The following is a 43752-nucleotide window of genomic DNA, read 5'->3' on the forward strand; positions in this document are numbered from 1 at the left end:
GGCGAGGTCGGGCACTGCGGCGTCGCCATCGACTCCGCCGCCGACATGGAGGTCCTCTTCAAGGACATCCCCCTCGGCGACGTCACCACCTCGATGACCATCTCCGGCCCGGCCGTCCCCGCCTTCTGCATGTACCTCGTCGCCGCCGAGCGCCAGGGCGTCGACCCGTCCGTGCTCAACGGCACCCTCCAGACGGACATCTTCAAGGAGTACATCGCGCAGAAGGAGTGGCTCTTCGAACCCGAGCCGCACCTGCGCCTCATCGGCGACCTGATCGAGTACTGCGCGAACGGCATCCCCGCCTACAAGCCGCTGTCCGTCTCCGGCTACCACATCCGCGAGGCCGGGGCCACGGCCGCGCAGGAGCTCGCGTACACCCTCGCCGACGGCTTCGGGTACGTGGAGCTCGGCCTCTCCCGCGGCCTGGACGTGGACCACTTCGCGCCCGGCCTGTCCTTCTTCTTCGACGCGCACCTCGACTTCTTCGAGGAGATCGCCAAGTTCCGCGCCGCCCGCCGGATCTGGGCCCGCTGGATGAAGGAGGTGTACGGCGCCAAGAACGAGAAGTCGATGTGGCTGCGCTTCCACACGCAGACCGCCGGCGTCTCCCTGACGGCCCAGCAGCCGTACAACAACGTCGTGCGCACCGCCGTCGAAGCCCTCGCGGCCGTCCTCGGCGGCACCAACTCCCTGCACACCAACGCCCTCGACGAGACCCTCGCGCTGCCCAGCGAGCAGGCCGCCGAGATCGCGCTGCGCACCCAGCAGGTGCTGATGGAGGAGACCGGCGTCGCCAACGTCGCCGACCCGCTGGGCGGCTCCTGGTACGTCGAGCAGCTCACCGACCGCATCGAGGCCGACGCCGAGAAGATCTTCGACCAGATCAAGGAGCGCGGCCTGCGCGCCCACCCGGACGGGCGGCACCCGATCGGCCCCATCACCTCGGGCATCCTGCGCGGCATCGAGGACGGCTGGTTCACCGGCGAGATCGCCGAGTCGGCCTTCCAGTACCAGCGCGCCCTGGAGAAGGGCGACAAGCGCGTGGTCGGCGTCAACGTCCACCACGGCTCGGTCACCGGCGACCTGGAGATCCTCCGCGTCAGCCACGAGGTCGAGCGCGAGCAGGTGCGGGTGCTCGCCGCCCGCAAGGAGCGCCGCGACGAGGCCAAGGTGACGGCCTCGCTGAAGGCCATGCTGGACGCCGCCCGCGACGGCTCCAACATGATCCCGGCCATGCTGGACGCCGTACGCGCCGAGGCCACGATGGGCGAGATCTGCAACGTCCTGCGCGACGAGTGGGGCACCTACACCGAGCCCCCGGGCTTCTAGCCCCCGACGGCACCGGTGCGAAGGGGCCGGCCGCGGAGTTCCCCACGGGGAGCCCGGCGGCCGGCCCCGTACGCTCTCCCGGCCGCCTCAGGCGCGGGCGGAGAGGCCGTGCATCAGCAGGGCGGTGAAGGCGGCCACCCAGCCCTCGTCCACCGGTTCGGAGCTCACCAGCGCGCGGTGCACCACCGTGCCCGCGATCACGTCGAAGATCAGGTCCGTGGTGTGCCCGGCGAGGGACTGGTCCTCCTCGTACGGGAGCTCGCCGCGCGCCTGGGCCCGTTCGCGCCCCAGTACGACGAGACGTTTCTGCCGGTCCACGATCGCCGACCGGATCCGGTCCCGCAGCGCCTCGTCCCGGGTGGACTCGGCGACCACCGCCATCAGGGCGGTGCGGGCCTCCGGGCGCCGCAGCAGCGCCGCGAACTGCAGGACCACGTACTCGATGTCCGCTTCCAGTGAGCCCCGGTCGGGCAGTTCCAGCGCGTCGAACAGCTCCGCGACCGCGTCCACGACCAGCTCGTTCTTCCCCGCCCAGCGCCGGTACAGGGTGGTCTTCGCGACGCCCGCGCGGGCCGAGACGTCCCCCATCGTCAGCTTCGACCAGCCCAGCTCCACCAGCGCGTCCCGCGTGGCCGCCAGGATCGCCGCGTCCGCAGCCGCGCTGCGGGGGCGGCCGGTGCGGCCGGGCTGGGGGGTGCTGCGGGAGCAGGGCTTGCGCATGGCCGAGACCATACCCGCCGGTAGCGGAACCGTCGGGGGCCCGCGCGCTGTGGTTCAGATCACGGGGCGCCCGGCGCCCGGGCGAGTTACGCTACGGCTCGTAGCGTAAGAGCGACAACCACGCGAAGAGCTACCGGCGCCAGGTGGGGACCCGGCGCCACGGCAGTACGGGCAGTGAGAGCAGCACCACGCGGAAACGTCGGAAACGACGTTTCACGCGGGATCTTCCGGGATCCTTTTCGTCGGCGCGCGCACACGGGGGAGGATGTACGCATGCAGCCCAGAAACATGTCCATGAGCGGCGTCGTCGACCTCGCCGCCGTGAAGGCGGCCGGCGAAGCCAAGGCGAAGGCCGAGCAGGCCCGCGCGGAGGCGGCCCGTCAGGGCGGCGCCGGCGCGCCCGGCGGCGCGGTACCGCCGTCCGCGCTCGTCATCGACGTCGACGAGGCCGGCTTCGAAAGCGACGTCCTCCAGCTCTCCAACGAGGTCCCGGTCGTCCTCGACTTCTGGGCCGAGTGGTGCGAGCCGTGCAAGCAGCTCGGCCCGCTCCTGGAGCGGCTGACCGTCGAGGCGGGCGGCCGCCTCCTCCTGGCGAAGATCGACGTCGACGCCAACCAGATGCTGATGCAGCAGTTCGGCATCCAGGGCATCCCGGCCGTGTTCGCCGTGGTCGCCGGCCAGGTGCTGCCGCTGTTCCAGGGCGTGGCCCCCGAGCAGCAGATCCGCGAGACCCTGGCCCAGCTGGTCCAGGTCGCCGAGGAGCGCTTCGGCATCCTCGGCCTCCAGGTGGACCCCGACGCCGAGGGCGCCCCGGCGGCCCCGGCCCCCGTCCCGGCCGGCCCGTACGACGCGCTGCTGGAGGCGGCCGTCGTCGCGCTGGACGCGGGTGACCTGGGCGGCGCCGTGCAGGCGTACAAGAACGTGCTCGCGGACGACCCGGCCAACACCGAGGCCAAGCTGGGCCTGGCCCAGGCCGAGCTGCTCTCCCGGGTGCAGCACATGAACCCGCAGACCGTGCGCGCCGCGGCCGCCGAGAACCCGCGCGACCCGGCCGCCCAGATGGCCGCGGCCGACCTGGACCTGGCCGGCGGGCACGTGGCCGACGCCTTCTCCCGTCTGGTCGACACCGTACGCGTGACGGCGGGCGACGAGCGGGACTCCGTACGGGTGCGGCTGCTGGAGCTGTTCGAGGTCATCGGCGCCGACGACCCCCGGGTGACGGCGGCCCGCACGGCACTGGCGCGCGTGCTCTTCTAGGGACCCCGCCTGTTCTGGAGACCCGCCCGGCTCCGGCTGGAGCGGGATCCCGCCGGGTGACCGGCGATTTGTTGACACGGAGATAAACAGCGGCCGCGCTTTGCCAAAACTTGGCAATCGCGGGCGCTGTTACTCGGAGTAAATCGAACCCCGTGAACTGTCCGGTTGGTTCCTTCTTCACCCCTTCTGTCGTGGCCCAGGGTGACACCCTGTGTGGCCGCTGTGTGTCGTAAGGCAGCCCTCCGGTTACCCAGCCGTTACCCGCGAGTAACGACCCCCCTTGTGCCCCGGCCTGGAATGGACCACGATCGGCGACGCTCGGTCCTTCCCGTAGAGCCGCTCACCCGGCGGCCGCGGCGGAGGGTCCCCACCGGGCGGGCCGGTGGCACGCACACCGGCCGTGGACAGGGGGGTCTCTGCCACACCGGCAGGGCCTGTCCTCCAGGTTGCGCGAACGCGTGGCCCAGTGGTTGTCGCTCGGGGGTGATCGCCGGTGTATCGGACGCGGCTGCGCCGCGGCTCGGCCGCCTGCGCTCCTTCCCGAGGACGTAGCACTTCTCCCATCCCAGGCCGGGCTCTGTTCCGGACCGGAGATGTACGTCCGAGAAGGAGGAACGAAATGAGTTCTCAGGTTCGTGGCGGGACCAGATGGAAGCGCTTCGCGCTCGTCATGGTGCCGTCCATCGCGGCCACGGCCGCGGTCGGTGTGGGTCTGGCGCAGGGTGCCCTCGCGGCCTCGTTCAGCGTCTCCGGCCAGGACTTCAAGGTGTCGGCCGACGAGCTCGTCGGCCACGACCTGATCCAGTACGGCAGCGTTGCCGACGGCGCCACGCTGGGCTCGAAGGAGACGGCCCACCACCCGGTGACCATCTCCGGCTTCAGCTCGGCCAAGATCACCAACATGTGCCAGTCGCTGGTCACCCCGGTGCCCGTTCTCGGCGGGGCGATCACGCTGCAGCTGCGGACCGGCAACAAGGGCCGGTCCGCCGAGGCGACCAACCTCTACCTCGACGTGGCCGAGCTGGACGCGGACGCCAAGTTCGACCAGCTCGACATCGGTGTCGCGGTGGGCGACGGCAGCCACACGACCAAGCCGGTCCCCGGCACGGTCGCGGACGCCGGCCTGTTCTCGCAGCGGGCCAAGACGGCCACGCTGACGAACGTCCGTCAGAAGGCGTGGGCGACGACGGCGGGTACCTTCACGCTGCCCGACCTCAAGCTGCGCCTGCTCAGCGGCAACCAGCCGTGCTACCAGGACGAGAAGTAAGCCTCGTCCCGGACGTGTGACTGACCGGGCGGGCGTGCGGCGGCGGCAGCCGTCAGGCGCCCGTCCGGGCTCCACAGAGTTCTCCGTACCACCGTTTCCAGGGAGCTGTTGTCCATGAACCCCGAGGCCCCGGTTCGCGCCGCAGACGACCACTGGCTCACCGTCGTGTTCTACCGGTTCCGCGCCTGGCGGGGCGAGCGTCCCTTCTGGGCGGGCCTGTTCACCATCCTCGGCGGTGTGCCGATCGCCTACTTCCCCTACGCGGACCTCCGGCTGGGCAACATCACCCTCGCGATGGCGACGACGGCCGGCTCCGGCTCTCTGATCATCGGCGTCCTCCTGATCACGCTGGGCCTCGCCCTCTGGTTCCAGAAGGGCATCCGCGTCTTCGCCGGCGTCGCCGCGATCCTGCTGGCCCTGGTGTCGATCCCGGTGTCCAACCTCGGCGGCTTCTTCATCGGCTTCCTCTGCTCCATGGTCGGCGGTGCCCTCGCACTGGCCTGGGCGCCGGGCGTCCCGGTGGAGGACGAGCCGGAGCACGACGACGCCACGGTGGCGCCGGTGGACCCGTTCCACGGCATCCCGGGACCCCGCGAGACGGAAACGCCGTACGTGACCGAGAAGACTGCCCACGCCGATGGCGGGAGGAACAGTGCGGGGTGACGAGACGCAGCGGGGCGTGGCCCCAGGCGCAGAGTCCCGTGAGAGAAGGGGCCGCCACGCGGCGCCCCGGAAGTCGCTGCTGAACAAGCTCCAGATACCCGTCGGCAAGACGATGGCGCTCGCGGCGATGCCGACGGCCGTGCTCGTCGGGATGGGCATGGCCCCCAAGCTGGCCCTGGCGGACGACAAGGACATCCCCTTCGCGCCCGGCCCCTGCGTGACGCGCTCCGACGAGCCCTCCGCCTCGGCCTCGCCGTCCCCGTCCGGCTCCCCGTCGGCGAAGCCCTCGCCCGGTACGTCGCCGGGCGCGAGCCCCTCGCCGGGCGCGAGCCAGCTGATCCCCAAGCCGCAGACGAGCCCGTCGGCCAAGCAGCCCGAGGCCCCGAAGCAGAAGCAGGAGACCCCGGCGGCGAAGCCGTCCGCGAGCGCCTCCCCGTCCCCCTCGGCGACGAAGGCGTCCAACCCGCTCGACCCGCTGGGCGTCGGCGACGCCCTCAAGGGCCTCGTGGACGGGCTCGCCAAGCCCCTCCAGGGCGCGCAGAAGCCGGCCGCCCCGGTGCCCGCCCCCAGCACGTCCAGCACTCCGAAGACCCCGGCCGCCGACCCGAGGGCCGACGCGATCCGGGACGCCGCGAAGAAGGCCGGCGCCACGGTCGAGGAGCTGCCCCAGGACGTCAAGGACACCGTCAAGACCCCGAAGGACGAGACGGGCAAGGCGGCGGCCGACGACGCCGGCAAGGCGGCGGACGCCTCACCGTCGCCCTCCGCCACGGTGGACCCGGACGGCAAGCAGCCCTTCCCCTGCCCGACCTTCGACGCCAAGGCCCTGGCCGACGCCAAGCTGGAGCAGGGCATCCCGCTCCTGCCCGACGAGCCCTGGTACCTGGACAGCTCCCTGCTGACCCTCTACGGCCTCGACTACGAGGGCATCGTCGAGGTGAAGACGGCGAGCGGGAAGACCAAGAAGGTCCTGAAGTTCACGGCGGACTCGCTGGACATCAAGGACCTGTACCAGACCGTCGGCAAGACGGGGAACGTCGCCCACCTGAAGTCGCGCCCGGGCTCCACGTCCAAGATCCGCGACGGCAAGGTGACGATGTACACGGAGAGCCTCAAGGGCAACCTCTTCGGGCTCATCCCGATCGAGTTCACCCCGAACAGCCCGCCGCCCCTGAACGTCCCCTTCGCGTTCTTCACGCACGTCAAGGTCGTCCAGGCTGGCCAGTTCGGCGGCAACCTCACGGTCCCGGGCCTGCACAACTACATCGGCCCGCCGGAGGGCTAGACCCGGAAGAGACGGCCTGGTCCGCGCGGCGCCGCGTCCGGAGAACACCGAGGGCGGCACCCCGGTCCCCTTCAGGGGGCCGGGGTGCCGCCCTCGGTCTCTGTGCGGCAGAGTCGGGCGGGGCCGGGGCCTCAGTCGCGGCCGGTGCCGCCCAGGTGGTGGACGCGGACCATGTTGGTCGTGCCCGGGACGCCGGGGGGCGAGCCGGCCGTGATGATCATCGTGTCGCCGGCGTTGAAGCGCTGGAGCTTGAGCACCTCGGCGTCGACCAGCTCGACCATCGCGTCCGTGCTGTCGGCGTGCGGGACGATGGCCGACTCGACGCCCCAGCTCAGGGTGAGCTGGTTGCGGGTGTTCACGTCGGTGGTGAACGCCAGGATCGGCTGCTGGGCGCGGTAGCGCGACAGGCGGCGGGCGGTGTCGCCGGACTGGGTGAAGGCGACCAGGGCCTTGCCGTCGAGGAAGTCGGCGATCTCGCAGGCCGCGCGGGCGACGGAGCCGCCCTGGGTGCGCGGCTTCTTGCCCTGGACCAGCGGCTGGAGGCCCTTGGAGAGGAGCTCCTCCTCGGCCGCCGCGACGATCTTCGACATCGTCTTGACGGTCTCGATCGGGTAGGCGCCCACCGAGGACTCGGCGGAGAGCATGACCGCGTCGGCGCCGTCGAGGATGGCGTTGGCGACGTCGGAGGCCTCGGCGCGGGTCGGCCGGGAGTTGGTGATCATCGACTCCATCATCTGGGTGGCGACGATGACCGGCTTGGCGTTGCGGCGGCACATCTCGATGAGCCGCTTCTGGACCATCGGGACCTTCTCGAGCGGGTACTCGACGGCCAGGTCGCCGCGGGCCACCATGACCGCGTCGAAGGCCGCGACCACGGCCTCCATGTTCTCGACGGCCTGCGGCTTCTCCACCTTGGCGATGACGGGGACCCGGCGGCCCTCCTCGTCCATGACGCGGTGGACGTCCTTGACGTCGTTGGCGTCGCGCACGAAGGAGAGGGCGACCATGTCGCAGCCCATGCGGAGGGCGAAGCGCAGGTCGTCGACGTCCTTCTCCGACAGGGCGGGGACGTTCACGGCGGCACCGGGCAGGTTGATGCCCTTGTGGTCGGAGATGACACCGCCCTCGATGACGATGGTCTTGACCCGCGGGCCCTCGACCTCGGTCACCCGCAGCTCGACGTTGCCGTCGTTGATCAGGATCTGGTCACCCTTGGCGACGTCGCCGGGGAGGCCCTTGTAGGTGGTGCCGCAGATGGACTTGTCGCCCGGGACGTCCTCGGTGGTGATGGTGAACTCGTCACCGCGCACCAGCTCGACGGGACCCTCGGCGAAGGTCTCCAGACGGATCTTCGGACCCTGGAGGTCGGCGAGTACGCCGACCGCGCGCCCGGTCTCCTCGCAAGCCCTCCGGACGCGGTCGTACCGCTCCTGGTGTTCTGCCTGGGAACCGTGGCTGAAGTTGAATCGGGCCACGTTCATACCTGCCTCGATGAGCGCTTTCAGCTGCTCAAGCGAGTCGACGGCGGGGCCCAGCGTGCAGACGATTTTGGAACGGCGCATGAAGCGGATCCTATCCGTTTGTTTCGCAGCGGAATATTCCGTCTGGTGGAAAGTCCAAGTGACTAGCTGGTAACCAGCGCGTACGCCTGGGTGGCGATCTCCAGCTCCTCATCGGTGGGCACCACCGCCACCGCGACCCGCGCGTAGTCCGTCGAGATCAGCCGGGGCTCCGGGGAGCGCACCGCGTTCGCCTCCAGGTCCAGCGCGAGCCCCAGCTCCTCCAGCCCGGACACCGCCGCCTCGCGCACCGCCGCCGCGTTCTCGCCGACGCCGGCCGTGAACACCACCGCGTCCACCCGGCCCAGCACCGCCGTGTAGGCGCCGATGTACTTCTTCAGCCGGTGGACGTACGCCGCCAGCGCCAGGCGCGCCGCATCGTCGCCCGCCTCCGCCCGCCGGGTCACCTCGCGCATGTCGTTGTCGCCGCACAGACCCAGCAGACCGCTCTTCTTGTTGAGCAGCGAGTCGATCTCGTCGACCGACAGCCCGCCCACCCGCGCCAGGTGGAAGATCACGGCCGGGTCCAGGTCCCCGGAACGGGTCCCCATGACCAGGCCCTCCAGCGGGGTCAGCCCCATCGAGGTCTCCACGCACACCCCGCCGCGCACGGCGGAGGCCGAGGCCCCGTTGCCCAGGTGCAGCACGATCACGTTGACGTCCTCCACCGCCTTGCCCAGCAGCGCGGCCGCCGCGCGCGAGACGTAGGCGTGGGAGGTGCCGTGGAAGCCGTACCGCCGGATGGAGTACTTCTCGGCGGTCGCCGCGTCGATCGCGTACCGGGCCACGTGCTCCGGCATCGTCGAGTGGAAGGCCGTGTCGAAGACGGCCACCTGCGGGAGGTCCCCGCGCAGCTCGCGGGCCACCTCGATGCCGGTCACGTTCGCCGGGTTGTGCAGCGGGGCCAGCGGGATCAGGCTGCGGATCTCCGCCAGCACCTCGTCGTCGATCACCGTCGGGGCGGTGAACCGGGTCCCGCCGTGCACCACCCGGTGGCCCACGGCCGCCAGTTCGGGGGAGTCCAGGCCCATCCCGTCGGCGGCCAGCTCCTCGGCCACCGCCCGCAGCGCCTGCGCGTGGTCCGCGATCGCACCCGTCCGCTCGCGCTTGCCGCCCCGGGCACCGGGGCCGGCGAGCGGCTCGTGCACCAGGCGCGAGCCCTCCTCCCCGATCCGCTCCACCAGGCCCACGGCCAGGCGGGAGGAGTCGGTCATGTCGAGGAGCTGGTACTTGACCGACGAGGAGCCGGAGTTGAGGACGAGTACGCGCGTTGCGGTCACGGCGGGGGTCTTTCCTTCGGGCGGACGGGAGGCGGGGGGAGGGATGGTGAGGGAGGGTCAGGCGCCGGCGGAGGGCGAGCCCTGGGACTGGGCCTGGATCGCGGTGATCGCCACGGTGTTGACGATGTCCTGGACGAGCGCCCCGCGCGAGAGGTCGTTGACGGGCTTGCGCAGGCCCTGGAGCACCGGGCCGATGGCGACGGCGCCCGCCGAACGCTGCACGGCCTTGTAGGTGTTGTTGCCCGTGTTCAGGTCCGGGAAGATCAGCACGCTCGCCCGGCCGGCCACCTCGGAGCCGGGCAGCTTGGTCGCCGCCACCGAGGGCTCCACGGCCGCGTCGTACTGGATCGGGCCCTCGATCAGCAGGTCGGGACGGCCCGCGCGGACGGTCTCGGTGGCCTTGCGGACCTTCTCCACGTCCGCGCCGGAGCCGGAGGTGCCGGTGGAGTAGGAGAGCATCGCGATCCGGGGCTCGACGCCGAAGGCCGCGGCGGTGGTGGCCGACTGGACGGCGATGTCGGCCAGCTGCTCGGCGTCCGGGTCCGGGTTGACCGCACAGTCCCCGTACACGAGGACCTGGTCGGCCAGGCACATGAAGAAGACGGAGGAGACGATCGAGGCCTCCGGCTTGGTCTTGATGATCTCGAAGGCCGGGCGGATGGTCGCGGCGGTGGAGTGCACGGAGCCGGAGACCATGCCGTCGGCCAGGCCCTGCTGGACCATCAGCGTGCCGAAGTAGTTGACGTCGGTGACCACGTCGTGGGCCAGCTCGACCGTCATGCCCTTGTGGGCGCGGGCCTGCGCGTAGTACTCGGCGAAGCCCTCCCGCATCGGCGAGGTCGCCGGGTCGATGAGCTGCGCGGCGGAGATGTCGACCCCGAGGTCGGCGGCCTTCTTCAGGATCGCCTGCTCCTCGCCCAGCAGCGTCAGGTCGCAGACGCCCCGGCGCAGCACCACGTCCGCGGCCCGCAGCACCCGCTCCTCGGTGCCCTCGGGCAGCACCACGCGGCGCCGCTCGGAGCGGGCCCGCTCCAGCAGCTCGTGCTCGAACATCATCGGGGTGACGCGCTCCGAGCGGGCCACCGACAGCAGCCCGCGCAGCTCGGCGGTGTCCACGTGCCGCTCGAAGAGGCCGAGGGCGGTCTCCAGCTTGCGCGGGGTCGCGGAGTTCAGCCGGCTCTGCAGGGAGAAGAGCTCGGCGGCCGTCGGGAAGCTGTTGCCGGCCACCGAGACGACCGGGGTGCCGGGCGCCAGCTTCGAGGCGAGGGTCAGGACGTCCTGTCCGGGGCGTTCGCCCAGGGTCAGCAGGACCCCGGCGATCGGCGGGGTGCCGGAGGTGTGCGCGGCCAGGGCCCCGACGACCAGGTCGGCGCGGTCCCCGGGGGTGACCACGAGGCAGCCGGGGGTCAGGGCGGCGAGGAAGTTCGGCAGCATCGCGCCGCCGAAGACGAAGTCCACGGCGTCGCGGGCCAGCCCGGCCTCGTCGCCGAGGAGCACCTCGCCGCCGAGCGCCCGGGTGATCTGGGCGACGGTCGGGGCCGCGAGGGACTTGTCGTCCGGCAGGACGTAGCAGGGCACGGGGAGGCGGGCGGCGAGCCGCTCGGCTATGGAGTCCCGGTCGGCGGCGGCGACCCGGTTGACCACCATCGCCACCACGTGGCAGCCCAGGCTCTCGTAGGCCCGGTGGGCGTTGCGGGCCTCGGCGCGCACGGTGTCGGCGGGCTGTCCGGTCCCGCCCACGACGGGTACGACGACCGCACCCAGCTCGTTGGCGAGGCGGGCGTTGAGCGCCAGCTCGTCGGGGAGGTTGGTGTCGGCGTAGTCGGTGCCGAGGACCAGCATCACCTCGTACTCCCGGGCCACCCGATGGTAGCGGTCCACGAGCCGGGAGACCAGTTCGTCGGTCCCCTTCTCGGCCAGGACCGCCGAGGCCTCCCCGTACTCCATCCCGTACGCCGCCGAGGCGTCCTGGTCGAGCCGGTAGCGGGCCTTGAGCAGGTCGAAGAGGCGGTCCGGCGCGTCGTGCAGCAGCGGACGGTAGACGCCGACCCGGCCCGTCTGGCGGGTCAGCAGCTCCATGATCCCCAGTTCGACGACCTGGCGGCCGTCCCCCCGCTCGATCCCGGTCACGTACACGCTGCGCGTCACGCGTGCTCTCCGTCCATGCTGTGGGTAGTGGATATCCGTTCGATGTGGCTCGACCTCTTGACAGTACCCCGGTCAGTGGATAAAGCGCCCGCCGGGAAAAAGGCCCGGCCGGCCGGGACGAAAGGCCTGGTGGGCGGAGCGGTACGGAGCGCGGGCCGCCCCGGCGCCATGGAACAATCGGACACGTGGGATCAATACGCCCATCAGGTACGACCAGGAGCAGGAGACACAGGACGATGCGTATCGGAGTTCTCACCGCAGGCGGAGACTGTCCCGGCCTGAACGCCGTCATCCGGTCGGTCGTCCACCGCGCGCTGGTCGGCCACGGCGACGAGGTCATCGGCTTCGAGGACGGCTTCAAGGGCCTCCTCGACGGCCACTACCGCCCCCTGGACATCAACGAGGTCAGCGGCATCCTGGCCCGCGGCGGCACCATCCTCGGCTCGGCGCGCATGGAGCGCGCCCGGCTGCACGAGGCCGCCGAGAACGCGGCGGAGCTGGCGCGGCGCTACGAGATCGACGCGCTGATCCCCATCGGCGGCGAGGGCACCCTGACGGCCTCCCGGATGCTCTCGGACGCCGGTATGCCGGTCGTCGGCGTCCCGAAGACCATCGACAACGACATCTCCGCCACCGACCGCACCTTCGGCTTCGACACCGCCGTCACCGTCGCCACCGAGGCCATCGACCGCCTCAAGACCACCGCCGAGTCCCACCAGCGCGTGATGGTCGTCGAGGTCATGGGCCGCCACGCGGGCTGGATCGCCCTGGAGTCCGGCATGGCCGGCGGCGCCCACGGCATCTGCCTGCCGGAGCGTCCCTTCGAGGTGGACGCCCTGGTCAAGATGGTGGAGGAACGGTTCGCCCGAGGTAAGAAGTTCGCCGTCATCTGCGTCGCCGAGGGCGCGCACCCGGCCGAGGGCTCCATGCCGTACGAGAAGGGCGCCATCGACGCCTACGGCCACGAGCGCTTCGCCGGCATCGGCAACCGGCTCGCCGTCGAGCTGGAGCACCGCCTCGGCAAGGAGGCCCGCCCGGTCATCCTCGGCCACGTCCAGCGCGGCGGCACCCCCACCGCCTACGACCGCGTCCTGGCCACCCGCTTCGGCTGGCACGCCGTCGAGGCCGTGCACCGCGGGCAGTTCGGCAACATGACCGCCCTGCGCGGCACCGAGGTGGTCATGGCCCCCCTGGCCGACGCCGTCACCGAGCTCAAGACCGTCCCCGAGAGCCGCATGTACGAGGCCGAGTCCGTCTTCTGACCGGGTCCCCCGGCCCGCCCCGCCGGGACCTCCGTCACCGGTTCCACGCCGAACGGCCCCGGACGCCCTCCCCTGAGGAGGCCGTCCGGGGCCGTCGCGCGAGTGCCGGGCGCGCCGCGCGTGAGCTATCCCGCACCGCCGGCCAGGGACCAGAACCGCTCCGAGATCGCCTCCAGGTACTCCCGGCCCGCGTCACCCGTCCAGGTGGAGCTGTCGCCGCCGCCCCAGCTGACGGTGGCCACCATCCGCTGCTGGTACTCGTTGTAGAGGAGCTCCAGGATCCGCTCCAGCTGGGACTTGGGCACCGGCAGCAGCTTGGCCAGCGGTTTCACGTACGCCTGCCAGCGGGTGGTCGCCGCGCTGCGCAGCAGCCCGTCGAGCTCGTCCTTCTTGCCGGTCACCGCCACGAACTGGGCCAGGCTGAGCTTGAGGGCGGAGGCGAGGGCGGCGGACTGGCGCTCGTTGCCCTTCCAGCGCCCGCTCTCCTCCATCTTCAGGTACGCGCCCGGCTCCAGGCCCACCCGGCGGGCCAGGTCCTCGGGGTCCATGCCCCGGGCCATGCGGTGTTCCCGCAGGGTCACGGGCTCGGCGAGCAGTTCCCCGGGGGAACACCAGAGCACGCCGGCGAGGGCGGTGAGCTCGGCGGAGCTGGGCGACTGCTCGCCCCGCTCCCAGGCCATCACGGTCTCGGGTGCGACGAGCAGGCCGTACTGGGCCCGCAGGCCGTAGGCGACATGACCGGGCGCCATGCCCAGGGCCGCGCGCAGGCGACGCGCGGCGGGGGCATTGAATGGTGGGCTGGAGTGCACAGGGCACACGGTAGAAGTGGCCAAGCCGTGGCGACTACAGACCATTCAAACAAGCCAATAACTCGTAGGAAAGTCCTATGGAGTTCATGACTTTATGCGGTTTTCCCGGCGACTGTCCGGTAATCGGATGGTCGGAAGATCCATTTACAGAGTACGGATCCGGCCACTCCATTTCCGGCGCTTTCCGGACCCGGCGAGTGATCCCCGCCACACACCGTGAACCACACCCCCGGGCCGTACGTGATCCATATCGGGGCCCTCGCATACGGGGGTAGCGAGGGCCCCCACATGCTCAGGGCCTGAACCAGACCGTCGCCATCGGCGGCAGCGTCAGCCTCAGGCTCTTCGCCCGGCCCTGGGCCGGGACCGGCTCCGGCCGCAGCGGGCGTTCGTGGTGGACCCCGCTCCCGCCGTACACCTCCCGGTCCGTGTTGAGGACCTCGCGCCACAGCGGCACCTCGTCCGGCACCCCGATCCGGTACCCGTGCCGCACCACCGGCGAGAAGTTCGACACGCACAGCAGCGGCGAGCCGTCGCCCGCGTACCGCAGGAAGGCGAACACGTTGTCCTCGGCGGCGTCCGCCTCCACCCAGGCGAAGCCCTCCGGCACCGAGTCCCGCTCCCACAGCGCCGGCGCCGCCGTGTACGCCCGGTTCAGGTCCCGCACCAGCTCCCGCACCCCCCGGTGGTCCCCGGCCGCCGGATAGGAGGAGTCCAGCAGCCACCAGTCGGGCCCGTAGGTCTCCGACCACTCCGAACCCTGCGCGAACTCCTGCCCCATGAACAGCAGCTGCTTGCCGGGATGGGCCCACATGAACCCCAGGTACGCCCGGTGCGTGGCCCGCTGCTGCCACCAGTCGCCCGGCATCTTCGACACCAGAGAGCGCTTGCCGTGCACCACCTCGTCGTGCGAGATCGGCAGCACGTAGTTCTCGCTGAACGCGTACACCATCCCGAAGGTCATGTCGTGGTGGTGGTACTTGCGGTGGACCGGCTCCTTCGAGGCGTACCGCAGCGTGTCGTGCATCCAGCCCATGTTCCACTTCAGGCCGAAGCCCAGCCCGCCCGAGTCCGTCGGCCGCGTCACCCCGTCCCAGGCCGTGGACTCCTCCGCGATCGTCACCACGCCCGGGCAGCGCCGGTACACCGTCGCGTTCATCTCCTGGAGCAGCGCCACCGCGTCCAGGTCCTCCCGGCCGCCGTGCGCGTTCGGCGACCAGTCGCCCTCGCCGCGCGAGTAGTCCAGGTACAGCATCGAGGCCACCGCGTCCACGCGCAGCCCGTCCACGTGGAACTCCTGGCACCAGTACACGGCGTTGGCCACCAGGAAGTTGCGGACCTCCTTGCGCCCGTAGTCGAACTCCAGCGTCCCCCAGTCCGGGTGCGCGGCCCGCCTCGGGTCCTGGTGCTCGTACAGCGGCCGCCCGTCGAACTCCGCCAGCGCCCACGCGTCGCGCGGGAAGTGCGCCGGCACCCAGTCGACGATCACCCCGATCCCGGCCCGGTGCAGCGAGTCCACCAGGAACCGGAAGTCGTCCGGGGTGCCCAGCCGTGAGGTCGGCGCGTAGAAGCCGGTCACCTGGTAGCCCCACGAGCCGCCGAAGGGGTGCTCGGCGACCGGCATGAACTCCACGTGCGTGAAGCCCAGTTCCCTGACGTACGAGGGCAGCTGCTCGGCCAGGCTGCGGTAGCTCAGCCCCGGCCGCCAGGAGGCGAGGTGCAGCTCGTACACCGACATCGGGGACTGGTGCGCCGGGCGCAGCCCCCGCGCGGCCATCCACCGCGCGTCGCCCCACTCGTAGCGGGAGGCGGTGACCACCGAGGCGTTCGCCGGCGGGACCTCCGCGTACCGGGCCATCGGGTCGGCGCGCAGGGTGTGGCCGCCGTCCGGGCGGGTGACGTCGTACTTGTACAGGGCCCCCTCGCCCACCCCCGGCAGGAACAGCTCCCACACCCCCGTCGAGCCCAGCGAGCGCATCGGGTACGCCACCGAGTCCCAGCAGGAGAAGTCCCCGGCGACCCGCACCCCCTGCGCGTTGGGCGCCCACACCGTGAACCGGGTGCCGGCCACCCCCTGGTGCTCCATGACCTGCGAGCCCAGCGCCGTCCACAGCTCCTCGTGCCGGCCCTCGCCGATCAGGTGCAGGTCCAGCTCACCGAGGGTGGGCAGGAACCGGTACGGGTCGTGGACCTCGATCTCGTCGCTCTCGTACGTCACCAGCAGCCGGTAGTCCGGCACCCCGGTCAGCGGCAGCAGCCCGGAGAACAGCCCGTCCCCCTCGTCGAAGAGCTCGGCCCGCAGCCCCTTCGCCACGATCGTGACGGCCTTCGCGTAGGGGCGCAGCACCCGGAAGACCACCCCGCCCCGCTGGGCACGGGCGCCGAGCAGCGCGTGCGGGTCGTGGTGGCGGCCCTCCAGCAGCCGGGCCCGTTCCCCCGCGTCCAGGGCGGGGGCCGGCCGGACCCCGTGCGGCGGGGCGGCGCGGCGGGCGCGCGGGGCCCGTGGCCGTTTCGCGTCCGCGGCTCCGGGGGCGGCTGCGGCTTCCTCTCGGACGGTCGGTGACGGCTGTCGTGCGGCGCTCACGCGAGCGGCCTCCTCGGGGGCTTCGGGTGGGGGGTGGTGCCGGGTACGGGCGGGGGCATGCGGTGGGCGGGGCGCTCGGGCGCCGACAGCCGGCGGATCGCCGCCATCGGGACGTGCAGCCAGTCGGGGCGGTGCCGGGACTCGTAGCGGGCCTCGTACACGGCCTTGTCGGTCTCGTACGCGCGCAGCAGGACCGGGTCCTCGCGCGGGTCGCGGCCGGTGGTGCGGGCGTAGCCCTCGCAGAACGCGGCCCGGCAGGCGTCCGCCCAGGCGGGGGCGAAGGGCCGGTGCGAGCGGGCGGCGTAGTCGAAGGAGCGCAGTATCCCCGCGATGTCGCGGACGGCCGGTTCGGGGCGGCGGCGGTCGGCCAGCGGCCGGGCGGGCTCGCCCTCGAAGTCGATCAGCGCCCAGCTGCCGTCGGCGGTGCGCAGGGTCTGGCCCAGGTGCAGGTCCCCGTGGATGCGCTGGGCCGGCACCCCGGCCCCCCGGGAGGCGGCCAGGGCGTCGAAGGCGCCGCGCAGCCCGGCCTCGTAGGGCCGCAGCGCGGGCACCTCGCGGGCGGTGGCGGCCAGCCGCGCGGTCATCCCGGCGGCGAGCCGGGCGGTCTGCTCGGGGCCCAGGGCCAGGGTGGGCAGGGCGTCGGCCAGGGCGCTGTGCACCTCGGCGGTGGCCCGGCCCAGGGCGTGTGCCTCGGCGGTGAAGTCGGCGCCGGAGCCGAGCCTGCGCAGGGCCAGCTGCCAGCCGTCGTCGGAGCCGCGCAGGTAGGGCTGGAGCACGCCCAGGGTCAACGGTTCTCCACCGCCCGGGGCGGCCTCGTACCAGGCGACCGGGGCGGGCACCCGGGCGCAGCCGGCGGCGGCCAGCGCTCTGGGCAGCTCCAGGTCCGGGTTGATCCCGGGGCCGACCCGGCGGAACACCTTCAGGATGTACGAATCCCCGTAGATCAGCGAGGAGTTGGTCTGTTCCCCGGACAGCGGGCGGGGGGTGAGCCCCGCTTCGATCGGGGCGTCCGGGTCCCGGTCGAAGCGGAGCGGGCCCAGGGTGCCGGGGGAGCGCAGCCGCTCCAGCAGCATGGCGGCGAGGCGGGGGTCGCCCAGGGCCTCGTACACGGCGCTGCCGGTGTACGGGCCGGACCGGGCGTGGCCGATGAGGGCGGGGGCGAGGGCGGGCGGCAGGGGGGTGGGGCGGATGCCCAGCAGCAGCTGGTAGCAGTCCCCGTCCACGTCGAGCAGCAGGTGCAGCAGTCCCGGGACGGAGCCCGGGGGCAGCAGTTCGGCCGCCGAGACGGCCCTGAGCCGGCCGATCTCGCGTCCCTTGCCCGCGAACCAGCGCTGCGCGGGCAGCCATTCCCTCAGCATGGGTTCGAGCGGACCGATCCCGGCGGCCCGGTCGGCCGCCAGCCGGCTCCGGGCGGATGCAGCCTCCGACATGGCGTCGCGTCCTTTCCCCGGGCCGTCACAGAATGCGCAGAGTGTCCCGGATGTGCGGCAGTTGCTTCTCCGGTAAGTGCGAGTGTCGGGTCAGGATGCTCCGTACAGGGGCGGGCGTTGACCCGTTGGAGTGCCCGCCCCGTTCCGGTGCCGCGCAGGTTCGCGCGACCGGCCTAGAGCCGGCGCCTACTCCCGGCGCAGGCGGAACCAGTAGAAGCCGTGGCCCGCCAGGGTCAGCAGGTACGGCCATTCGCCGATCGGCGGGAAGCGCACGTCACCCGTGAGCTCCACCGGGACCCGCCCGTTGAAGGACCGCAGGTCCAGCTCGGTGGGCTGCGCGAAGCGGGAGAAGTTGTGCACGCACAGCACCAGGTCGTCCCCGTACTCGCGCAGGAACGCGAGGACGGCCGGGTTGGACGAGGGCAGTTCGGTGTACGAGCCGAGACCGAAGGCGGGGTTCACCTTGCGGATCTCGATGAGCCTGCGGGTCCAGTGCAGCAGTGAGGAGGGCGACGCCATGGCCGCCTCGACGTTGGTGACCTGGTACCCGTAGACCGGGTCCATGATGACCGGCAGGTTCAGCCTTCCCGGATCGCAGGAGGAGAAACCGGCGTTGCGGTCGGGGGTCCACTGCATCGGCGTGCGCACGCCGTCGCGGTCGCCGAGCCAGATGTTGTCGCCCATGCCGATCTCGTCGCCGTAGTAGAGGATCGGCGAGCCGGGCAGGGACAGCAGCAGGGCGGTGAACAGCTCGATCTGGTTGCGGTCGTTGTCCAGGAGCGGGGCGAGACGGCGCCGGATGCCGATGTTGGCGCGCATCCGGGGGTCCTTGGCGTACTCGGAGTACATGTAGTCGCGCTCTTCGTCCGTGACCATCTCGAGGGTGAGCTCGTCGTGGTTGCGCAGGAAGATGCCCCACTGGCAGCGGTCCGGGATCGCCGGGGTCTTGGCCAGGATCTCCGAGACGGGGTAGCGCGACTCGCGGCGCACGGCCATGAAGATGCGCGGCATGACCGGGAAGTGGAAGGCCATGTGGCACTCGTCGCCGCCGGTCGCGTAGTCCCCGAAGTAGTCCACGACGTCCTCGGGCCACTGGTTGGCCTCGGCGAGCAGGACGGTGTCGGGGTAGTGCGCGTCGATCTCCGCCCTGACCCGCTTGAGGAGCTCGTGGGTGCGGGGCAGGTTCTCGCAGTTGGTGCCCTCCTCGGCGTACAGGTAGGGCACGGCGTCGAGGCGGAAGCCGTCGATGCCGAGGTCGAGCCAGAACCGCAGGGCGGAGACGATCTCCTCCTGCACGGCCGGGTTCTCGAAGTTGAGGTCCGGCTGGTGGGAGAAGAAGCGGTGCCAGTAGTACTGCTTGCGGACGGGGTCGTACGTCCAGTTCGAGGTCTCGGTGTCGACGAAGATGATGCGGGCGTCCTGGTACTGCTTGTCGTTGTCCGCCCACATGTAGTAGTCCCCGTAGGGACCGTCGGGGTCCTTGCGGGACTGCTGGAACCACTCGTGCTGGTCGCTGGTGTGGTTCATGACGAAGTCGATGATCACCCGCATGCCGCGGCTGTGCGCGGCGTCGACGAACTCCACGAAGTCGGCGAGGTCCCCGAACTCGGGCAGCACGGAGGTGTAGTCGGAGACGTCGTAGCCCCCGTCGCGCAGCGGCGAGGCGAAGAACGGCGGCAGCCAGAGGCAGTCGATCCCCAGCCACTGGAGGTAGTCCAGCTTCTGGGTGAGCCCCTTGAGGTCCCCGACGCCGTCGCCGTTGCTGTCGTGGAAGGAGCGGACGAGGACCTCGTAGAAGACGGCCCGCTTGAACCAGTCGGGGTCGCGGTCCTTGGCGGGGGTGTCCTCGAAGGTGTCGGGGACAGGGTCGTTGATCATCATGTGGTGGGTGACCCTCCGGTGGGCGGGGACGGTCGCAGGGCGGCCAGGACGTGCGCGGGCGTACGGCCCGGTTCCAGGCGCACGTAGTTCGCCCTGCCCCAGTGATAGGTCTCGCCGGTGAGCTCGTCGCGCACCGCGAGGGACCCGTGCCAGTCGAGGCCGAGTACCGGCATGTCCAACGAGACCGTCGCCTCCTGGGTGTGGTGCGGATCGAGGTTGACGACCACCAGTACGGAATTGCCACCCGCGTGCTTCGAATAGGCGATCACCTGTTCGTTGTCGGTCGGGTGGAAGTGGATGTCCCGCAGCTGCTGGAGGGCGGGGTTGCGCCGGCGCAGCCGGTTCAGGGAGGTGATCAGCGGGGCGATGGAGCGGCCCTCGCGGTCGGCGGCGGCCCAGTCGCGCGGGCGCAGCTCGTACTTCTCCGAGTTCAGGTACTCCTCGCTGCCCTCGCGCACCGGCTCGTTCTCGCAGAGCTCGTAGCCGGCGTAGACGCCCCAGGTGGGGGAGAGGGTGGCGGCGAGGACCGCCCGGACCTCGAAGGCGGGACGGCCTCCCTTCTGGAGGTACTCGTGGAGGATGTCGGGCGTGTTCACGAAGAAGTTCGGCCGCATCACGGAGGCCGAACGCGTGCCGGACAGCTCGGTCAGGTACTCGGTCAGCTCGGCCTTGGTGTTGCGCCAGGTGAAGTACGTGTACGACTGCTGGAAGCCGACCGAGGCCAGCGCCCGCATCATCGCGGGCCGGGTGAAGGCTTCCGCCAGGAAGATCACGTCGGGATCGCTCTTGTTGATGTCCGCGATCACCTTCTGCCAGAAGACCACCGGCTTGGTGTGCGGGTTGTCGACCCGGAAGATCCGGACCCCGTGCTCCATCCAGTGCCGCAGGATCCGGCAGGTCTCCTCGACGATCCCGGCCATGTCGGTGTCGAAGTGGATGGGGTAGATGTCCTGGTACTTCTTCGGCGGGTTCTCCGCGTAGGCGATCGTCCCGTCGGCCCGGTGGCGGAACCACTCCGGGTGCTTCTCCACCCAGGGGTGGTCCGGGGAGCACTGGAGGGCGAAGTCGAGCGCGATCTCCATCCGCAGCTCGCGGGCGCGCGCCACGAAGGCGTCGAAGTCCTCCAGTGTCCCCAGGTCGGGGTGGACGGCGTCGTGCCCGCCCTCCGGGGAGCCGATGGCCCACGGTACGCCCGGGTCCCAACTGCCGGCGGAAAGCGTGTTGTTGGGGCCCTTGCGGTAGGTCGTCCCGATCGGGTGGACCGGCGGCAGGTAGACCACGTCGAAACCCATGGCGGCGATGGCCGGAAGCCGTTCGGCGGCGGTCCGGAACGTGCCGCTCACGGGGGTCGAGCCGGGCTCCACCACCGCCCCCTCGGAGCGCGGGAACATCTCGTACCAGGAACCGAAGAGGGCCCGCTTGCGCTCGACCAGCAGCGGCAGCGCCTTCGCGGAGGTCACCAGCTCCCGGTACGGGCGCCGGGCCAGCGCCGCGTCCACCGCCGGGGCGAGCGCGGCCGCGTAGCGCGCCTCCACGGGCCGGTCCTCGTCGCGCATCGCGTCGGCGGCGGCCAGCACGGCCTCGCGCCCGTCGCGCTTGGGAACCTTGGCGGCGGCCCGCTCGTAGAGCTCGGCGCCTTCGAGGAGCACCAGCCCGGTGTCCAGCCCCGCCGGGATCTTGACCGCGGCGTGGGCCCGCCAGGTGGCGACCGGATCGCTCCACGCCTCGACGGTGTACGTCCACCTCCCCTCGATCTCGGCGGAGACCCGGGCCCCCCACCGGTCGGTACCGGGGGCCAGCTCGCGCATCGGAACCGGCGGGCGCAGCCGCCCGCTGGGATCACGCAGGACGACATGGGCGGAAACGGCGTCGTGACCCTCCCGGAAGACGGTGGCGGAAATCTCGAAAACCTCGTCCACCACCGCTTTGGCGGGTCTGGCGCCGCAGTCGACGGCGGGGAGGACGTCCAGCACGGGAATGCGACCGATCATGATGGGATCACCTGGAGGCAGTTCGCAGGGCTCGGTGACGGGCCAGCCGGAATCACGGCTGGTAGTGCACGCTCTGTTCGCTCTGTTTCTAGCCGCTCGGAAGACGGCTGGGCTGCGGGCATGGCCGCTCCTGTCCGCGTTCACTCGGGTGGCGGGAGAAGGTCGGGGGAGGGTGCGCCGTGCGTGTACCGCGTGTACCCGCTCAGCCCTTCCCAATCTCCCACCACCCAATCCGTGCTGTCGGTCAACTACTCGTACGTAGGGAGCGCCCGATTCCCCAAGGGCCCGGTCGACATCGGTCGAGGCTCCGTCAAGTCGGTGAGGACCAAGTGACCTCCAACGGGGCACCCCCGTACCGCCCGCCCCACCGGTCTCTCACACCCCACGGGGCACTCCGGCGCCCGGCCCCGCCCCGCCCGCGACTGACGGTGTTTCAGCACTTCGGAAGGGGTCACCCGGGAACCCGATCCGCGCGAGAATGCGCGGCATGGGTCTGACCGAGCAGCTCTTGCATCCCGACCCCCGGCGGCGCGAAGGGGCCGCGCGGCGGGTGAGCGCGGCGGTGTGGGATCCCGGGGCCGAGGGGGAGCTGGCCGGGGTGCTCGTCGAAGCCGCCTGCACCGAGCCCGACCCCGGCGCGCTGGAGGCCCAGCTCGGCGCGCTCGTCGCCGTCGAAGCGGGCATCAGCGACCTCGGGCTCCAGCGGCTCGGGCAGCTCTGGCCCGCGCCGCCCGTACTGGAACGGCTCCTCGCGCGGTCCGGCCGGCTCCAGATCTCCGCACCCGTCACCCCGAGCGGGTCCGCCGCCCTCACCGTGGTGCGCTGCCTGCGCGGGGTCCCCCGTAGCGGCTCACGGCTGCGCACCCCCGACGGGGTGTGGGTGGTGCTGGAGCGGATCGAGCTCTACGGGCGCGCCGTCGACCGGCTGGACGCCGGCAGCACCGCCCGGGTGCTGCTCTCCGGGGACGGCGCCCACGGGCTGGAGGAATGGGACCGCCTCGACGTCGACCCCCGCGCCCGCGAGTACGTCCGGCTGCTGCTGGACCCCGACCCCCGGGTGCGGAGCCTGGCCGCCGGCGGCGCCGCCGGCCGGCCCGACGCCTGGGACGCGGACGCCGGCCGCAGGCTGTGCGCCGCCCTGGCCCGCGCCGCCGTCGCCGAGAGCGACCCGGAGGCGCTGGAGGGCGAGCTGCACGCCCTGCTGGAGCTGGGGCACTTCGTCTCCGCACCCGCCCTCGCCCTGCTCCGGGGCCTGGAACGCACCGCCCTGCCGCCCGCGCTGCGCCCGTACCTGGACGACCTGTTGGACGAACGGCCACCGGGCGACAGGATCCGGCGCTAGCCTTCCGGGGGCGTTGCGTGCTCGCACAGCGTGGTGCGGCCGCTCCGATCCGTCATCCCCTGCGAAGGTGGAACACGTGAAGGCTATCCGTCGATTCACCGTGCGCCCCGTCCTCCCCGAACCCCTCATGCCACTCGCCGAACTCGCGCGCAACCTGCGCTGGTCGTGGCATACGGAAACCCGCGAACTCTTCCAATCCGTCGACCCCGAGGGCTGGCAGGCGGCGGGCGGCGACCCCGTCCGGCTGCTCGGCGCCGTCCCCGCCGCCCGGCTCTCCGAACTCGCCGCCGACCGCCGCTTCCTGCGCCGGCTCGCCGTCGCCGCCGCCGACCTCGACGACTACGTCCACGGCGGCAGGTGGTACCAGACCCACGAGAACGGCGGCGCCCTCCCCGCCGCCATCGCCTACTTCTCCCCCGAATTCGGCATCACCGCAGCCCTGCCCCAGTACTCCGGCGGGCTCGGGATCCTCGCCGGCGACCACCTCAAGGCCGCCAGCGACCTCGGCGTGCCCGTCATCGGCGTCGGCCTGCTCTACCGGCACGGCTACTTCCGCCAGTCCCTCTCCCGCGACGGCTGGCAGCAGGAGCACTACCCGGTCCTCGACCCCCACGAGCTGCCCCTGTCCCTGCTCCGCCAGGAGGACGGCGCCCCCGCCAGGGTGACCCTCTCCCTCCCCGGCGGACGGTCGTTGCACGCGCACATCTGGCAGGCCCGCGTAGGCCGCGTCCCGCTCCTCCTCCTCGACTCCGACGTCGAGGACAACGACCCCGGCGCCCGCGAGGTGACCGACCGGCTCTACGGCGGCGGCAGCGACCACCGCCTCCTCCAGGAGATGCTCCTCGGCATCGGCGGCGTCCGCGCCGTCCGCGCCTACTGCCGCGTCACCGGCCACCCCGACCCCGAGGTCTTCCACACCAACGAGGGCCACGCCGGCTTCCTCGGCCTCGAACGCATAAGGGAACTCGAAGGGGAGCGCGGCCTCGGCTTCGACGCCGCCGTCGAGGCCGTCCGCGCCGGAACCGTCTTCACCACCCACACCCCCGTCCCCGCCGGCATCGACCGCTTCGAGCGCTCCCTCGTCGCCCGCCACTTCGGCGAGGGCGGCGAACTCGCCGGGGTCCCCGTCGAACGGATCCTGGAGCTCGGCGCCGAGTCCTACCCCGGCGGCGACCCCGGCGTGTTCAACATGGCGGTCATGGGCCTGCGCCTCGCCCAGCGCGCCAACGGGGTCTCCACCCTCCACGGCGCCGTCAGCCGGGGCATGTTCGCCGGGCTCTGGCCGGGCTTCGACGCGGCCGACGTCCCCATCGTCTCCGTCACCAACGGGGTGCACGCCCCGACCTGGGTCGCCCCCGAGGTGATGCGGCTCGGCGCCCGCCAGATCGGCGCCGGACGCACCGAGGACGCCCTCGCCGTCGGCGGCTCCACCCGCTGGGACGCCGTCGCGCAGATCGCCGACCAGGACGTGTGGGACGTACGCCGCTCCCTGCGCGAGCAGCTCGTCCAGGAGGTACGGGACCGGCTGCGCGCCTCCTGGAAGCAGCGCGGCGCCGCCGACGCCGAACTCGGCTGGGTGGACACCGTCCTCGACCCCGACGTCCTGACCATCGGCTTCGCCCGCCGCGTCCCCTCCTACAAGCGGCTCACGCTGATGCTGCGCGACCCCGAGCGGCTGCGCGCCCTGCTGCTCGACCCCGACCGCCCCGTGCAGATCGTCGTCGCGGGCAAGGCCCACCCGGCGGACGACGGCGGCAAGCGGCTCGTCCAGGAGCTGGTGCGCTTCTCGGACGACCCGCGCGTACGCCACCGGATCGTCTTCCTGCCGGACTACGGCATGGCCATGGCCCAGAAGCTCTACCCGGGCTGCGACGTCTGGCTCAACAACCCGCTGCGGCCGCTGGAGGCCTGCGGGACCAGCGGGATGAAGGCCGCCCTCAACGGCTGCCTCAACCTGTCGGTCCTGGACGGCTGGTGGGACGAGTGGTTCGAGCCCGACTTCGGCTGGGCCATCCCCACCGCCGACGGACTCGGCACGGACGAGGACCGGCGCGACGACCTGGAGGCGGCCGCCCTCTACGAGCTGATCGAGAACCGGGTCGCCCCCCGCTTCTACGACCGGGCCGGCCGCACCGGACTGCCCGACCGCTGGATCGAGATGGTCCGGCGCACCCTGGTGTCCCTGGGCCCCAAGGTCCTCGCGGGGCGGATGGTGCGGGAGTACGTGGAACGGCTCTACGCGCCCGCCGCGCTCTCCCACCGCGCCCTGACCGCCGACGCGGCGCGGGACCTGGCCTGGTGGAAGGGCCGGATCCGGGCGGCCTGGCCGCGGGTGGCCGTCGAGCACGTCGAGGCCGTCGCCGCCACCCCGGTGGGCGGCACCGCCGAACTGGGGGCCACCCTCACGCTGCGGGTGCGGGTGGCGCTCGACGCCCTCGCGCCGGAGGACGTGGAGGTGCAGGCCGTCGCCGGACGGGTCGACGCCCAGGACGTGATCAAGGACGGGCGGGCCTTCCCGCTCAAGCCCGCCGCCGGTCCCGACCTGGAGGGCCGTTGGGTGTACGAGGGGCCGCTCGCCCTCGACCGGACGGGCCCCTTCGGCTACACCGTACGGGTCCTGCCCACGCACCCCCTGCTGGCGACCCCGGCCGAACTGGGGCTGGTCGCGGGCCCGGCGGACACCGACCCGGCGGGCGGCGTCCTGCTGCGCTGAGGCCCGCGGGCCGGGAGGCGGGGTTCAGGGGGCGGGCGGCGGGTCCACCAGCCGTCCGTCCTCCACCAGCATCCCGGCCCGCTTGAGGGTCCGCAGGTTCGGGATCACCTCCACCTGCCCTATGCCGGGCACCGCGCCGATCCGCTCGGTGAGGTACGTGTACAGCGCGTCGGTGTCCCGGCACACCACCACGGCCAGCAGGTTCGCCGCCCCGGTGATGGCCGCCGCGAACGGCACCTCCGGATGGCTCCCCAGCGCGGCCCCCACCTCCGCCAGCCGGGCCGGCGGCACGGTCAGCAGCAGGGAGGCGTCCGCCTCGTAGCCGAGGTGCTCCGGGATGACCTCCACGTCGAAGTAGACCGCCCCGCGCTCGCGCAGCCGCTCCAGCCGGCGCCGGGCCGTGGACTCCGACAGGCCGGAGGCCCGGGCCAGCTCCGGATAGCCGGCCCGGCCGTCCCGCCGCAGGACCGCCAGCAGGGCCAGCTCGGCCTCGTCGAGGGTGTAGCGGGCCTCCTTGTACTCCGGCGCGAGCGGCGGGAGCCGCAGGGCCTCGATCTGGTCCGGGCGCAGCCCCCTCAGCGCCGCCCAGACGCCGGGGCCGCCGATGTACTTGCGCAGCACCGTGTGCGCGCTGATCGCCGTCACCCGGCGGGTGCGCGGCAGCTTCTCCAGCAGCAGGGCGTCCCGGTCCTCCCGGGTCCGGGCCCGCGTCATGCAGTGGATCTCCGTACCGCCCGAGTTCAGGGTCACCCAGGCGATGTCCGGCCGGCGGGCCAGCGCCTCGGCCACCGCGACCGCCGCGTCGGGGGCGCACTGGACGCGCACCCAGGACTCGAACAGCCCGACCCGGCCGCCGACGGGCAGCCCGACGATCCGCAGCAGGCCGCTGCCGCGCAGCCGGTGGTAGCGGCGCACCACCGTCTGGTCGGAGACCTCCAGCACCTCGGCGAGCCGGCTGAAGGGGGCCCGGCCGTCGATGGACAGGGCCTGGGCCAGGGCCTGGTCGAAGGCGTCCAGCTCGGTGGGCCGGTTTCCGGCGCGCGTCGTCAGATGCATGGTTTCCATCATTCCCGCCGCCCCGGTGACGGGAATCCTGCGGAAGGGGCCTTCCGGGTGGGTGATCCGGGGCCCCGCTGCCACGGTGGGGCGATCCCAGAAGAACGATGAGGAGAATCCCCATGCGCAAATGGCTGCCCCTGACGGCGGTGTGCATCGGGGCGTTCATGCTCCTGGTCGACATCACGATCGTGACCGTCGCCCTTCCGGACATGGCCGCCGACATGCACACAGGCTTCTCCGGGCTCCAGTGGGTGATGGACGTCTACGCCCTCGCCCTGGCCGCCCTGCTGCTCGGCTCGGGCTCGCTCGCCGACCGGATCGGCCGGCGCCGGGTCTACCTCGGCGGGCTCGTGCTCTTCGCCGCCGCCTCCCTCGTCTGCGGGCTGGCCGACGGGCCCGGCGCGCTGATCGCCTTCCGGGCCGTCCAGGGCATAGGCGGCGCGGCGATGGCCGCCACCTCCATGGCCCTGCTCAGCGCCTCCTACCAGGGCCGTGACCGCGGGATCGCCTTCGGCGTCTGGGGCGCGGTCAACGGCGCCGCCGCCGCGGCCGGACCGGTCGTCGGCGGACTGCTCACCGAGCACTTCGGCTGGCGCTGGATCTTCTTCATCAACCTGCCCCTGTGCGCCCTGGCCGTGTTCGTGACCCTCAGGGCGGTGACGGAGTCCCGCGACCCGCGCGCCCGCGGGCTGGACCTGCCCGGCATGGCCACCTTCACCCTGGGGGCCGGGTCCCTGACGTACGCGCTGATTCGGGCCGGTGAGGACGGCTGGGGCTCGTCCGCCACCCTGGGGCTGTTCGGCCTGGCGGCGGCCGCGTTCGCCGCCTTCGTCCTCGTCGAGCTGCGCGGCTCCCGCCCGATGCTGGACCTCTCGCTCTTCCGCAGCCCGGCCTTCGTGGCCGTCATGACCGCCGGACTGCTGACCTCCGGGGCGGCGTTCTCGTACCTGATGTACGTCTCCCTGTGGCTCCAGTCCGCCGAGGGGATGAGCCCGGTGGGTGCCGGTCTGGCGCTGGTGCCGATGAGCCTGGCGGCCTTCGTCGTCGCGGCGGCGGCCGGGCGGCTGCTGCACGGGCTCTCCGCCCGGCTGACCATCGGCGGCGGTCTGCTGCTGATCGGCGCGGGCGCGCTGCTCCAGGCCTGGATGCTGGACGCCGGCGACAGCTGGCCGGCGCTGGTGCCGGGGCTGCTGCTGACCGGGGTCGGGGTGGGCGTGTCGATCCCCTCGCTCGCGGCCTCCGCGATGGGGGCGGTGCCCCCGGCGCGGGCGGGCATGGCCGGCGGCGTGCTGAACACCTCGCGGCAGCTGGGGACGGCCCTGGGCATCGCGGTGCTGGGCGCGGTGTTCCACGCCGGGCTGGCGGACGGGCTCGACGGCCGGCCGGCGGGCACCGCCGACGCCCTGGCCGCCGGCGGGGCCGGGCGGCTGCTGGCGGAGGTGCCGGGGGCGCGGGACTGGGTGGACGCGGCGTTCGCGAGCGGCCTGCGGGAGACGTTCACGGTGTCGGGGGCCCTGGGCCTGGCCGGCGGGCTGGCGGTACTCCTCCTGATGCGCCGCCCGGCGGGCACCGGCGCCGGCGGTGCGGCGGGGATCCCGGCCCAGTCAGCCGACCCGGCCCGCCCGCAGCAGCCGGCGTAGGCGCCGCAGCTGCGCGGGGCGAGGTCCCCTACCCGCCCTTCGCCCGTTCCCCGGGGCAGGCCCCGGACCCCGTTGCGCTCAAACGCCGCGCGGGCTGGATTGCCCGCAGGGCAATTCCAGCCCCGCCGGCGTTTGAGGCGCGGGGGTCTGGGGGCGGAGCCCCCAGGGGGGTGAACCCTCGAACGCATGCCGCATGGCACCGGTACCGCCGCCCCACGGGCTCCTAGGCTGCCCCGCTGATGCCCCCGCGAGAAACGGACCATCCTCCATGCGCCTTCTCACCACGGCGACAGCCGCCGCCCTCCTCGCCACCGCACTGGTCCTCCCCACCGCCGGCCAGTCGCTGGCCAGCGACCCCGACCACGATCACGACGGCCTCGGCCAGATCCACTACCGCTTCACGGACGACGACGGCGACGTGCGCCACGGGACCATCGAGCCCGCCGACAACGACACCTGCTACCGCCTGACGGGCACCAGCCGCAACCGCGCGGCCTTCGCGGTGCAGAACGACACGGAGTCGCTGGCCCTCGTCTTCCGGGACAACAGCTGCGGCGGCGAGGCCCAGGAGGTGCTGCGGCCGGGCGAGCGGGCACACGACCTGAACGCCCGCTCGGTCTACCTCAAGCCGACCGACGACCACCACCACGGCCGTCACGACCGCGACGACGACTGGGGCGACGAGGACCGCGCCCGCCCCCGCCAGGAGCGCGGCAAGGACCGCGTCGTGTTCGACAAGGCCTACCTCGACGCGGCCTTCCGCTCGCTCGGCTGATCCGCCGCCCGCATGGGACAGGGCCGCCCGGGGAGGTTTCCTCCCGGGCGGCCCCGTGGTTTCAGCGGTTCAGCCGTGGTTCACGTCCGGCCCCGAGGGGTCAGAAGGTGAGCTTCCAGCTGTCGATCTTGCCGGTGTCCAGGCTGGCGTTGTCGTTGACGCGCAGCTTCCAGACGCCCTGGGCGACCTCGGAGGAGGCGTCCACGGTGTAGCTCTTGATGATGTTGTCGGCGCTGCCGCCCGCCCGGTTGTGCAGGTTGTAGACGGAGCCGTCGGGCGCCACCAGGTCGACCTTCAGGTCACCGATGTAGGTGTGCAGGATGTTGACGTCCACCTTGAGGGTGCTCGGCGCGTTGCCGGTGCGGGTGACCGTGATCGGGGACTCGACCGTGGCGTTGTCGTTGATCGCGTAGTCGGTCGTGTTCTCGAACACGTTCTGCTGCGAGGTGCCGACGGTCCACGTGAAGGACGCGGTGCCCGTCTTGCTCGCCGAGTCGGTGACGGTGACGGTCACGTTGGACGTGGCCGCGGTGGTCGCCGTGCCGGAGATCAGACCCGTGGAGGAGTTGATCGACAGGCCGGCCGGCAGGCCGGTCGCCGCGTAGGTCAGGGCACCCGCGTTGGTGCTGGTCGCCTGGACCTGGAGGCTCACCGCGGTGTTGATCACGGTCGTCTGGTTCGGTATCGGGGTGACGGTGACCCCGTCGTTGATGCGCGGGCCGACGTTGATGGCGGCCCAGGCGTTGGCCACGTTGTTGTACGTGGTCGAGCCGGCGCCGTACAGGTCGGCGGCGGCCTTCAGGGTCTGGATGCGGGCGTCGGCGTAGTCGGTGGTCGACTTGAAGTAGCCCACCGTCAGGGCGCGGAACCAGATCTTCGCGGCGGCGTCACGGCCGATCGCGGTGACCGGGAGGCCGTCGGAGGTCGGCGAGTTGTAGCTGACGCCGTTGATGACCTTGGCGCCGGAGCCCTCGGAGGCCAGGTAGAACCAGTGGTTGGCCGGACCCGAGGAGTAGTGGACGTCGACCCCGCCGATGCCCGAGTACCAGGAGTCCTTCGACGAGCCGTCCTTGCTCGGCTTGTCCATGTAGCGCAGCGGCGTGCCGTTGCCGTTGATGTCGATCTTCTCGCCGACGAGGTAGTCGCCCACGTCGTTCGGGTTGTTGGCCCAGAACTCGACGGCGGCGGCCATGATGTCGGAGGTGGCCTCGTTGAGGCCGCCGGACTCACCGCTGTAGTTCATGTTGCCGGTGACCGAGGTCAGACCGTGGGTCATCTCGTGCGCGGCCACGTCGATCGACGTGAGGGGCTTGCTGTTGCCCGAGCCGTCGCCGTAGGTCATGCAGAAGCAGCCGTCGTCCCAGAAGGCGTTGACGTACGCGTTGCCGTAGTGGACCCGGCTGTAGGGGGCCACGCCGTCGTTGCGCAGGCCGTTGCGGCCGTGGACGTTCTTGTAGTAGTCCCACGTCAGCTGGGCGCCGTAGGCGGCGTCGGCGCCGGCCGTCTCCTTGTTGGCGGGCAGGCCGTTGCCCCAGGTGTCGGTGGAGTTGCTGAAGAGCGTGCCCGTGCCGGAGGAGCCCCCGTTGAGGTTGTACGTCTTGTGGCCGCCGCGGCCAGCGTCGGTCAGCGTGTAGCTGCTGCCCGACTGCGTGGTGCCGAGGGTCACCTGGCCGCTGTACTGCGTGTTGCCGGTGCCGGTCTCGATGGACTGCCACTGGGTGATCTTCGCGCCGGTCTTGGCGTCGGTGATCACGTGCAGGCGGCTCGGGGTGCCGTCGTCCTGGAGGCCGCCGACGACGGTCTCGAAGGCGAGGACCGGGACGCCGGAGCCGGCCCAGATCACCTTGCGTGCGCCCTTGTCGGCCTTGGCCTGCTTGGAGCCCGCGGAGTTGGCGGCGGAGACGGCCTGGCCCTCGGCGGCGGCGGTGCTGACGGTGGCGTTGGTGTCCGCGACCTTGATCTCGTGCTGGGTCGCCTTGGTCACGCTCTTGGTGACGCCGTCCTTGGCGTGGACCGTCAGGTCGCCGCCGAGCACGGGCAGACCCTCGTAGGTCCGCTCGTAGGTGGTGTGCGTGGTGCCGTCGGCGTCCTTGACCACGTCGCGGACGACCAGCTTCTCGCTGCCGCCGAGGCCGAGGGCCTTCGCGGCCTGGGCGGAGGTCGAGGTGGCCTCGCTGATGAGCGTCGCACGCTCCGAAGCGCTGAGTACGAGGTTGGCCGCGCCCGGGTTGGGCTGGGCGGCCGTGCGGGCCTGCGACGCGGTGGCGTCGGCGGCGGCGGTGGCGGAACCGGCCTGCATACCTACGACGAGCATGGCCGCCGCGGCTACGAGTGCGCCGGCCGCGGTGGCACGCCGCTGGGGGGTGGGACTCAACGCAGACTCCTTCTGCAAGGGGGGATTCCGGATGGCTGGGTGGGCCTCCGGGCAGATCAGGGCTGTGCGATGAACGGATCGAAGAGTGCCACCTGGAGTGTCCGATGTCAGGGCCACATCAAAATGTTGGCCGGAAACGGTTCGTTGTCCGAAGATACGGATCCGGTATCCGAACCATTCACCTTCGCGTGCAACGGAACCCGGGACCCGATGGAACGCGTGGTACCGGTTGTTAACCCTTGGGTAACGAGAGCTCTCGTTCACCCGAACGGCATTTACCGTACGGGTGTTTGTCGTACTGTTTCCCGGTGCGACAGATGTTCGTTGCTTGGGGAAGCGACGGGCGAGCGCCACCGACATAGACCACGTGCCAGGGGGGCCCATGAGGCATGTCCATTTTCCTGCGCAAAGAGTGGCCGCGGCGGCCGGTGGTGCGGACGGGCCCCTGGACGCCCCCGCGCGGCGCATCGGGGACAAGGCCCGCTGGTACCTGCCCGCCGCCGTGGGTGCCGACTTCATCGGCGCCGCCGTACCCGTCGGCCTGGTCTTCGACGCGGCGCAGCAGGCCAGGCCCGGGTACTGCGCGCTCGGCGCGGCCGTCGCCTGGGTCGGCGTACAGGCCCTGCGGCGACGGTACGCCACCCGCGCCCTCGGAGAATCCCGCGGAGTGCTGCCCGTCGTACACGACTGGCTGATTCTCATCGGCGTCCTGGCCGTCGCCCGCGTGATCACCGGGGAGAGCACCCCGCGCCTGGCCGCCCTCGGGGCACTGCTGCCCACGCTCCTGGTCACCGTCGCCCGCCACAAACTGACGTATCGTCACCTCTTCGCGGCCCGCCGCGAGGCCCAGGCCGTCAGCCGGGTCCTGGTGGTCGGCGAGCCCGCCGCCGCCGAACACGTCATCGCCCACCTCGCGGCGCGCACCGACCACCCGTACGTGGTCGTCGGCGTGCTCCCCGTCGGCCCGGGCTCCCTGGACGGCGGCGTGCCCGTCGCGGGCCGGCTCACCTCCCGGATGACCGGGACCCCGGGCGGGGACTCGGCCGCCGTGCTGGGCGCCGTCCGCAGCCACCACGCCGACCTGGTGCTGGTGGTGCCCGGAGCGCGGATCGCGGGGGAGCGGCTGCGCCGGGTCGCCTGGGCGCTGCACGACGAGGGGCTGGAGCTGGCCGTCTTCCCCGGCCTGGTGGAGGTCTCCGTCAAGCGGCTGGAGACCCTCTCCGCCGGCGGTCTCGCCGTGCTGCGGGTCGCGCCGCCCGTGCGCCGGGGGGCACAGGCCCTGCTCAAGGCGGTGCTCGACCGGGTCGCCGCGGCGGCCGGACTGCTCCTGCTGTCCCCGCTGTTCCTCGCGCTGGTGCTGGCCATCCGGCTCGGCTCACGCGGTCCCGCCTTCTACAGCCAGCGCCGGATCGGGCGCGACGGGGTCCCGTTCGTCATGTGGAAGTTCCGCACCATGGTGGTGGACGCCGACCTGCTGAAGTCCGAGCTGTCGGGGGCCAACGAGAACGACGGGCTGATGTTCAAGATGCGCCGCGACCCCCGGGTGACCCGGGTGGGCCGGCTGCTGCGCCGCACCTCCCTCGACGAACTGCCCCAGCTGCTCAACGTGCTGACGGGCAGCATGTCCCTGGTCGGCCCCCGCCCCCCGCTGCCGGAGGAGGTGGCGGAGTACGACGAGGTCGAACTGCGCCGGCTCACCGTGCGGCCGGGGATGACGGGGCTGTGGCAGATCAGCGGACGCTCCGACCTCTCCTGGGACGAAACGATTCAGCTCGATCTCCAGTACGTGGACAACTGGTCCTTCACCAGTGACGTCGACGTCATGGGCCGTACCCTCCGCGCCGTCGTCGACGGCCGCGGAGCGTACTGAGGGGCCGCAGTTGTCGTCAGTCCTGGTCCAGCCACCAGCGGTAGGTGGAGACGATGCCGTCGCGCAGGCCGATGCCGGGCTTCCAGCCCAGCGCGGTCAGGCGGGAGACGTCGAGCAGCTTGCGCGGGGTCCCGTCCGGCTTCGACGTGTCCCAGGCGAGCCTGCCCTCGAAGCCGGTCACCTCGGCGACCGTCTCGGCCAGCTCCCGGATGGTCAGGTCCTCGCCGCAGCCGATGTTGACGGGCTCGTCCCCGTCGTAGCGCTCCAGCAGCACCGCGCAGGCGGCCGCCAGGTCGTCGACGTGCAGGAACTCCCGGCGCGGGGTGCCGCTGCCCCACAGGGTGACCTCGTCGCGCCCCTCGGCGGCGGCCTCGTGGAAGCGCCGGATGAGCGCGGGCAGCACGTGCGAGGACTCCAGGTCGAAGTTGTCCCCGGGCCCGTAGAGGTTCGTGGGCATGGCCGAGACGTACGAGGCGCCGTACTGCTTGCGGTACGACTGGACCTGCACGATGCCCGCGATCTTCGCCAGGGCGTAGGCCTCGTTGGTGGGCTCCAGCGGCCCGGTCAGGAGGGCGTCCTCCGTGATGGGCTGCGGGGCGAGCTTGGGGTAGATGCAGGAGGACCCCAGGAAGAGCAGGCGGCCCACCCCGGCGGCGTGCGCCCCGCCGATCACGGCGAGCTGGATCCGGAGGTTGTCCTCCAGGAACTGCACCGGGTACGTGCTGTTGGCCATGATCCCGCCGACCTTGGCGGCGGCCAGCACCACGGCGTCGGGGCGGACGTCCTTCAGGTACGCCTCCGTCGCGGCGGCGTCGCGCAGGTCGAGCTCGGCGCGGCCGCGGGTGAGCACCTCGTAGCCGTCGGCGGTGAGGCGGCGGACGACCGCGGACCCCACCAGGCCGCGGTGTCCGGCGACGAAGACGCGGGCGTGCGGGGGCAGGAGCGGCTGCGGATTAGTCATACCGCCGATGATGCCAGCCCGCCGGCACCGGCCGGCCCGGACTTATGTCCTCCCGCGCACCCCACCGACCACACCCCGAGGCGAAGCCTCATCCAGAACAGCACCAACCGACCCCAGGGGGACCCATGGGCAAGACCGCACTGATCACCGGCGTCACCGGACAGGACGGCTCGTACCTCGCCGAGCTGCTGCTCTCGAAGGGCTACACGGTGCACGGGCTCGTGCGGCGGTCCTCCAGCTTCAACACGGAGCGGATCGACCACGTCTACCAGGACCCGCAGACGGAGAACCGTTCCTTCGTCCTGCACCACGCCGACCTCTCCGACGGTGTGGCCCTGGTGAACCTGCTGCGCGACATACGCCCCGACGAGGTCTACAACCTCGGCGCCCAGTCCCATGTCCGGGTCTCCTTCGACGCGCCCCTCTACACCGGCGACGTCACGGGCCTCGGCGCGCTGCGCCTGCTGGAGGCCATCCGGGCCAGCGGTGTGGACACCCGCATCTACCAGGCCTCGTCCTCGGAGATGTACGGCTCCACCCCGCCCCCGCAGAACGAGGACACCCCCTTCCACCCGCGCAGCCCGTACGGCGCGGCGAAGGTCTTCGCGTACTGGACCACGGTCAACTACCGCGAGGCGTACGGCATGTTCGCCGTCAACGGGATCCTCTTCAACCACGAGTCCCCGCGCCGCGGCGAGACCTTCGTGACCCGCAAGATCACCCGCGCCGTCGCCCGGATCAAGGCCGGTCTCCAGGAACACCTCTACCTCGGCAACCTCGACGCCGTCCGCGACTGGGGCTACGCCCCCGAGTACGTCGACGCGATGTGGCGGATGCTCCAGCAGGACGAGCCGACCGACTACGTCGTCGCCACCGGAGTCGCCGCCACCGTCCGTGAGTTCGTCGAGTCCTCCTTCGCCCACGCCGGCCTCGACTGGAACGAGCACGTCCGCTACGACCCCAAGTACGAGCGCCCCAGCGAGGTCGACGCCCTCATCGGCGACGCCTCCAAGGCCCGGGAGATCCTCGGCTGGAAGCCGACGGTCCTCGTGCCCGAACTGGCCCGCATCATGGTGGACGCCGACATCCGGCAGGTCGAGGACCAACTGGCGGGAGCCACCGTCCGCATCGACCGCTGAGGCCGTATATTTCGCCTACGATTCGCCTACGTTTTCCGTGTCCCGGTCAAGTTCGCGACGCTCCACGGCCCTGACCGGGGCAAACCTGCCGTGTGCCGGCGTCCGCCTCCCGAAGTGAACCCGCTTGATCCCGAGTTGGTATGCAGTGGGTCAAGTGAGGTGACCGGGACCGTACCCGAGTCCTAGTCTGCGTCGGATGCACACGGCTGTTCGTACAGTTCCAGCCATCAGACCGGGCGATTGCCCTGGGGGGTTCATGCGTAGATCCAGAGGGCTGACCGCTGCCCTCGTCCTGTCACTGACCGGCGCGGGCGCCGGCCTGGGCGTGGTGTTGATGCCCTCGGCGTCGGCCATCACGCCGCCGGTGGCGTTCACCGCCGACGAGCTGCCCACGTGGCAGCCGAACGGCGTCGTCTTCGCCATGGCCGAGGCGAACGGCACCGTCTTCGCCGGCGGTACCTTCTCGGCCGTCCGCCCGCCCGACGCCGTCGGCGGCGCCGAGCAGGAAGCCGTCAACTTCGTGGCGCTGGACGCCGCCACGGGCAACCCCACCTCCTGCAAGCTGGCCTTCACCGTCGGCGACGGCACCGCGACCGTCCGGGCGCTGACCGTCTCCAAGGACGGCAAGACCCTCTACGCGGGCGGCTACTTCGGCGCCGTCAACGGCACCCCGGTCTCCAGCCTCGCGGCCGTCGACATCGAGACCTGCACGCCCAAGGCCGCCTTCCACCCGGGCGTCCCCGCCACCGTGCGCGCCCTCGACGTCACCGACGACACCCTCTACGTCGCCGGCGACTTCGGCACGGTCGAGGGCCAGACCCGCGAGCGGTTCGCCGCCGTCGACGCCGCCTCCGGCGCCCTCAAGCCCTTCACGGCCAACGCCGACGAGCCGGGCCGCGCCGTCAAGGTGAGCAACGACGGCAAGAGCGTCCTGCTCGGCGGCGACTTCTTCACCGTCAACGGCTCCAACTCGCACGCCCTCGCGGTCGTCAACGCCACCACCGGCGCCGTCGCCAAGACGTACTCCACCATCCCGTCGAACTCGGTCGTCAAGGACATCTCCGCCGACGCCACGGGCTACTACACGGCCAACGAGGGCTCCGGCGGCGGCGTCTTCGACGGCCGCATCGGCCTGGGCCTCGACTTCAACGAGAAGTGGCGCGACCGCTGCCTCGGCGCGACCCAGTACGTGCTCCCGTACGACGGCGTCCTCTACAGCGCCTCGCACGGCCACGACTGCTCCACCGAGCTGGAGTTCCCCGACGGCAAGCGCAACTTCCTGATGGCGCAGTCCACCGACCACACCGGCACGCCCCCCGCCCCCGTGGACGGCTTCGTACGCGGCCCGCGCAAGCTCGGCTGGCACCCCACCGCCAACGACGGCATCGGCGAGGGCATCGGCCCGCGCGTCATGGCCGTCGCCGAGAAGGCCGACGTCAAGTACCTGTGGGTCGGCGGCGAGTTCACCCAGATCAACGGCAAGCCGCAGGCCGGTCTGACCCGCTTCGCCAACACCGGAGACGTCGGCGCGCCCACCACCCCGGTCGCCAGCGCCGGCAGCGTCAAGCCCGGCGAGGTCCAGGTCCGCTGGCGCACCAGCTACGACCAGGACGACAGCAAGCTGACGTACCGGATCTACCGCAACGGCTCGGCCACCCCGATCCAGACCATGACCGCCGACTCCCTGGAGTTCGAGCGGCCCCAGGCCTCCTGGACCGACACCACCGTCAAGGCCGGCCAGTCCTACACCTACCGGGTGACCGCCACCGACGGCGCCGGCAACACCAGCGCCCTGTCGGCCAGCGCCTCCGTGACCGTCCCGACCTCGGTCCAGGCCTACCCGGACAAGGTCCGCACCGACGGCGCCAACCTCTACTGGCGCTACGACGACACCTCCAGCCCCTACGTGGCCGACTCCTCGGGCGGCGGCAACACCAGCGGCATCCAGGTGAACGCCCCGGCGCTCAACCAGAGCCCCGGAGCCGTCAGCGGCAGCAGCACGGCCATGGGCTTCAACGGCACCAGCCAGCAGGTGTACAGCGACCACCGCCAGTTCGTGGGCAGCAGCTTCACCGTCGAGACCTGGTTCAAGACGAACACCACGCGCGGCGGCAAGCTCATCGGCTTCGGCAACAACACGGTCAACAGCAGCGGCACCTACGACAAGCAGCTGTACATGACCAACACCGGCCGCCTCGCCTTCGGCGTCTACAACGGCTCGACCCGCACCATCACCACGGGGCTGTTCGAGACGTACAACGACAACAAGTGGCACCACGTGGTCGGCACCCAGGGCCCCGGCGGCATGACCCTCTACGTCGACGGCCAGAACAAGGGCACCAACAGCGCCACCACCTCCACCTCGTACGCCGGCTTCTGGCACGTGGGCGGCGACAACCTCAACAACTGGCCGAACCGCCCGACGAGCAGCTTCTTCGCCGGCCAGATCGACGAGACCGCCGTCTACCCGACGGCGCTCACCCAGGCCCAGGTCAAGTCCCACTACGACCTGGCCAAGGCCCCGGCCGACACGGTGGCCAAGGTCCCCGCGTCCGAGGACACCTACATCAACCAGGGCGCCCCGGCCACCGCCTACGGCACCTCCACGCAGCTCGCCGTCCGCGGCACCTCCGCGTACGAGTCGTACCTGCGCTTCACCCTCCCGGCCGCCCCGGCCGGGCAGGTCCTGAAGGCCGCCTCGCTCCAGTTCAAGACCTCCACGCAGACCGGCGCCGGCACCGCCGACACCGTCTCCGTGGTCCCGGTCACCGGCACCTGGAGCGGCGCGGGCACGACGTTCAACACCAAGCCCACCCTCGGCACCACCCCGCTCGGCAGCATCGCGGGCGTGCCGGACGGCTCGGCCGTCCAGAACGTCGACCTCGACACCGCCGCGGTCTCCGCGGTGCTGGGCACCGGCTACAGCCTCGGCCTGACCAGCACCGGCACCGACGCGCTGTGGCTCTGGTCCTCGGAGTCGACCGCCGCGGACGCCGCTCCGCAGCTGATCCTCACCTTCGGCCAGAAGTAACCACCGAGACGCACGGGGCCCGGCGCGACCATCCGCCGGGCCCCGTACGCCTTCCCACCCACGGGAGCCCCCGATGCACCTCCGCTCCGCGACAGCCTCCGCAGCCCTCCTCCTGGCCACGGCCCTCACCCTCACCGGATGCAGCTCCTCCGGCGACGCCGAGGCCGGCGCCGCCCCGGCCAAGCCGAAGCCACCGGCCGCCTCACCGGCCCCCGACCCGGCGGACGCCACCACGCCCCCCGCCGCCCCGGACCCGAACGCCAAGCCGACGGGCCCGGTCCTCCCGGACGCGCGGCTCACGCCGAAGACGGGCAGCTTCAAGGAGAACGAGAAGCAGTACCTGAGCGGCCGCGTCCCGGAGAAAACCGACCCCGCGGCCGTCCTCCAGACGGGCCAGGAAACCTGCCAGCGGGTGGAACGCACCGCGAAGCGTGACAAGGAGGCGGCGGCCGCGTCGATCGCCTCGGGCGAGGTCACGGGAGCCAAGGACGCGATCACCTACCTCTGCCCCGACCAGAAGCCGATCCTGGCGACGGCGGAGAAGGGCCTGCCCGACGGCACCCGTGAGAACCCGTCCCCGGGCACCTACCGCGCGGCCACCCAGTCCACCACCTGCACCTGGGAGGCCAAGGGCAAGGACGGCGCGATCCTCGCCTCGGGCCCGGAAACCCCGCCCAAGCCGGGCGAGAAGACCACGGCCGTGATCCCCGCGGGCACGGCCACCTTCACCTCGACGAACTGCTACGCCTGGCTCCCGGCGTAACCGCCCCCCCACCGGGAACGCCGCCGCGCCCGCCTCCGGCCGGCGGCGTCCGTGTGCCCCCGGCCCCCAGCCGGGCGGCCGGATGGACTACTCCGCCGGGTGCGGGCCTGCCGACGCTCCGATACTGGCCGCGCGGGACGCCGACCACGGGCCCGCCGTGACGAAGGAGTGCGGACATGAACCCACCGGCCGCGGAAACCGGATGCGAGCTGATGAAGCGCCTCGCGAAGGACCTCAAGAAGACCCTCCACGACGACGAGGCACACGCGACGAAGCTCGCGCAGAAGATCGCCGAACTGGAGGCGCAGTCCCCTCCGGACGAACAGCAGATCAACGCCCTCAAGCAGGCACTCGAACTCCTCAGGAAGAAGATCGAGGACGAACGCGCGGCGCTCTCCGAACTGGAGGAAGTGATCAGCCAGAACTGCTAGGCGTCCCTCAGCGGCGGATGTCCTCGTACACCCCGAGGAGGGTGTCCAGTACCGCGTCCATCGAGAAGGACTCCGCAGCCAGTGCGCGGGCCGCGTGGGAGGCCTTCGTGTTCTCGGACGGGTCCAGGAGGGCCAGGACGGCCTCGGCCACGCCCTGCGGGCCCGGGTCCACCGCCCGGCCCGCGCCGGCCGCCGCGATGTCGCGGGCCAGGCCGTTGGAGTGGGTGACCACCGCCGGGACGCCCACGGACAGGGCCTCCAGGACCGACATGGGGAAGGGTTCGTCCACCGACGGGAGGACGTAGACGTGGGCGCGGCGGAGTTCCGTGAGGACCTCCGGGGTGGACAGGGCGCCGGGCACGGTGAAGCGGTCCGTCAGGCCCAGGGCGGTGACGCGGGCGCGGACGGCCGCGAGTTCTCCCTCGTCCGGGCCCGCCACCACGAACTCCGCGTCCGGGTGGACGGCCAGCACCGCCGGGGCGGCGTCCACGAAGTCCACCGGGCGTTTGCGGGCCTGGAGGCGGGCCGAGTAGAGGATGCGGGGCGGACCGCTCAGGGGCGGGCGCTCCTCCTGGGCCGGGGTGCCGTTCACCAGGCGGACCGCCTGCGCCAGGGGCGGGGCGCCGACCACCGCGTCCAGGCCCGCCCGCTCGTGCGGGGTCAGGTGGAGGACCGCGTCCGCACCCCGCAGCAGGCGGCGTACGGCCACCGCGTCCAGGACCTTCGCCAGCAGCCTCTCGCTCGGGTCCACCATGCCGTGGGTCTGGAGGACCAGCGGCCTGCCCACGCGCAGGGCCGCCAGCGCGACGGGGAGGGTGACCAGGTCGCGGGCCAGATGGACGTGGACCACGTCCGCGTCCCGGACCAGCCGCGACGCCGAGGCCAGCAGGGCCGGTGACGTCATCCCGCTGAACCCGAGGGGGAGCAGCCGGCGGGCCGGGAAGAGCTTCGCCGGGACCCCCTCCACCGACACCGGCCAGGGGTCGAAGCCCTCCCCGAGGGCCAGCAGCCGGGCCTCGTGACCCCGCTCCCGCAGCCCCTTCGCCAGGTTCAGCGCCACCCGCACCGGGCCGCCGAAGGCGTGCGAGGGGGAGTGCAGCGTGACGGCGTGCAGGATCTTCACTTGGGCTCCTCCACCGGGCGGCGGCCGCCGTCCTGGGTCTGCAGGGTCAGGGCGGGCAGGTCCTTGTGCACCACCGCACCGGCGCCGGCCACCGCGCAGCGGCCCACCGTCACACCCGCCAGCACCGTCGCCCGGACGGCCACCCACGCGCCGTCCTCGACGGTGATCGGGGCGTTGCGGTAACGGAAGTCGGCGGCCCGGTGGTCGTGCGAACCGGTGCACAGCATGGACTCCTGCGACAGGCACACGTGCGAACCGATCGTCACCGGCTCCAGGTTGAGCAGCCAGGCGCCCTCACCGATCCAGGTGTGGTCCCCGACCTTCAGCTTCCACGGCCACAGCACGCGCACCTTGTGCCGGATCAGCACCCCCTCGCCGATCTCCGCCCCGAACGCCCGCAACAGCGCCACGCGCAGCCGGGCCGGGCAGAACCACGACATGAAGAGGGTGTTCATCACCGCGAACCACAGCGCTTGCGTCAGCAGGCCCCGCCCCTTGTCGTATCCGGCCAGCGTGAAGGCAGGAAGATTGCGCACCGGTCGTCGCCCCCGTCGTCCCACGCGCCTCCCCTGGCGCGGAACGCTCAGATTAGACTGCGCGCGGATCACGCACATGGGGTGGGGGCAATGGTGGCTACGGACATACGCACACCCGGTGTGAAGGAGGCTCCGCCGACACCTGCGGACGAGGCCCGGTGGGGGCGCGTCACCACCCCGCGCACCCTGCTCTCCCGCGCCCTGTCCGTCCCCCTCGCGCTCGGCTTCACCGTCTTCCTGCCCGTGTTCGTCGCCGCCCAGTCCGGCGACGGACAGGAAGACGCCGCCTTCTGGCTCCAGTTGGTACTCACCATGTACGCCGGCGCCCGGCTCTCCGCCATGGTGCTCACCAGCCGCCGTAAGCTCCTCCAGGGCTCCTTCTGGCTCTTCGTCTACATGGCCATGGGCGTGGCCCCCCTCGCCCAGGCCGTACTGGGACGCGTCCCGACCCCCGTGGTCGGGCCCCGCTCCGACCTCACCCTCGCCATCGGACTGGTCCTCCTCGGCTGCACCGCCTTCGACGTCGGCGTGCTGCTCGCCCGCCACCGCCCGGCGGGCCGCGCGGGCGGCTCCCCGAAGGAACCCCGCCCCGTCATGGCGCACCGGCGCAGACTCCAGCTCCTCACCGCCGTCGCCTTCGTGTGCAGCGCGGCGTTCATCCTCAAACTGGGCGGCCCCGCCGTCTTCTTCTCCAGCCGCCAGGAGATCATCGCCGGCATCCAGGACGCGGGTGTCTCCAACGGCGACGGCCAGGCCGGCCAGGCCCTGCTGCGCGGGTTCGGCACCGTACCCGCGCTGCTCGCCATGCTGCTGTACACGCGCTGGCTGATCACCTCGACGTACGCCCGCCGCAAGGTGTCGGTCATCCTCACCTGGGCGGCTCTCATCGCCCTCAACCTCGTCGTCAACAACCCGATCTCGAACCCGCGTTACTGGTTCCTGACCGTGATGTTCGCGATGCTGTTCACGCTCTTCCCGGTCAGCGCCGCCATGTACCGCGTCGCCCTTTCCATGGCCGTCGTCGTCGCCCTCCTCGTCTTCCCCTTCGCGGACCGCTTCCGCTACGACGAGAAGAACTACAAGCCCGTCGAGACGACCTCGTTCCTGGAGCCCATGGCGCTCAAGGACTACGACCAGATCGGCATGTTCGCGAACACCATCACCTTCGCGGACTCCGGCCCCGGCCACTCCTACGGCCGCCAGCTCGCCGGATCCGTCTTCTTCGCGGTGCCCCGCTCGGCCTGGCCCGGCAAACCGCGCGACACGGGCGTGATGGTCGGCCAGTGGATGGGCACGGTCAACACCAACCTCTCCTCCCCGGTCTGGGCCGAGCTGTGGCTCGACTTCGGCCCCCTCGGCATGGGCGCCGGCCTGCTGGCCATCGGGTACGCCGCCGCGCGTGTCGACCGCCGCTACGCCAAGCGGGCCACCCGCCGCTCGCCGCCCGGCAGCCTGATCTCGGTGGTGGTGCCGCTGGTCGCGGGCTACTCGTTCATCCTGCTGCGCGGCCCGCTCCTCCAGGCCTCGGGCCGCGTCGCCATCGCCGCGATGTGCCTCGCCCTGGTGGCCACGTACCGCACGGACAAGAACACCACCCTGCGGTAGGGGGCTGAGGGCCGCCCTGTCAGAAGTCGGAGGGCGGCAGGGGGAGGGGGAGGCCGGGCAGGCCGTCCATGCTCTGCGCGATGTGCTCCTTCTTGGCGAAGTACGCGCTCAGCGAGGCGTCGTCCTCGCGCGCGAAGCGCTTGCCGTGCAGATCACGGTCCTCGTCGTACGACATGAAGGGCACCCCGTATCCGCAGGAGTCCCGTACGAGTTCGGCCGTCACGACGATGATCGCGCGCAGCCCGTGCAGCGTCGGGTCGATGTCGGGGAAGTGCGCGAGCAGCTCCTTGAACCGAGGGTCGTCCCGGAACACGGGCTCGCCGCGCCCGTGCACCCGGACGATGTTGGGCGGCCCCTGGAAGGCGCACCACATCACCGTGATCCGGCCGTTCTCCCGCAGGTGCGCGATGGTCTCGGCCGTACTCCCGGCGAAGTCGAGGTAGGCGATCCGCTGCTCGTCGAGCACCGCGAAGGACCCGGAGAGCCCCTTGGGCGAGAGGTTGACGGTGCCGTCACCGCTGAGGGGAGCGGTGGCGGTGAAGAACACCGGCTGCCGCTCTATGAACTCGCGCAGCCGGCCATCGATGCGTTCGTAAGTCTTTCCCATGTCTAAGCATTATGTAAGGAAACCTTTCGCCTGTCTAACGACTGGGGGTGCGGGCCCGCCATCTCCCCCTCGAGGGGTGGAGGGTGGGCGGTGTTTGCCCACCCGCCTCCCGGGGTGCGGGTGGGTGGGTGGGGGGCCGAATCCCCCTGGGCGGGGACGGACAGCCGACCGGGACAGGGGAGGGTGGGACTTCGGCGGGGCGGTCTCAGAGCAGCCTTGGGGCTTTCCCGTCAGTCTCATCGTCCTTCCGCGTCGGGCCGCCCTGTCAAGGGCGCTCCTTCGTCGCGTCGCTTCGCGATCGCCTGCGGCGACCCTTGA

The 43752-nt window shown here is 71.9% G+C and carries 31 protein-coding genes (1 of these 31 only partly in view); 16 read left to right on the forward strand and 15 right to left on the reverse strand.

The genetic code is table 11. The features are described from left to right. Window positions 1-1329 carry the 3' portion of a coenzyme B12-dependent isobutyryl-CoA mutase large subunit gene (gene icmA / locus ABT403_RS23290; protein ID WP_344165374.1) on the forward strand. 372 nt of this gene lie to the left of the window's left edge, so only the last 1329 of its 1701 coding nucleotides appear in the window; the start codon falls outside the window, past its left edge; its stop codon occupies window positions 1327-1329. An 87-nt stretch (window positions 1330-1416) separates the two neighbouring features. Here icmA and ABT403_RS23295 read toward each other — a convergent pair whose 3' ends face one another. Further along, window positions 1417-2049: a TetR/AcrR family transcriptional regulator gene (locus ABT403_RS23295; protein ID WP_344165377.1), complete on the reverse strand. Its 633-nt coding sequence runs from the start codon at window positions 2047-2049 to the stop codon at window positions 1417-1419. A gap of 273 nt (window positions 2050-2322) precedes the next feature. Here ABT403_RS23295 and ABT403_RS23300 point away from each other — a divergent pair, with 273 nt between their 5' ends. From ABT403_RS23300 to ABT403_RS23315, 4 genes are all read left to right on the forward strand, one after another. Next, the gene (locus ABT403_RS23300; protein ID WP_344165380.1) at window positions 2323-3306 is read left to right on the forward strand and encodes a tetratricopeptide repeat protein; all 984 of its coding nucleotides are present in this window, start codon (window positions 2323-2325) and stop codon (window positions 3304-3306) included. A 619-nt stretch (window positions 3307-3925) separates the two neighbouring features. After that, window positions 3926-4573 carry a DUF6230 family protein gene (locus ABT403_RS23305; RefSeq protein WP_344165382.1) on the forward strand — a complete coding sequence of 216 codons (648 nt, stop codon included), beginning with the start codon at window positions 3926-3928 and terminating at the stop codon, window positions 4571-4573. A 114-nt stretch (window positions 4574-4687) separates the two neighbouring features. Further along, a complete protein-coding gene (locus tag ABT403_RS23310; protein ID WP_344165385.1) occupies window positions 4688-5236 on the forward strand; it encodes a DUF6114 domain-containing protein in 549 nt (182 codons plus the stop codon). After that, the gene (locus tag ABT403_RS23315; protein WP_344165388.1) at window positions 5226-6521 is read left to right on the forward strand and encodes a hypothetical protein; all 1296 of its coding nucleotides are present in this window, start codon (window positions 5226-5228) and stop codon (window positions 6519-6521) included. Before ABT403_RS23310 ends, ABT403_RS23315 begins: the two co-directional genes overlap by 11 nt. 131 nt (window positions 6522-6652) lie before the next feature. Here the strand turns inward: ABT403_RS23315 and pyk are convergent, their stop codons facing one another. The 3 genes from pyk to pta form a co-directional block, all read right to left on the reverse strand. Beyond that, entirely contained in the window at window positions 6653-8083 is a 1431-nt protein-coding gene (gene pyk, locus ABT403_RS23320; protein ID WP_344165391.1) for a pyruvate kinase, read from the reverse strand. A gap of 62 nt (window positions 8084-8145) precedes the next feature. Beyond that, the gene (locus ABT403_RS23325) at window positions 8146-9360 is read right to left on the reverse strand and encodes an acetate kinase (RefSeq protein WP_344165394.1); all 1215 of its coding nucleotides are present in this window, start codon (window positions 9358-9360) and stop codon (window positions 8146-8148) included. A gap of 57 nt (window positions 9361-9417) precedes the next feature. Further along, entirely contained in the window at window positions 9418-11508 is a 2091-nt protein-coding gene (gene pta, locus ABT403_RS23330) for a phosphate acetyltransferase (RefSeq protein WP_344165397.1), read from the reverse strand. Window positions 11509-11744: 236 nt separating this feature from the next. Between pta and ABT403_RS23335 the strand changes: the two genes are divergently transcribed. Then, window positions 11745-12770, forward strand: a complete 1026-nt coding sequence (locus ABT403_RS23335) for an ATP-dependent 6-phosphofructokinase (protein WP_344165400.1) — start codon at window positions 11745-11747, stop codon at window positions 12768-12770. Between the two features lie 125 nt (window positions 12771-12895). On the opposite strand, the gene ABT403_RS23340 is transcribed toward ABT403_RS23335, so the two are convergent. The 5 genes from ABT403_RS23340 to ABT403_RS23360 all read right to left on the reverse strand — a co-directional run bounded on the left by ABT403_RS23340 (window position 12896) and on the right by ABT403_RS23360 (window position 21465). Then, the gene (locus tag ABT403_RS23340) at window positions 12896-13624 is read right to left on the reverse strand and encodes an XRE family transcriptional regulator (protein WP_344165403.1); all 729 of its coding nucleotides are present in this window, start codon (window positions 13622-13624) and stop codon (window positions 12896-12898) included. Window positions 13625-13871: 247 nt separating this feature from the next. Further along, the gene (gene glgB, locus ABT403_RS23345; protein ID WP_344165406.1) at window positions 13872-16163 is read right to left on the reverse strand and encodes a 1,4-alpha-glucan branching enzyme; all 2292 of its coding nucleotides are present in this window, start codon (window positions 16161-16163) and stop codon (window positions 13872-13874) included. After that, window positions 16160-17593 carry a maltokinase N-terminal cap-like domain-containing protein gene (locus ABT403_RS23350; RefSeq protein ID WP_344165409.1) on the reverse strand — a complete coding sequence of 478 codons (1434 nt, stop codon included), beginning with the start codon at window positions 17591-17593 and terminating at the stop codon, window positions 16160-16162. The genes glgB and ABT403_RS23350 overlap by 4 nt, the downstream gene beginning before the upstream one ends. Window positions 17594-17779: 186 nt before the next feature. Then, window positions 17780-19474, reverse strand: coding sequence for a maltose alpha-D-glucosyltransferase (treS, locus tag ABT403_RS23355; RefSeq protein WP_344165412.1), 1695 nt, complete (start codon window positions 19472-19474; stop codon window positions 17780-17782). Beyond that, complete coding sequence (locus ABT403_RS23360) at window positions 19471-21465, reverse strand: alpha-1,4-glucan--maltose-1-phosphate maltosyltransferase (protein ID WP_344165415.1); 1995 nt, start codon at window positions 21463-21465, stop codon at window positions 19471-19473. The genes treS and ABT403_RS23360 overlap by 4 nt, the downstream gene beginning before the upstream one ends. 487 nt (window positions 21466-21952) lie before the next feature. On the opposite strand from ABT403_RS23360, the gene ABT403_RS23365 reads away from it, so the two are divergent. Next, window positions 21953-22807: a hypothetical protein gene (locus tag ABT403_RS23365; protein WP_344165418.1), complete on the forward strand. Its 855-nt coding sequence runs from the start codon at window positions 21953-21955 to the stop codon at window positions 22805-22807. Between the two features lie 76 nt (window positions 22808-22883). Then, window positions 22884-25520: an alpha-glucan family phosphorylase gene (gene glgP, locus ABT403_RS23370; RefSeq protein WP_344165421.1), complete on the forward strand. Its 2637-nt coding sequence runs from the start codon at window positions 22884-22886 to the stop codon at window positions 25518-25520. Window positions 25521-25544: 24 nt separating this feature from the next. On the opposite strand, the gene ABT403_RS23375 is transcribed toward glgP, so the two are convergent. Next, a complete protein-coding gene (locus ABT403_RS23375) occupies window positions 25545-26576 on the reverse strand; it encodes an Lrp/AsnC family transcriptional regulator (RefSeq protein ID WP_344165424.1) in 1032 nt (343 codons plus the stop codon). A gap of 122 nt (window positions 26577-26698) precedes the next feature. Between ABT403_RS23375 and ABT403_RS23380 the strand changes: the two genes are divergently transcribed. Next, on the forward strand, window positions 26699-28219 hold the full coding sequence (locus tag ABT403_RS23380; protein ID WP_344165427.1) for an MFS transporter: 1521 nt from the start codon (window positions 26699-26701) through the stop codon (window positions 28217-28219). Between the two features lie 268 nt (window positions 28220-28487). Beyond that, window positions 28488-28994 (forward strand): hypothetical protein, encoded by a 507-nt coding sequence (locus tag ABT403_RS23385; protein ID WP_344165430.1) that lies wholly within the window; start codon window positions 28488-28490, stop codon window positions 28992-28994. Window positions 28995-29094: 100 nt separating this feature from the next. Here ABT403_RS23385 and ABT403_RS23390 read toward each other — a convergent pair whose 3' ends face one another. Further along, a complete protein-coding gene (locus ABT403_RS23390) occupies window positions 29095-31368 on the reverse strand; it encodes a M4 family metallopeptidase (RefSeq protein WP_344165433.1) in 2274 nt (757 codons plus the stop codon). Window positions 31369-31750: 382 nt separating this feature from the next. Between ABT403_RS23390 and ABT403_RS23395 the strand changes: the two genes are divergently transcribed. Continuing rightward, a complete protein-coding gene (locus ABT403_RS23395; RefSeq protein ID WP_344165436.1) occupies window positions 31751-33238 on the forward strand; it encodes a sugar transferase in 1488 nt (495 codons plus the stop codon). A gap of 16 nt (window positions 33239-33254) precedes the next feature. On the opposite strand, the gene ABT403_RS23400 is transcribed toward ABT403_RS23395, so the two are convergent. Then, complete coding sequence (locus ABT403_RS23400; RefSeq protein ID WP_344165439.1) at window positions 33255-34199, reverse strand: GDP-L-fucose synthase family protein; 945 nt, start codon at window positions 34197-34199, stop codon at window positions 33255-33257. 125 nt (window positions 34200-34324) lie between these two features. On the opposite strand from ABT403_RS23400, the gene gmd reads away from it, so the two are divergent. The 4 genes from gmd to ABT403_RS23420 all read left to right on the forward strand — a co-directional run bounded on the left by gmd (window position 34325) and on the right by ABT403_RS23420 (window position 39563). Continuing rightward, window positions 34325-35338 (forward strand): GDP-mannose 4,6-dehydratase, encoded by a 1014-nt coding sequence (gmd, locus tag ABT403_RS23405; RefSeq protein ID WP_344165441.1) that lies wholly within the window; start codon window positions 34325-34327, stop codon window positions 35336-35338. A gap of 256 nt (window positions 35339-35594) precedes the next feature. Continuing rightward, window positions 35595-38369, forward strand: coding sequence for a CBM96 family carbohydrate-binding protein (locus tag ABT403_RS23410; protein WP_344165444.1), 2775 nt, complete (start codon window positions 35595-35597; stop codon window positions 38367-38369). Between the two features lie 73 nt (window positions 38370-38442). Continuing rightward, window positions 38443-39132, forward strand: coding sequence for a hypothetical protein (locus tag ABT403_RS23415; protein WP_344165447.1), 690 nt, complete (start codon window positions 38443-38445; stop codon window positions 39130-39132). A 176-nt stretch (window positions 39133-39308) separates the two neighbouring features. Continuing rightward, the gene (locus ABT403_RS23420; RefSeq protein ID WP_344165450.1) at window positions 39309-39563 is read left to right on the forward strand and encodes a hypothetical protein; all 255 of its coding nucleotides are present in this window, start codon (window positions 39309-39311) and stop codon (window positions 39561-39563) included. Between the two features lie 7 nt (window positions 39564-39570). Here ABT403_RS23420 and ABT403_RS23425 read toward each other — a convergent pair whose 3' ends face one another. Next, window positions 39571-40686, reverse strand: coding sequence for a glycosyltransferase (locus tag ABT403_RS23425; protein WP_344165453.1), 1116 nt, complete (start codon window positions 40684-40686; stop codon window positions 39571-39573). Beyond that, window positions 40683-41222 (reverse strand): WcaF family extracellular polysaccharide biosynthesis acetyltransferase, encoded by a 540-nt coding sequence (locus ABT403_RS23430; RefSeq protein ID WP_344165456.1) that lies wholly within the window; start codon window positions 41220-41222, stop codon window positions 40683-40685. The genes ABT403_RS23425 and ABT403_RS23430 overlap by 4 nt, the downstream gene beginning before the upstream one ends. Before the next feature lie 90 nt (window positions 41223-41312). On the opposite strand from ABT403_RS23430, the gene ABT403_RS23435 reads away from it, so the two are divergent. Continuing rightward, a complete protein-coding gene (locus ABT403_RS23435) occupies window positions 41313-42827 on the forward strand; it encodes a hypothetical protein (protein WP_425580261.1) in 1515 nt (504 codons plus the stop codon). A 19-nt stretch (window positions 42828-42846) separates the two neighbouring features. Here ABT403_RS23435 and ABT403_RS23440 read toward each other — a convergent pair whose 3' ends face one another. Continuing rightward, entirely contained in the window at window positions 42847-43434 is a 588-nt protein-coding gene (locus ABT403_RS23440) for a pyridoxamine 5'-phosphate oxidase family protein (RefSeq protein ID WP_344165462.1), read from the reverse strand. Window positions 43435-43752: the final 318 nt, after the last annotated feature.

The organism is Streptomyces sp. NPDC000075 (assembly GCF_040301925.1).
Classification (GTDB): Bacteria; Actinomycetota; Actinomycetes; order Streptomycetales; family Streptomycetaceae; genus Streptomyces; species Streptomyces polychromogenes.

What these genes read in the sequence shown, in the direction of transcription:
- ABT403_RS23295 (WP_344165377.1), bottom strand. Translation starts at nt 2,049, where the DNA reads ATGCGCAAGCCCTGCTCCCGCAGCACCCCCCAGCCCGGCCGCACCGGC.
- ABT403_RS23300 (WP_344165380.1), top strand. Translation starts at nt 2,323, where the DNA reads ATGCAGCCCAGAAACATGTCCATGAGCGGCGTCGTCGACCTCGCCGCC.
- ABT403_RS23305 (WP_344165382.1), top strand. Translation starts at nt 3,926, where the DNA reads ATGAGTTCTCAGGTTCGTGGCGGGACCAGATGGAAGCGCTTCGCGCTC.
- ABT403_RS23310 (WP_344165385.1), top strand. Translation starts at nt 4,688, where the DNA reads ATGAACCCCGAGGCCCCGGTTCGCGCCGCAGACGACCACTGGCTCACC.
- pyk (WP_344165391.1), bottom strand. Translation starts at nt 8,083, where the DNA reads ATGCGCCGTTCCAAAATCGTCTGCACGCTGGGCCCCGCCGTCGACTCG.
- ABT403_RS23335 (WP_344165400.1), top strand. Translation starts at nt 11,745, where the DNA reads ATGCGTATCGGAGTTCTCACCGCAGGCGGAGACTGTCCCGGCCTGAAC.
- ABT403_RS23340 (WP_344165403.1), bottom strand. Translation starts at nt 13,624, where the DNA reads ATGGTCTGTAGTCGCCACGGCTTGGCCACTTCTACCGTGTGCCCTGTG.
- ABT403_RS23350 (WP_344165409.1), bottom strand. Translation starts at nt 17,593, where the DNA reads ATGTCGGAGGCTGCATCCGCCCGGAGCCGGCTGGCGGCCGACCGGGCC.
- treS (WP_344165412.1), bottom strand. Translation starts at nt 19,474, where the DNA reads ATGATGATCAACGACCCTGTCCCCGACACCTTCGAGGACACCCCCGCC.
- ABT403_RS23360 (WP_344165415.1), bottom strand. Translation starts at nt 21,465, where the DNA reads ATGATCGGTCGCATTCCCGTGCTGGACGTCCTCCCCGCCGTCGACTGC.
- ABT403_RS23365 (WP_344165418.1), top strand. Translation starts at nt 21,953, where the DNA reads ATGGGTCTGACCGAGCAGCTCTTGCATCCCGACCCCCGGCGGCGCGAA.
- ABT403_RS23375 (WP_344165424.1), bottom strand. Translation starts at nt 26,576, where the DNA reads ATGCATCTGACGACGCGCGCCGGAAACCGGCCCACCGAGCTGGACGCC.
- ABT403_RS23380 (WP_344165427.1), top strand. Translation starts at nt 26,699, where the DNA reads ATGCGCAAATGGCTGCCCCTGACGGCGGTGTGCATCGGGGCGTTCATG.
- ABT403_RS23385 (WP_344165430.1), top strand. Translation starts at nt 28,488, where the DNA reads ATGCGCCTTCTCACCACGGCGACAGCCGCCGCCCTCCTCGCCACCGCA.
- ABT403_RS23395 (WP_344165436.1), top strand. Translation starts at nt 31,751, where the DNA reads ATGAGGCATGTCCATTTTCCTGCGCAAAGAGTGGCCGCGGCGGCCGGT.
- ABT403_RS23400 (WP_344165439.1), bottom strand. Translation starts at nt 34,199, where the DNA reads ATGACTAATCCGCAGCCGCTCCTGCCCCCGCACGCCCGCGTCTTCGTC.
- gmd (WP_344165441.1), top strand. Translation starts at nt 34,325, where the DNA reads ATGGGCAAGACCGCACTGATCACCGGCGTCACCGGACAGGACGGCTCG.
- ABT403_RS23410 (WP_344165444.1), top strand. Translation starts at nt 35,595, where the DNA reads ATGCGTAGATCCAGAGGGCTGACCGCTGCCCTCGTCCTGTCACTGACC.
- ABT403_RS23415 (WP_344165447.1), top strand. Translation starts at nt 38,443, where the DNA reads ATGCACCTCCGCTCCGCGACAGCCTCCGCAGCCCTCCTCCTGGCCACG.
- ABT403_RS23420 (WP_344165450.1), top strand. Translation starts at nt 39,309, where the DNA reads ATGAACCCACCGGCCGCGGAAACCGGATGCGAGCTGATGAAGCGCCTC.
- ABT403_RS23435 (WP_425580261.1), top strand. Translation starts at nt 41,313, where the DNA reads ATGGTGGCTACGGACATACGCACACCCGGTGTGAAGGAGGCTCCGCCG.
- ABT403_RS23440 (WP_344165462.1), bottom strand. Translation starts at nt 43,434, where the DNA reads ATGGGAAAGACTTACGAACGCATCGATGGCCGGCTGCGCGAGTTCATA.